This is a genomic window from Aquabacterium humicola (genome assembly GCF_030167915.1).
GTDB classification, from domain to species: domain Bacteria; phylum Pseudomonadota; class Gammaproteobacteria; order Burkholderiales; family Burkholderiaceae_C; genus Pseudaquabacterium; species Pseudaquabacterium humicola.
Map to the genome: position 1 here is coordinate 399,379 of NZ_JARGNB010000003.1, position 56,421 is coordinate 455,799.

Below are 56,421 nucleotides of genomic sequence, written 5' to 3' on the forward strand. Positions count from 1 at the left end.
GCATCGGCACGCGGGCGCTGAAGAACCGGTGGATGTGGGGCATCGCGGCGGCGGCCTTCGTCGCCATCTTCGCCTTCGACGCGCCCTTCCCGGCCATCGTCGTCGCCGCGGCGCTGATCGGCCACGTCGGCGCGAAGCGCTGGCCGTCGGTGTTCGCGCTCGGCGGCGGCCATGGCGGCGCGCAGGCCGGCTATGGCCCGGCGCTGATCGACGACCACACGCCCACGCCACCGCATGCGCGCTTCTCCCGCCGGCGGCTGGCGCGTGTGCTCGGCATCGGCCTCGCGCTGTGGGCCGGGGCGATGGCGGCACTGGTCGCCGCACAAGGCTGGCAGGCAACGCTGACGCAGATGGGCTGGTTCTTCACCAAGGCCGCGCTGCTGACCTTCGGGGGCGCCTACGCGGTGCTGCCCTACGTCTACCAGGGCGCGGTCGAGCAGCACCAGTGGCTCAGCGGCCCGCAGATGATCGACGGCCTCGCGCTCGGCGAGACGACCCCCGGCCCGTTGATCATGGTGGTGGCCTTCGTCGGCTTCGTCGGCGGCTGGCTTCGCCAAGTGGCCGGGCCCGATGCGCTGTTCGCCGGCGGTGCGCTGGCGGCCAGCGTCGTCACCTTCTTCACCTTCCTGCCCTCCTTCGTCTTCATCCTCGCCGGCGGCCCGGCGGTGGAGGCGACGCACGGCCGGCTCGGCTTCACCGCACCGCTGTCGGCGATCACCGCCGCGGTGGTCGGCGTGATCCTGAACCTGGCGCTGTTCTTCGCCTGGCACGTCTGGTGGCCGAAGGGCTTCGCCGCCGGCTTCGACGTCGCCGCCGCGGCGATCACCGTGGCCGCCGCGGTCGCGCTGTTCCGATTCAAGCTCGGCGTGCTGCCGCTGCTGGCCGGCAGCGCGGTGGCCGGGCTGGCCGTCACTTTCCTGCGCTGAAGGAGCGTCACCATGCACACTGCCCGCCCCTACGATCCCCTGGCCGACGAGCGCAACGCGCTGATGGCCCCGGCCTTCGCACTGGCGCTGGCCGCCAGCTTCGGCAGCGTCGATCGCTTCCGCGAGGCCTGCGTCGCCTTCGGTGCCGCGCCCGGCGCGGGTCGGCTGCTGCTGGAGTTCCGCGCCGACGCCGCGCGGCTGGCGCTGCGCTGGTCGGGCGACGGCACGCCGGCCGGTGCGGAGATCGCCGTCATCGAGCGCACGAAGGCGCCCGACTGGGCCGCGTCCTATGAACGCTATCAGCAGGCGGTGCACGAGGCGAGCGATGGCGCCGGCTGCGACGCCAGCGAGCTGTCGGACAACGGCGCGCAGGCGGCCGTGCTCGACGTGCGGCGTGCCGGCGTCTTCGAGCAGGCCGGCAGCATGCTGCCCGGCGCGCGCTGGTGCGATCCGGCGCGCGTCGACGACTGGGCCGGTGAGCTGCCCGCGGGGCGGCCGGTGGTCGTCTACTGCATCTACGGCCACGAGGTCGGCCGCTCGACCGCGCTGCGGCTGCGCGCGGCGGGCGTGGACGCGCGTTACCTGGTCGGCGGCATCGATGGCTGGACGAGCGCCGGCCGGCCGGTGGTGGCCAAGGCGGCGGGAGCGGCGTCATGAGCGCCCGCCCGGCCGTTCCGAAGGGGGCTCGCACCGCAGTGCGCAGCACGGAGGTTACCCAGTGACCGCCACCCAGGCGCCACGGCGCATCGCGCTGCTGTACCCCGGCGACCGCGCGATGCGCGACCGCGCCGATCCGGCCGAGAGCCGCTTCGCTGCGCTGTTCGACGCGCTGGCCGCCGCCGGCATCGCCGCCGAGCCGGCGGTGTGGCACGAGGACTTCGCCGACGAGGTGGCGGCGCAGCTGGCGCGGGTGCAGGTCGTGCAGGTGTGGTGCAACCCGATCGAAGGCGGCCGCCGCCGCGATGCGCTGGACGCGCTGCTGCGCCGCGTCGCCGCCGCCGGCGTGCACGTCAGCGCGCATCCGGACACCATCCTCGCGCTCGGCACCAAGGACGTGCTGCTCGCCACCCGTGACCTGCCCTTCGGCAGCGACGTGCACCGCATCGGCAGCCTCGCGCAGCTGGAGGCCGAGTTGCCTGCGCGGCTGGCCGCAGGCCCGCGCGTGCTGAAGCAGCACCGCGGCCACAGCGGCATCGGCGTCTGGCGCATCGAACGCAGCGGCGACGAGCGCCTGCGCGTGCGCCCCGCGCAGCGCGGCAGCGAAGAGGCGCTGATGGACTGGTCCGCGCTGCGCCAGCTGCTGGCCGCGTACTTCGAGCCCCAGCACGGCGGCCATCTGATCGACCAGGCCTGGCAGCCTCGCATCGCCGACGGCATGCTGCGCGCCTACCTGGTCGAGGACCGCGTCGCCGGCTTCGGCCACCAGGCGGTCAACGCGCTGCACCCGAGCGAGCCGCTGCCGGGCCCGCGGCTGTACCACGGCCCCGACGAGCCCGCGTTCCAGTCATTGCGGCAGCGCCTCGAAGGCGGCTGGATCGATCAGCTGCGCGAAGCGGCCGGCCTGGCCGCCGACCGCCTGCCGCTGCTGTGGGACTGCGACTTCTTCTTCGGCGAACCCGCTTCCGATGGCGGCGAGCGCTTCGTGCTGTGCGAGATCAACGTCAGCAGCGTCTCGCCGTTCCCGCCCTCGGCGATTCCGCCGCTGGTGGCGGCGATGCGGGCGCGGCTGCCGGGCTGAGGGCCACCGGGGGCCCATCGGCCTGTCGGCCTGACGCCGCGGTGCTCCAATGACGGCGCACCGCGCCCGTCGGGCGCGACAGGGGACCCCAAGCGATGAACGAGCGCCGCACCCACGTCTACAAGACCGCCCAGGGCCTGCCGATCGAGGCGGATGTGCTCGGAGCCGAACCGGACCGGCTCAAGCCCTGCGTGCTGTGGATTCATGGCGGCGGGCTGATCTTCGGCTCGCGCACGATCTCGCCGCGGCCCTCGTTCGCGCGCCTGCTGCTCCAGCGGGGCTTCGTCATCGTCTCGATCGACCATCGGCTCGCGCCCGAGACGAAGCTGTCCGCCATCGTCGACGACGTCGCCGAGGCCTGGCGGTGGCTGCACGAGGCCGGCCCGACGCACTGCGGCGCGGATCCGAGCCGCGCCTGCGCGGCCGGCGCGTCCGCCGGGGCCTACCTGGCGCTGCTGGCCGGGCATCGGTTCACGCCACGCCCGCGCGCGATCGCGTCGTTCTGGGGCTACGGGGACATCACCGCCCCGTGGGAGGCCGAGCCGAGCGCGCACTACCGCACCGCACCGCTCGTCGAACGGGCCGACGCGCTGGCATCGCTGGCCCTGACGCCGGTGCCGACGGCCGAGGGCGCCGATCGATCGCGCTTCTACCTGTACTGCCGCCAGCAGGGGCTGTGGCTGCCGGAAGTGACCGGCCACGCGTGGCCCGAGCAGGCCGCCTGGTTCGAACCGTACTGCCCGTTGCGGAACATCGATGCCGGATTTCCGCCGACGGTGCTGGTGCATGGACGCGCCGACACCGACGTGCCGGCGTCGGAATCGGACGCACTCGCGAACCGCTTCCGGGAGCAGGGGGTCGCGCACCAGCTGCACGCGTTGCCGGGCGTGGGCCACGGCTTCGCCGGCGCCACGCCGGAAGAGGTCGAGTCGGTGGAGTCCGCGGTGGTCGATTTCCTGTGGGCGCAGGCCTGCGCCTGATCACTCCGCCGGATCGCGCACCAGCAGCACCGGCACCGGCGTCCCGCGCAGCACCAGCTCGGCGTCGCTGCCCAGCGCCAGGCGGCGCAGGCCGCGGCGGCCGTGCGTGCCCATCACGATCAGGTCGGCCTGGCTCTTGACGGCCTCCTGCACGATGACGTCGCAGACCCGCTCGCCGGGGTCGCGCCGCACGATGCCGTCGGCCTGCACGCCGGCGGCACGCGCCTCGGCGATGGCGTCGGCCACCAGCTGCTCGGCGCTGGCCTGCCAGCCGGCCAGCAGCTCCTCGGGCGGCAGCGTGCCGGACACGTCGCCGTAGACCATCGGCACGTCGACGATGTTCAGCAGGTGCAGCGCCGTGCCGAGCCGCTTCGCGAGCTTCAGCGCTTCGTCGAAGCCGCGGCGCGAGGTGCTGCTGCCGTCGATGGGCACGAGGATGCGTTCGTACATGGCTGTGGCGGGATGGTGAAGAATGGCGGAACGGTAGACGGAAGGAGCCGCGCATGCAACTCGTGTGTCCCGACTGTGGAACGAAGAACCGGGTGCCCGGCGAACGCCTGCACGACGACCCGCGCTGCGGCCGCTGCAGCGCCGCGCTGATGCCGGCGGCGCCGGTGACCTTGACGGACGCGTCCTTTGGGCCCTATGTCGACGGCACCGAGCTGCCGGTGCTGGTCGACTTCTGGGCCGACTGGTGCGGCCCCTGCAAGATGATGGCGCCGCATTTCGCGGCCGCCGCGCAGCAGCTGCCCGACGTGCGTTTCGCCAAGCTCGATACCGACGCCGCGCCGGCGACGAGCGCGCAATACGGCATCCGCAGCATTCCGACGCTGGCGCTGTTCCGCGGCGGGCGCGAGATCGCGCGCCAGAGCGGCGCGATGGCCGCCGGCCAGCTCGTCGCCTGGGTGCGCTCGGCGCTGCGCTGAGGGCGCGCGGCGCGGGCGGCCTCCCGCGGCGCTGACCGGCTCGGGTTCGTCTAGGGCGCGCACGCGGGCTTCGAGCAGATCCAGGTCAGGGCCTTGGCGTCGAGCGCGTTGACCACGCCGTCGGCATTGAGGTCCGCCTTCTCCAGCGTGGCGTCGTCGATTTCCTTGCCGATCAGCGCCATCAGCAGCGACAGGTCGGTGGAGTCGACGCGGCCGTCGCCGTTGAGGTCGCCGTAGTCGCCGACGCGGATCGTCACCGTCGCCTCCTCGCTGTCGACGACGCCGTCGGACGCCTTGTAGGTGAAGCCGATCTGGCCGCTGAAGCCGGCCGCCGGGAGGTAGACGAACGAACCGTCGTTCGAGCGCGGCCAGGTCAGCGTGCCCTGCGCCGGGCCGATCCACAGGCGCGCCCGCACGGCGTTGTTGACCGTGTCCGCCGGGAACGGGCGGGCGTCGTTGGCGAGCACGCCGCCTACCGGCACCTTCAGCGGTGCGCCGGGGCGGGCACTGTAGAAGTCGCCCAGCGCCAGCGCCGGCGATGCGGTGCGCCGATGGTCCAGCTCGTCGAGCAGCCCCTGCACGGCCGCGTGCAGCTCGGCGAAGTCGGCGCTGTCCAGCCCCTGGAAGGCCTGCACCAGCTCGGCGCGCAGCGCGCTGCGGCGTGCCTCGGTGCTGGCCTGCAGGGTCGCCGGCGGCACGCCTTCGCCGACCAGCCGCAGGATGTCATCGCCGCTCGGCAGGGCCTGCTCGCCGGCGATCAGCGCGTTGAGGTAGTCGGTCTCCGCCAGCGAGCGCGGCAGGCCCAGCGACATCGCCGCCTTCAGCAGCGCGTGGTAACCGCTCACCTGGCGGGCCAGCGGCGTGAGGTCCTGCCCCGGCACCGCCAGCGCGGCGAAGAGCTGGGCAGTGCGGCCGCCGTAGCCGTCGATGGCATGGAAGAGCACGCCGCGTCGCCCGGTCGCGGCATCGCCGGAGGCCAGGCTTTGCAGCGCGTCGCGCAGCACCGTGCCGGTGGCGACGACGGACGCCAGCGCCTGCGGGTTGTTGCGCTCGGTGCGCGCGGCATACCAGGGGTTCTCGCGCGCCAGCTGCACGTAGGCGTTGGCGCCGAGCAGCCAGACCTGCGGATTGGGCAGGCGCCCGCTGCCGCTGCAGCCCTCGGCCGGGCCGGCGCTGCCGAGCACGGCGTCCGCGTACTTCACGAGGAAGTCGACGTTCTCGTCCAGCGTGTGGCCCTTCTCGACGAGCTGCTCGTACAGCACCGCCGGGGTGTAGGCGCCGGCCGGCGGCGCGACGAACGTGGCGCTGCAGGGCACCTGGTCGGACCACGACCGGAACAGCACCTGGTAGGCATCGAAGGCCGGCAGCGTCATCGTCAGGCCGGTGCGGGCCTTGTAGCCGAGCGCGGTGTCGTGCTCGACCAGGAAGGCCTGCAGCGCGGATTCCTGCAGGATGGCCACGAGATGGCGCTCCAGGCTGCTGATGCGGTCCTCGATCGCGTACAGGTGGTTCTGGATCTCGCCGACCTTCTGCTGGATCGTCGCGGTGGCGAGCTCGAGCTTGCCGAGCTCGGTGTCGAGGTCGTGGTAGATGCCGGCGAGCACGCGGTCCATGCGGTCGTGGTGCAGCTTCAGCTCGGGCGGCACCGTGCGGATCTTCTGGCCCAGGCCCTTCACATGGCCGGCGATCGACGCATCCGGCGCCTGCTGCTTCGCATACAGCGAGAACAGCTCGGCCGCCGCCCCCAGCATCTGCCCGGCGTGTGCCGCGGCGGCCATGCGCGCGCTCGCCGGCGGCAGGTCGGGCGTCTTGCCGAGGTCGGCCACGCCCTGCGCATAGCCGATCGATGACTCGGCGGCGCGGTGATGGGCGCGCTTGAGCACGCCCACCTGCTTGGCCAGCTTGGGGTTGTCGACGGCCAGCGGCACGCCCAGCAGGTGCGTGGCCGCGCGCGCGGCGTCCAGCTTCTGGCGATGCACCAGGGCGGCCTGCTTCAGGCGGTCGCGCTGGGTCTTGCGCAGCGCGGCATTGCCCATGTAGGCCACCATGTCCGACTGCAGCGGCACCAGCGTGCCGATGTCGGCCTTCACGCCCTCGGGGATCTTCGCGACGTCCGTCATCTGGACCTTGATCGCGTTCACCGCCTGCGGCGCGCCGATCGTGAATCCGCCCTTGGCGTTGCGCATCGCGCGCACGTCCGCATTGGCCTCCAGCGCGGCGTTGTACGTCGGCCGCTGCTGTCGCGTGGCGGCTTCGCTCAGGCCCAGGTGCACGCCCAGGCTGCTGCCCACCGTCTGGTTGTAGGCCTGCACGAAGCGGCGGTCGCCGGACCGCTGCGCGAGCTTGTGGAACTCGTCTTCCAGCGCCAGCGAGGCGTCGATCGGCGACAGCGGGCCGCGCTTGTGCTTCAGCGCGCGGCCGCCCTTGTCGAGCAGCGCTTCATCGACGGGCGGCAGCGCGGCGGCGACGGCCTTGTCGAGCAGCTTCTCGAGCGCCGGCCGGCCCTCGCGGCCCAGGGCCTGCGCGCCGGCCGAGACGGCGCGCATCAGCTTGCGCCCCAGCAGCTCGTCGCGTGGTGCGGCCTCGTCCCACTTCTGCTGCACCGCCGCCGCCATCGCGCCGGGATTGGCGCGCAGCGCCGGGCTGGTGTCCCACAGCGCGTTCAGCACCAGCGCCTTGGCATAGGCGGCGTGGTTGCGGTCTTCGCGAACCGCCCATGCCGAGGCGCCGGCAAACGTGGCCTGCGCGGCCTTGGCCGGCGGCACTTCGGCCGCCTGCGCCGGCGCCACCAGGCCGGCCGGCCACAGCAGCGCGCCCAGCAGCGCCGCGCGCACGCGGCCGGACGTCGCGGCGGCGCGGTGCGCGCGCCGCGACAGGGCCAGCGCGGCCAGCAGCGCGAGCGCCGCGAGCCCCGACGTCGGCGGCTCCGGCACCTGCAGCGTCAGCACGCCGGTCTGGACCGGCACCGGGTTGCCGGCGTCATCGGTGATCGGCAGCGCAAACGCATCGGCGAGGTCGAACTGCGAGATGACGAAGTTCTGCAGCGTGTGCGCGGGCTCGTCGCCGACCTGGAAGCCGAGCGTCGCGAGGATGAAGCTGTCCGACTGCAGCAGCGTCAGCGCGGCTTCGTCCAGCAGGCTGGTCTGCGCGATGCGCAGCACGCCGGGCGTGCTGAAGTCCATGAAGCCGAAGGCCTCGCCCAATGCGGCATCGCCGAGCGCGCTGCCGAAGCCCGCGGGCGGCCCGGTGTCCAGCGCCGTCACGTCGCCGCCGTTGAAGCTGATCTCGAGGTCGAACGCGCCCACCACGGCGTCGAGCCCGGCGGTGCGCAGCCCGGAGATCTCGACCGTCACGTAGAAGATCTCCCCGGCGGACAGGCGCTGCTTCGGCGAGACGAGGTCCAGGCTGATGAGCGGCGCCGCCGAAACGAAGCCGCTGCAGGCGGCCAGCGTCAGGAACGCCAGCCAACGGATCAGGAAGTACCGCATGACCTGTCCTCCAGTGCACTGCAATGCAGGTGCGGCAGCACGACGGACCACCGCTTGAAGGCCACTATGGACCGCGCTGCGCGGCGTTCGATTGCGGCCGATCAATCGCCGGCCGCAGAGGGCCTGCAACGTGCGGGCCAGGCCCTGCGTCAGCCGGCCTGGCGGCGCGCCGGGCGCACGTAGATCAGCCAGTAGACCAGCGCCACCAGCACGCTGCCGCCGACGAGGTTGCCGGCGACCACCGCGCCCAGCTGCGCCAGCGCCGCCCCGGCCGGCAGCGGCGCGCCCAGCAGCGCGGCGAGCGGGAAGAAGTACAGGTTGGCGATCGAGTGCTCGAAGCCGGCGGCGACGAAACCGGTGATGGGGAAGACCACCGCCACCGCCTTGTCGACCACGCTGCGGCCGGCCAGGCTCATCCACACCGCCATGCACACCAGCAGGTTGCACAGGACGCCGCGCACGAAGGCTTCGTCCAGCGGCAGCGCGGCCTTGGCCAGCGCGATGCGCTGCGTCGTGCGGCCCAGGCTGCCGTCGCCGGCATCGGCCAGGCCCGACAGCGCGACCAGCAGCGCGAGCCCGGCCGCGCCGACCGCGTTGGCGGCGCCCACCACCGCCCAGTTGCGCAGCACGTCGCGCCAGCCGATGCGGCCGTCGGCCCAGGCCATCACCAGCAGGTTGTTGCCGGTGAAGAGCTCGGCGCCGGCCACCACCACCATCAGCAGCCCGAGCGAGAAGGCCAGCCCGCCGCCGAAGCGCTGCAGCGCCGGCGACAGCTGCACGTCGGCCGCCGGCGGCGGCGCCGGCACGTCGGGTGCGATCGCGAGGTGCGGCGTCGGTCGCGCGCTCACCGCGGATGCAGCTCGGCGCTGCGCTGGCAGGCGATGCAGCGCGGCGCGGCCGGCTGCGCCCGCAGCCGCGCGGCATCGATCGGCTCGCCGCAGTCGACGCACAGGCCGTAGCGGCCGTCGTCCAGCCGCTGCAGCGCGGCGCCGACCGCGCGCAGCTCGGCGAGGTCGCGCTCGGCGCCGGCGTCGGCCACCTGCTCCTCGGCCTCGCTGGCCGCCAGGTCCTTCAGGTCGCCGACCTCGTGCGCGCCGGCCACGGCGTCGCCCGGCGCGACGGCGGCCAGCTCCAGCGCCAGTTCGTCGGCCCGTTCGCGCAGGCGGCGGCGCACATCGGCCGCATCGAACGCGGCGGCTTCGGGGCGGTTCACGGTGAAATCCTTTCGTGTTCGTTCCGGTGGCTCAGTGCGACATCAACACCGGCAAGGTCATCGAGGCCAGCAGGCCGCGCGTCGCGCCGCCGAACAGCCGTTCATTGAAGCGCGTATGGCCCCAGGCGCCCATCACCAGCAGGTCGACATCGCCATCGGCGGCGCGCGACAGCATCGATTCGGCGATCGGGATCTCGGTGCACTCGACCGTCGGCTCGGCGCTGACGCCGTGCCAGCGCAGCCAGCGCTGCAGCGCGCCCAGCCGCGGCCGCATCGCGGCCTCGGCGTCGCCGGTTTCGCACCAGGCGACGAGGTCGACCCGCTGCGCGCGCTGCAGCAGCGGCAGCGCGTCGCTGACCGCGCGCGTGGCTTCGCGGCTGTCGTCCCAGGCCACCATCACGCGCCGGCCGGCGCCGGCGAAGGCGCCGGCGTAGGGCACCACCAGCGTCGGCCGCGCGCTGTGCAGCAGGACCTGTTCGAGCGTGTCGCGCTCCAGCAGGTGCTGCGGCCGCGACGGGTCGGGCTGGCCCAGCAGGCAGAGGTCGCTGCAGTGGGCATGCCGGACCAGCGCCTGGGCCGTGTCCTCCTCCACCACCAGCGTCTCGATCGAGGCCAGGCCGGCGCGGCGGCAGGTCTGGCGGAAACGCGCCGCGGCATGGTCGGCCTGCTCGCGCAGCAGGGCCCAGGCGCGGTCGATCAGTTCGCCGCCGAGCACGCCGGCTTCGGCGAACACCGGGAACTGCAGGCGGCCGGTCGGGGCGAGGCCGACGAGGTGGGCGTCGAAGCCGCGCGCGAGCGCGACGGCGAGCTCGATGCGCTCGGCGCACCGGGGATCCTGGTCCAGCAGGACGAGCAGGCTGCGGTAGGTCATCGACAAGGCCCTCATCGGCGCATCGACGGGATGCCAGGCCATTCTTCCGAGGCGCCCCGGGCGGCCGGTTGACGCAGCGCAAGCCGCGATGCGGCCGCGTTCCTAGACTGGAACGGCAGATCCAGGAGCACCCCATGACCTCGCGCATCCTCGTTCCGATCGACGGCAGCCCGACCGCCCAGCGCGGGCTCGAGGAAGCCATCCGCCTGGCCGTCTCGCAGTCGGCTTCGCTGCTGCTGCTGCACGTGATCGACGACTTCCCGAAGCTGCGCGAGTTCGCCAGCTACGAGATGCTGGCGCAGGAGCAGGAGTCGCGCGCCCACCGGCCCGACGCGATGCTGGCCGCGGCCGTGCGCGAAGCCGGCGCCGCCGGCGTGGCCGCCGACAGCAAGGTGGTGTTCGCGGTGCTCGACCTGCCGGACACCGTGGTCGACATCGCCGCGCGCGAAGGCTGCGACCTGATCGTGATCGGCACGCACGGGCGCCGCGGACTGTCGCGCGCGATGCTCGGCAGCGTCGCCGAAGGCGTCGCGCGGCGCAGCGCGGTGCCGGTGCTGCTGGTGCCGCCGGCCCGCACGACCGCGGGCCCGGTCGCGGACAGCCCGTCGTCCGCAACGGCCTGAAGTACAGCGCGGCCGGTGCCGGCCGGGCGCAACGCGGCGGTGCCGGCCAGGCGCGGCGCGCCGCTTGACGGCGCTCAAGTCCGCCGCGCGGGCCGACCCCTACAGTGGCGCCGATGGTCTCCGCCCGCTGGCCCCTCGCCTCGAAGCTCTTCGTCACCGGCTGCGCGCTGCTGGCGGCGGCACTGGCGTCGATCGGCCTGACGCTGTGGGTGTCCTGGCAGCTCGAAGGGGGCGCGGCGGCGGTCAACGAGGCCGGCCGCATGCGCATGCAGACCTACCGCTTCGTGCTGCTGCTGCAGGCGCCCGAGCCGGCCGCCGCGCGGCTGGAGGCGGCCGAGGCGATGGATGCCAGCCTGGAGCTGCTGCGCAGCGGCGACCCGGCGCGGCCGCTGATGGTGCCGTGGAACGACGACACCCGTGCGCGCTTCGACGAGCTGCGCCGCCGCTGGACCGTGCTGCGTGCGCAGTGGCTTGCCGCGCCGGGCGCCGGCGCCGCCGCGCCCGCGCTGGCCGAGGTCGACAACTTCGTGCAGCGCATCGACGGCTTCGTCGGCGACATCGAGCAGCAGCTGTCACAGCGCACCGCTGTGCTGCGCGGCGTGCAGTTCGCGCTGGTCGCGCTGGCGATCGGCGCCACCGTGGCGTCCTTCTACATCGGTCACCTGTTCGTGCTGGAGCCGCTGCAGCGCCTGAAGCGTGCGGTGGCGCGCTTCGGCGAACACGACTTCGCCGCGCGCGTCGAGCAGCCGTCGGCCGACGAGTTCGGTGACGTCGGCCAGGCCTTCAACGCGATGGCGGCGCACCTGCAGGCGCTGTATGCGCAGCTCGAGGCCAAGGTCGAGGAGAAGACCGCCCGGCTGGAGATCAAGCGGCGGCGGCTGGCCGCGCTGTACGAGGTCAGCGCCTTCATCGCGCGCGCCGACGCGTTGCAGCCGCTGGCCGAGGGCTTCGCGCCGCTGCTGCGGCGCATCGCGCAGGCCGACGCGGTGGTGGTGCGCTGGTCGGACGAGGACAACCAGCGTTATCTGATGCTGGCCTCCGAGGGCCTGCCCGACGCCATCGCCGCCGGCGAGCAGTGCCTGCCCACCGGCGGCTGTCACTGCGGCCAGCCCGCGCACGGGGCGAAGAGCCGCGTGATCCCGATCGCCCCGGCCGACGTCCCGGCCGGCAGCAAGGACGCGTTGCGCTGCGGCGCCCACGGCTTCCGCACGCTGCTGTCGGTGCCGGTGCGCCTGCATGCGCGCGTGCTCGGCGAGATCGACCTGCTGTTCCGGGAGCCGCGCGCCTTCGCCGGCGAGGAACGTTCGCTGTACGACACGCTCGCCAGCCACCTCGCCGCGCGCATCGAGGCGCTGCGTGCGGCCGAGCTGCAGCGCGAGGCCGCCGTCGCCGGCGAGCGCAGCCTGCTGGCGCAGGAGCTGCACGACTCGATCGCGCAGTCGCTCGCCTTCCTCAAGATCCAGGTCGCGCTGCTGAAGAAGGGCTGGCGCCAGAACGACGCGGCGACGGTCGAGCGCAGCCTCGGCGAGCTGGAGTCCGGCGTGCAGGAAAGTTACGCCGACGTGCGCGAGCTGCTGCTGCACTTCCGCACCCGCACGCGCAGCGAGGACATCGTCAGCGCGCTGCGGCAGACGCTGTCGAAGTTCGAGCTGCAGGCACACGTGCCGGCGCAGCTGCACAGCGTCGGCCACGGCGTGCCGCTGCCGGCGGACGTGCAGATCCAGGTGCTGCACATCGTGCAGGAAGCGCTGTCGAACGTGCGCAAGCATGCGCATGCATCGGCCGTCAGCGTGCACGTGCAGCAGGCGCCGGTGTGGCGCTTCGAGGTGCGCGACGACGGCTGCGGCTTCGATGCCGATGCGCTGCGGCCGGCGACGCACGTCGGCCTGGCCATCATGCGCGAGCGCGCCGAGCGCATCGGCGCCACGCTGCAATGGCGCTCGGGCACCGGCGGCACCTGCGTCGTGCTGACACTGCCGGCGCCGGCCACCTCCCCCCTTGCCGAGGACATCGATGGACCTTCCCCGCCCGCCCGCCTCGCCGATCAGGCTGCTGGTCGTTGACGACCACACGTTGCTGCGGCGCGGCCTGATCGCGCTGCTGTCGCAGTACGAGGACCTGGCCGTCGCCGGCGAGGCGGCCGATGCCGGCCAGGCGCAGCGCGCCGCGGCCGCGCTGCAGCCCGACGTGATCCTGCTCGACAACCACCTGCCCGGCGTGCTCGGCATCGATGCGCTGGCCGGCCTGCGCGAGGTGGCGCCGAATACCCGCGTGCTGATGCTCACCGTCAGCGAGGACGAGCAGGACCTTTCCGCGGCACTGCAGCGCGGCGCGCAGGGCTACCTGCTGAAGACGGTCGACGGCGACGTGCTCGCGCAGTCCATCCGCCGCACGATGCGCGGCGAGTCGGTCATCAGCCCCGAGCTGACCAGCAAGCTGGTGCTGGCCTTCCAGGCCCAGCACCAGGGTGCCCTCGGGGCGGCCGCGGCGCCGACGGAGGCCGCCGAGCCGCCGCCGCCGGCCGATCCGCTGGCCGCGCTGTCGCCGCGCGAGCAGCAGATCCTCGAGCAGATCGCGCGCGGCGCGAGCAACAAGGAGATCGCGCGCGAGCTGAACATCGCCGAGACCACGGTGAAGATCCACGTGCAGCACATCCTGCGCAAGCTGAAGCTCGCCTCGCGCGTGCAGGCCGCGGTCTTCCTCGCCGACCACCAGGCGCGCAGCGCGCGGCCTGCAATCGCCGCCGGGTCGCCCGGCGCCTGATGCGGTCTTCGCTTTTCTGACACGATGTCCTCGACCGAGACCCCGCGATGAATGCCCCGCTGCCCCTGTTCCCCGGCCCGAGCGCCGGCTTCGACGAGCCGGTCGAGATGCTCGAGGCCTGCCACCAGCGCGTGCTGCGCATGCTGGCGCTGCTGGAGCGCCTGGCCGCGCACCTGGTCGATGCCGGCGCCGATGCGTCGGCCCGGCAGGCGGCCATCGACTTGAAGCGTTATTTCGACGTCGCCGCGGTGCACCACCACGACGACGAGGAACGCCACGTGCTGCCGTTGCTCGGCCGCCTGGGCCGCCATGCGCTGGCGCTGCGGCTGTTCGAGGAGCACCGCAGCCTGTCGGCCGCGTGGTCGCGCATCCGCAGCGAGCTCGACGCGGTGCAGGATGGCCGCCTGCCCGACAGCGCGCGTGAGCCTCGCGAGGCCCGCTGGCGCGAGTTCGCCGACCGCTACCGGGCGCACATCGCGCTCGAAGAGGGCACGGTGCATCCGCTGCTCGGCGCCGCGCTCGACGAGACCCTGCGCCGCGAGATGGGCGAGGACATGGCGCGCCGGCGCGGTGCGCGCATGCCCGGCGATGCCGCCGATCCGCCGCAGCCGGGCGCGTGACGCCAGGCGCGGCGCGGGCCGCCGGCCCGTGCGACAGGTCCCTTGACATGGCGCAAGGCGCGCCGGCCCCCTTCGCCCCGACACTGCAGGCCATGTCCGCTTCTCCGACGGCGCTGCGCGAACCCGTGGCCAGCGCCTCCTGGCGCCCCGCGCCGCCTTCGCTGCTCGATGACCTGCAGGCCTTCGCGACCGCGATCGTCGTGGTGTCGCTCGGCTTGTCGCTGCTGTCCGGCGCCGGCCTGCTGACCGGTGGCACGCCGGGCCTGGCTTTCCTGCTGCGCTACGCGACCGGCTGGCCGCTGGGCGTGGCGCTGTTCGTCGTCAACCTGCCCTTCTACCTGCTGGCCTGGCGCGAGATGGGCGGCCGCTTCACGCTGCGCACGCTGCTCGCGGTGGGCGCGCTGTCGGCGGGTGTCGAGGCCGTCGCGCGGCTGATCCAGCTGCAGCATGTGCAGCCGATGTACGCGGCCATCGCCGGCGGCACGCTGATCGGCATCGGCCTGCTGGTGCTGTTCCGCCACCGCGCCAGCCTGGGCGGCATCAACGTGCTGGCGCTCGCGCTGCAGCGGCGTTTCGGCGTGCGCGCCGGCGCGGTGCAGATGGCGATCGACGCGGCCATCGTCGTGGCGGCGTTCGCGGTCGTCGACCCGGCGCGCGTCGCCTATTCGGTGGTCGGCTCGCTGTGCGTGAACGCGGTGCTGCTGTTCAACCACCGGCCGGGGCGCTCGCCGCGCCGCTGAGCGCCCGGCTCCAGCAGGCGCGGCGCGCCGTCACTGGAAGGCCTGGATCGCCTCGGCCAGCCGCTCGGCGCGCTGCTGCAGGCTCAGCGAGGCCGCCGCGCTCTGCTCGACCAGCGCGGCGTTCTGCTGCGTCACCTGGTCGAGATGGCCGACCGCCTGGCCGACCTGCGCGATGCCGTCGGCCTGTTCGCGCGTCGACGCGCTGATGTGCCCGATCAGCGACGACACGCGGCCGACCTGCGCGACGATGTCCTGCATCGTGCGTCCCGCGCCGTCGACCAGGCGGCCGCCGGCCTCGACCTTGTCGACGCCCGCGGCGATCAGCGCCTTGATCTCGCGCGCGGCTTGCGCGCTGCGCTGCGCGAGCGTGCGCACCTCGCCGGCGACGACCGCGAAGCCGCGGCCGGCCTCGCCGGCGCGCGCCGCCTCGACCGCCGCATTCAGCGCGAGCAGGTTGGTCTGGAACGCGATGCCGTCGATCGTGCCGACGATGTCGGCGATGCGGCGCGAGCTGTCGGCGATCTCGCCCATCGTCACGACGACCTGCTGCACCGCATCGCCGCCGCGCCCGGCGGCCGCGCTGGCGGCACCCGAGATGCGGTCGGCCTCGCCGGCGGTCTCGGCGTTGGTGCGCACCGAGGCGGTCATCTGCTCCATCGACGACGCCGTCTGCTCGACGCTGGCGGCCGCCTGCTCGGTGCGTGCGCTGAGGTCGTGGTTGCCCTGCGCGATCTCGGTGGCGGCCGTCTGCACCGACTGCACCTGCGTGCTGACGTCGTCGATCAGCCAGCGGAACATCAGGCCGAGCTGGCTCACCGAACGAAGCGCGAGGCCGATCTCGTCGACGCGGTCCATGCACAGCACGTCGCGGCTGGCGCCGGTGGCCACGGAGAGGGCCTGCGCACGCACGCGTTCGAGCGGCCGCGCGACCTGCTGCTCCAGCCAGGCCGAGCCGGCCACGGCCACGCACGCGGCCAGCGCCGCGAACACGGCCGCGCCGGCGCCGCCGGACGCGGCCACGAAGCCGCCGGCGGCCAGCAGCGCGGCCATGCCGGCCATCGTCAGGCGGATGCGCGCGCGCACCGACACGGTCCGGCGCCAGTTCGTCAGCCAGCCGCGCACGCCGCCGGCGAACAGCAGCCCGCGCTGCAGCCGCCGCGCGCCGGCACGGCCTTCGCGGAAGTCGCGGTACAGCCGCTCGGCCGCCGCGACCTCGTCGCGCGTGGGCTTGGTGCGCACCGACATGTAGCCCACCGGGCGGCCGTCGCGCACCACCGGCAGGGCGTTCGCACGCACCCAGTAGTGGTCGCCGTTCGCGCGCCGGTTCTTCACCAGCGCCGTCCAGGGCTCGCCGCGTTCGAGCGTGGCCCACATGTCGGCGAAGGCTTCGCGCGGCATGTCCGGATGACGCACGATGTTGTGCGGCTGGCCCATCAGCTGCTCGCGGGTGAAGCCGCTGGCTTCGACGAAGGCGTCATTGGCGTAGACGATGCGGCCCTTGAGGTCGGTCGTCGACATGAGCGTGGCGCCCTCGGGCAGCTCGTACTCACGCTGGGTCACGGGTTGGTTGAGGCGCATGGTTCGCTCGATCGCTCAGGTGCAATCATCTTCGGACCGATGCGATCAGAAATGAGCGACCAGCTCAGATTGCGGGGCCGATCCGTGGCGGGTTGCACGGCGCCAGGCCGGCTCGCGGCGGGGCCACCGTGGACCCCTTGATGCGCATCAACGGCGCTGCCCGAAAACGATAGTCGCGGGCTTCATCCGGCGCAGCCGGGCAAGGCCGGTCGCACATTGTCCGAGGCCGTCGGGCGAGGTTCCTTGATCGTGCGCAAGCATGGTCGTGAATCGTCCATCGGAACGATGCGCCGGGCGCCCGGCATCGTTCTTCCGCCGTGCCCGCGCATGCCACCGAAGGATGCCGCGCCAGGAGCATGACGCCGATAGTGACCGCATGGTCCACAGGAGTCCCGTCATGGCTTCCACTGTCTCGACCGCGTCGGCGCTGCCGGCACGGTCCGCCCCGACAACAACCACCGCCGCGCCGGCCTCGCGCCAGCGCCAGGCGATCTCGGTGCTGATCGTCAGCACCCTCGCCTTCACCGTCTGCTTCATGGTCTGGATGATGTTCGGCGTCATCGGCATCCCGATCAAGAAGGCGCTCAACCTCAACGCCACGCAGTTCGGCCTGCTCACCGCGATGCCGGTGCTCACCGGCAGCCTGATCCGCGTGCCGCTGGGCATCTGGACCGACCGCTTCGGCGGCCGCATCGTGATGGCGCTGCTGATGGCCGCCACGGTGCCGGCGATCTTCCTGATGTCGTACGCCACCGAGTACTGGCACTTCCTGACGATCGGGCTCTTCGTCGGTCTCGCCGGCGGTTCGTTCTCGGTCGGCACGCCCTACGTCGCGCGCTGGTTCCCGAAGAACCGCCAGGGATTCGCGATGGGCGTCTACGGCGCCGGCAACTCCGGTGCCGCGGTCAACAAGTTCCTCGCGCCGGCGATCGTCGTCGCCTTCGGCTGGACGATGGTGCCGCAGGTCTACGCCGCGGTGATGCTGGGCACCGTGCTGCTGTTCTGGATGTTCAGCGCGCACGACCCTGCGCACCAGGTGCCGAGCCACGTGCGTTTCGTCGACCAGCTGAAGATGCTCAAGGACCCGCAGGTGCTGAAGTACTGCCAGTACTACAGCATCGTGTTCGGCGGCTACGTCGCGCTGAGCCTGTGGATGGTGCAGTACTACGTCGGCGAGTACGGCCTCGACATCCGCGTCGCTGCGCTGCTGGCCGCCTGCTTCTCGCTGCCCGGCGGCGTGCTGCGCGCGATCGGCGGCTGGCTGTCGGACAAGCACGGCGCGCACAAGATCACCTGGTGGGTGATGTGGGTCAGCTGGATCTGCCTGTTCCTGCTGAGCTACCCGCAGACCGACTTCACGGTGCTGACGGTCAACGGCCCGAAGAGCTTCCACATCGGCCTGAACGTCGTCGGCTTCACCGCGATCATGTTCGTGCTCGGCGTCGCCTGGGCCTTCGGCAAGGCCAGCGTCTTCAAGTACATCAGCGACGACTACCCGCACAACATCGGCACCGTCTCGGGCATCGTCGGCCTGGCCGGCGGCCTGGGCGGCTTCGTGCTGCCGATCATGTTCGGCGCGCTGCTCGACCTCACCGGCGTGCGCTCCTCGGCCTTCATGCTGATGTACGGCGTCGTCTGGGTCTCGCTGATCTGGATGTACTTCACCGAAGTGCGCCGCACCGACGTCATGCACCACACCGCCGTCGCGGCCGCGGTGCCCGTCAAGGCCTGAACCCCCCCCCGCATACAACACCTGGAGCCTCTGATGACCTCCACATCGATGATTGCGCACTGGAACCCGGAAGACCGGTCGTTCTGGAGCGCAAAGGGCGCGTCCATCGCGCAACGCAACCTCTGGATCTCCATCCCCGCGCTGACGCTCGCGTTCGCCGTCTGGATGGTGTGGTCGGTGGTGGTCGTGAACCTGCCTCAAGTGGGGTTCCGGTTCTCGACCAACCAGCTGTTCTGGCTGGCCTCGCTGCCGGCGCTGTGCGGCGCGACGCTGCGCATCTTCTACTCCTTCGCGGTGCCCATCTTCGGCGGCCGGCGCTGGACGGCCATCTCCACCGCCTCGCTGCTGCTGCCCGCGATCGGCATCGGCCTCGCGGTGCAGAACCCCGGCACGCCGTACGAAGTGTTCGTGCTGCTGGCGCTGCTGTGCGGCTTCGGCGGCGGCAACTTCGCGTCGAGCATGAGCAACATCAGCTTCTTCTTCCCGAAGGACCAGAAGGGCACGGCGCTCGGCCTCAACGCGGGCCTCGGCAACCTCGGCGTCTCGCTGGTGCAGTTCGTCGTGCCGATGGTGATCGGCGCCAGCGTCTTCGGCGACCTCGGCGGCCCGCCGCAGGCGGTCACCAAGGCCGGTGGCGCGATGGTGATGTGGCTGCAGAACGCCGGCTACATCTGGGTGCCGTTCGTCGCCGCCAGCGCGCTGGCCGCGTGGTTCGGCATGAACGACCTGGCCGAAGCCAAGGCCTCGTTCGCCGACCAGGCGGTGATCTTCAAGCGCAAGCACAACTGGCTGATGTGCTGGCTCTACCTCGGCACCTTCGGCAGCTTCATCGGCTACTCGGCCGGCTTCCCGCTGCTGATCAAGAGCCAGTTCCCCGGCGTCAACGCGCTGCAGTACGCCTGGCTGGGCCCGCTGGTCGGCGCGCTGATCCGCCCGGTCGGCGGCTGGCTGTCGGACAAGCTCGGCGGCGCGCGCGTGACCTTCTGGAACTTCATCGGGATGGCGCTGGGCGTAGTGGCGGTGCTGCAGTTCATGCCCCACAACGGCCAGGGCGGCAACTTCACCGGCTTCCTGATCTCCTTCCTGTTCCTCTTCGCCACCGCCGGCATCGGCAACGGCTCCACCTTCCGGATGATCCCGATCATCTTCCTGACCGAGCGGCAGCGCGCCGCGAAGGGCCAGGCCAAGGCCGCGCAGGACCAGGCCGTGAAGGACGCCAACAAGGAAGCGGCCGCGGTGCTCGGCTTCTCGTCGGCGGTCGGCGCCTACGGCGGCTTCTTCATCCCGAAGAGCTACGGCACCTCGATCGCGATGACCGGCAACCCCGACGCGGCGCTGTGGTGCTTCATCGCCTTCTACGTCACCTGCGTCGCGATGACCTGGTTCTTCTACAGCCGCAAGGGCGCGGAGATGCCCTGCTGACAACACGCTCGGTGCGTGAACGCGATCGGTTTACCGAGCATTCACGCACTGTTGCTGGACGTATTCGCCGCATTGCATCGGCATTGACGCACGACAAACACACTGCGCCTGCTGCCGATTCCGGAGTTCAAGAATGAGCCACTTCCTCGACCGCCTGACCTTCTTCAACCAGCCGAAGGAGTCGTTCTCCGACGGCCACGGCCAGACGACGGCCGAAGACCGCACCTGGGAGGACGCCTATCGCCAGCGCTGGGCCCACGACAAGATCGTGCGCTCGACGCATGGCGTCAACTGCACCGGCTCGTGCTCGTGGAAGATCTACGTCAAGGGCGGCATCGTCACCTGGGAGACGCAGCAGACCGACTACCCGCGCACGCGCTGGGACCTGCCGAACCATGAGCCGCGCGGCTGCGCCCGCGGCGCCAGTTATTCCTGGTACCTGTACAGCGCCAACCGCGTGAAGTACCCGATGGTGCGCGCGCGGCTGCTGAAGCACTGGCGCGCGGCGCGCGCGACGCTGGACCCGGTGAACGCCTGGACGGCGATCGTCAACGACCCGGCCAAGCGCAGCGAGTGGCAGAAGCAGCGCGGCCTCGGCGGCTTCGTGCGCTCCACCTGGGACGAGGTCAACCAGATCATCGCCGCGGCCAACGTGCACACGATCAAGCAGCACGGGCCGGACCGCATCATCGGCTTCTCGCCGATCCCGGCGATGAGCATGGTCAGCTACGCCGCCGGCTCGCGCTACCTGTCGCTGATCGGCGGCGTCTGCATGAGCTTCTACGACTGGTACTGCGACCTGCCGCCGTCGAGCCCGCAGACCTGGGGCGAGCAGACCGACGTGCCGGAATCGGCCGACTGGTACAACTCCACCTTCATCATCGCGTGGGGCTCCAACGTGCCCCAGACGCGCACGCCCGACGCGCACTTCTTCACCGAGGTCCGCTACAAGGGCGCGAAGACCGTCGCGGTGACACCGGACTATGCCGAGGTCAGCAAGCTCGCCGACCTGTGGATGCACCCCAAGCAGGGCACCGATGCCGCGCTGGCGATGGCCATGGGCCACGTGATCCTGAAGGAGTTCTACTTCGACAAGCGCTCCGCGTACTTCGACGACTATGCGCGCCGCTACACCGACCTGCCGCTGCTGATCCAGCTGAAGGAGCACACGCTGCCCGACGGCCGCGTGATCCAGGTGCCCGACCGCTACCTGCGCGCCAGCGACTTCAACGGCCAGCTCGGCCAGGACAACAACGCCGACTGGAAGACGGTGGCGTTCGACGAGAACGGCAAGGTCGTGCTGCCGAACGGCTCGATCGGCTTCCGCTGGGGGGCCGAGGGCCGCGAGGACGCCGGCAAGTGGAACCTCGAGGCCAAGGAAGCGCGCCACGACAGCGACGTCAAGCTGCAGCTGTCGGTGCTGGACGCCGTGACCGACGGCCGTGAGACGCCGGTGGTCGGCTTCCCGTACTTCGCGGGCATCGACACGCCGCACTTCACCGCCAACAAGCAGCCGGGCGACGTGCTGCTGCGCACCGTGCCGGCCCGCCGCATCCGCCTGGGCAAGGAAGGCGAGCAGCGCGAGGCGCTGGTGGCCACGGCCTTCGACCTGCTGGCCGCGCACTACGGCGTCGAGCGCGGATTCGGCGACGGCGCGAAGGACTTCGATCACGACACGCCGTACACGCCGGCCTGGCAGGAAAAGATCACCGGCGTGCCGCGCGAGCAGGTGATCACCGTCGCGCGCCAGTTCGCCGACAACGCCGACAAGACGCACGGCAAGTCGATGGTGATCATCGGCGCGGCGATGAACCACTGGTACCACTGCGACATGAACTACCGCGGCATCATCAACATGCTGATGCTGTGCGGTTGCATCGGGCAGTCCGGCGGCGGCTGGGCCCACTACGTCGGCCAGGAGAAGCTGCGGCCCCAGACCGGCTGGACCGCGCTGGCCTTCGCGCTCGACTGGGTACGCCCGCCGAGGCAGCAGAACTCGACCTCGTTCTTCTACGCGCACACCGACCAGTGGCGCTACGAGAAGCTGGGCGTCGAGGAAGTGCTGTCGCCGCTGGCCAGCAAGCTCGACTTCGGCGGCAGCATGATCGACTACAACGTGCGCGCCGAGCGCATGGGCTGGCTGCCGAGCGCACCGCAGCTGCAGACCAACCCGCTGCAGGTGGCCAAGGACGTGGCCGCCGCGGGCGGCGATGCGAAGCAGCATGTGGCCGCCGCGCTGAAGAGCGGCGCGCTGAAGCTCTCCTGCGAGGACCCGGACGACCCGCGCAACTGGCCGCGCAACATGTTCGTCTGGCGCTCGAACATCCTCGGCTCGTCGGGCAAGGGCCACGAGTACTTCCTGAAGCATCTGCTGGGCACCAGCCATGGCGTGCAGGGCAAGGACCTCGGTTCCGAGGACGCGAAGCCGCAGGAAGTGCGCTGGCATGAGAAGGGTCCCGAAGGCAAGCTCGACCTGCTGGTCACGCTGGACTTCCGCATGAGCACGACCTGCCTCTATTCGGACATCGTGCTGCCGACGGCGACCTGGTACGAGAAGAACGACCTCAATACCAGCGACATGCATCCGTTCATCCACCCGCTCAGCGCCGCGGTGGACCCGGCCTGGCAGGCGAAGAGCGACTGGGAGATCTACAAGGGCTTCGCGAAGACCTTCAGCGAGGTCTGCATCGGGCACCTGGGCGTCGAGAAGGAAGTGGTGCTCACGCCGCTGATGCACGACACCCCGGGGGAACTCGCGCAGCCTTTCGACGTGAAGGACTGGAAGCGCGGCGAGGTCGACCTGATTCCCGGCAAGACCGCGCCGCAGGTGACCCTGGTCGAGCGCGACTACCCCAACACCTACAAGCGCTTCACCGCCCTCGGCCCCTTGATGAACAAGCTGGGCAACGGCGGCAAGGGCATCAACTGGAACACCGACGACGAGGTGCAGCAGCTCGCCGAGCTCAACGGCACCGTCGACATGCCCGGCACCAGCCAGGGCCGGCCGAAGATCGAGACCGACATCGATGCCGCCGAGGTCATCCTGCAGCTGGCGCCGGAGACGAACGGCCATGTCGCGGTGAAGGCCTGGGAGGCGCTGTCCAAGGCCACCGGCCGCGAGCATGCGCACCTGGCGCTGCACCGCGAGGACGAGAAGATCCGCTACCGCGACGTGCAGGCGCAGCCGCGCAAGATCATCTCGTCGCCGACCTGGAGCGGGCTGGAGAGCGAGAAGGTCTCGTACAACGCCGGCTACACCAACGTGCACGAGCTGATCCCCTGGCGCACCCTCACCGGCCGCCAGCAGTTCTACCAGGACCACCGCTGGATGATCGCCTTCGGCGAGGGCTTCACGAGTTATCGCCCGCCGGTGGACCTGAAGACCATCGACGACATCCAGGGCCGCAAGCCCAACGGCGAGAAGGAAGTGGTGCTGAACTTCATCACGCCGCACCAGAAGTGGGGCATCCACTCGACCTACAGCGACAACCTGCTGATGCTGACGCTCAACCGCGGCGGCCCGGTGGTGTGGCTGTCCGAGGACGACGCGAAGAAAGCCGGCATCGAGGACAACGACTGGATCGAGCTCTACAACGTCAACGGTGCGATCGCCGCGCGCGCGGTGGTGAGCCAGCGCGTCAACCCGGGCATGGTGATGATGTACCACGCGCAGGAGAAGATCGTGAACACGCCGGGGTCGGAGATCACCGGCCAGCGCGGCGGCATCCACAACTCGGTGACGCGCATCGTCTTGAAGCCCACCCACATGATCGGCGGCTACGCGCAGCTGTCCTACGGCTTCAACTACTACGGGACCATCGGCACCAACCGCGACGAGTTCGTCGTCGTGCGCAAGATGCACAAGGTGGACTGGCTCGACGACGAGCCGGTGCCGGCCCCTGCCAACGCCTGATGCCCTGACGCACGAAGAAGGAAGCTAACCATGAAAGTACGCGCACAGATCGGCATGGTGCTGAACCTGGACAAGTGCATCGGCTGCCACACCTGTTCGGTCACCTGCAAGAACGTCTGGACCAGCCGCCCCGGCATGGAATACGCCTGGTTCAACAACGTCGAGACCAAGCCCGGCATCGGCTACCCGAAGGAGTGGGAGAACCAGGACAAGTGGAACGGCGGCTGGATCCGCAACGCCGACGGCTCGATCGAGCCGCGCCAGGGCGGCAAGTGGAAGCTGCTGATGCGCATCTTCGCGAACCCGAACCTGCCGCAGATCGACGACTACTACGAACCCTTCACCTTCGACTACGACCACCTGCAGTCGGCCCCCGAATCGAAGGCCGCGCCGACCGCACGGCCGCGCAGCCTGATCACCGGCCAGCGCATGGAGAAGATCGAGTGGGGCCCGAACTGGGAGGAGATCCTCGGCGGCGAGTTCGCCAAGCGCTCGAAGGACAAGAACTTCGACGATGTGCAGAAGGACATCTACGGCCAGTTCGAGAACACCTTCATGATGTACCTGCCCAGGCTGTGCGAGCACTGCCTGAACCCGGCCTGCGTCGCGTCGTGCCCGTCGGGCTCGATCTACAAGCGCGAGGAAGACGGCATCGTCCTGATCGACCAGGACAAGTGCCGCGGCTGGCGCATGTGCGTCTCGGGCTGCCCGTACAAGAAGATCTACTACAACTGGCAGACCGGCAAGGCCGAGAAGTGCATCTTCTGCTATCCGCGCATCGAGGCCGGCCAGCCGACCGTGTGCTCCGAGACCTGCGTCGGCCGCATCCGCTACCTCGGCGTGCTGCTGTACGACGCCGACCGCATCCAGCAAGCCGCGTCGACCGAGCATGACCGCGACCTGTACCAGGCGCAGCTCGACATCTTCCTCGACCCGCACGATCCGAAGGTGATCGAGCAGGCGCGCGCCGACGGCATCCCCGACACCTGGCTCGAAGCGGCGAAGAACAGCCCGGTCTACAAGATGGCGGTCGACTGGCAGGTGGCGCTGCCGCTGCACCCGGAATACCGCACCTTGCCGATGGTCTGGTACGTGCCGCCGCTGTCGCCGATCACCTCGGCCGCGCAGGCCGGCCACGTCGGCGTCAACGGCGAGATCCCCGACGTCAACCAGCTGCGCATCCCGGTGCGCTACCTCGCCAACCTGCTGACCGCGGGGGACACCGCGCCGGTGGTGCGCGCGCTCGAACGCATGCTGGCGATGCGCGCGTACCAGCGCGGCAAGCACGTCGACAAGGTGGAGAACCACCAGGTGCTCAGGCAGGTCGGGCTGACGGCCACCGAGGTGCAGGACATGTACCGCGTGATGGCCATCGCCAACTACGAGGACCGCTTCGTGATTCCGAGCACGCACCGCGAGTACGCCGAGAACGCCTTCGACGTGCGCGGCGGCTGCGGCTTCTCGTTCGGCAACGGCTGTTCCGACGGCGCGACCGAGCAGAGCCTGTTCGGCGCCAAGAAGCGCCGCACGATCCCGATCCAGGCGACGATCTGAAGGGGCGCACGATGAACATTCCCCATCGCCACACGCTGCGCGCGCTCGCGCGGCTGCTGAGCTACCCCGACGATGCGCTGCTCGCGCAGGCCCCGGCCATCGCGGACCTGCTGGCCGACGGCACCGGCCTGAGCGCCCCCGCGCAGGCCGGCCTCGTCACGCTGGTGCGCGAGCTGCTGACCGTCGACCCGCTGGCGCTGCAGGCCGCCTACGTCGAAACCTTCGATCGCGGCCGCCGCACCTCGCTGCATCTGTTCGAGCATGTGCACGGCGACTCGCGCGACCGCGGCCCCGCGATGATCGACCTCGGCCAGATGTACGCGAAGTCCGGCCTTCTGCTCGCCGACGGCGAGCTGCCGGACTACCTGCCCGCGGTGCTGGAGTTCGCCTCGACGCAGGACGCCGCCACCGCGCGCAGCTTCCTCGGCGAGATGGCGCACATCCTGCACGCGGTGCACGACGCGCTGGCCGAGCGCGGCAGTGCCTACGCGGGCGTGCTCGCCGCGGTGCTCGATGTCGCCGGCGAGCATGCGCATGCCGTCGCGCGCCGGTCCGCGCCCGAGGCCGACGAGCCGCTCGATGCCAGCTGGGCCGAGCCCGAGGCCTTCAACGGCTGCAGCTCGGCCGGCCAGGCTGCCCCGAACCAGGCGCAGCCGGTGCACGTGGTCCGCCGTTCCCCCGCCTCCCAACGTTCCGGAGCCGCCGCATGAAAGCGCTCGACACCTTCCTCTTCGGCCTCTACCCGTACATCTGCCTCGCGGTCTTCGTCGTCGGCAGCCTGATCCGTTTCGACCGCGACCAGTACACCTGGAAGAGCGACTCGTCGCAGCTGCTGCGCACCGGCTCGCTGCGCTGGGGCAGCAACCTGTTCCACATCGGCGTGCTGTTCCTGCTGGTCGGCCACTCGGTGGGCATGCTGACGCCGCACTTCCTGTACGAGCCCTTCATCAGCGCCGGCGGCAAGCAGCTGATGGCGATGGTTTCCGGTGGCGTGGCCGGCACGCTGGGCTTCATCGGCATCACGCTGCTGCTGCACCGCCGCCTGTCGGACCCGCGCATCCGCGCGACCTCGAAGACCAGCGACATCGTGCTGCTGGCGCTGCTGTGGGTGCAGCTGGCGCTGGGCCTGGGCACGATCCCGTTGTCGGCGCAGCACCTGGACGGCGGCATGATGATGAAGCTGGCCGAATGGGCGCAGCGCATCGTCACCTTCCGCACCGGCGCGGTCGAGCTGCTCGACGGCGCGGGCTGGGTGTTCAAGCTGCACATGGTGCTGGGCATGTCGGTGTTCCTGGTCTTCCCGTTCACCCGCCTGGTGCACGTGTGGAGCGGCTTCGGCACGCTGGCCTACATCGTCCGCCCGTACCAGCTGGCACGCAGCCGGCGGCTGGGCCTGCCGGCTTCGCAAGGTGCGCTGCCGTCACGTGTTGTGCCGCAGGCCGCGGCGCCGCGCCCCGTGGCGCAACCGGTGCGCGAGTCCGCCCCCGCGACGGCCCGCACGTCGGCCGGCCGCACCGCCTGATCGAGGTCTCGCCATGAACGCCGTTCGCACCGCCACGAACCTCCTGCCCCCTGCCGTCGCCCGCGTCGGCCGGGTCCCGCTGCACGCCGACGGCGAACAGCTCGGCGACGACGAGCTGCGCCAGCGCGCCTGCACCGAGCTGCTGCGGCAACGCGCGATCGCGCTGGGCCGGCTGCGCGGCGACGATCCGGCGCCGGCCGACGGCGTGATCAGCGCCGCCGCCGCCGCGGCGATCCACGGGCTGCTGGACGACGAGCTCGCGGTGCCCGAGCCCGACGACGCCGCCTGCCGCCGCCACCATGCCGCGCATCCTGCGCGTTATGCCGTCGGCGAACGGGTGCAGGCCCGCCACATCCTCTTCGCCGTCACGCCGGGCGTCGACATCGGCGCGCTGCGGGCGCAGGCCGAACGCACGCTGCTGGAGGTGCGGGCCGAGCCGGCGCTGTTCGCGCAGCGTGCGTCCGCGCAGTCGAACTGCCCGAGCGGCGGGCACGGCGGCGACCTGGGCTGGTTGAACGCGGACGACTGCGCGCCCGAGTTCGCGCACGAGCTCTTCGGCCACAGCGAGATCGGCGTGCTGCCGCGGCTGGTGCACAGCCGCCACGGGCTGCACGTGGTGGAGGTGCTGGCGCGCGAGCCCGGCCAGCAGCCGCCCTACGAGGCGGTGGCCAGCGCCGTCGCGGCCACCTTGCGCCGGCAGAGCTTCGCGACCGCGATGCGGCAGTACCTGAAGCGCCTGGCGGCCGACGCCGAGCTCGAAGGCGTGGACCTCGAGGCGAGCGACAGCCCGCTGGTGCAGTGACCGCTGAATGGCTGAACCTCCCGCGCGCGCCATGGACGACCAGCTGCTCGCGCGACTGAAGCGCTTCCACACCGACACCTTCCCGCGTCATCGCCAGCGCTTCGAGGACCTGGTCGCGCACGGCCAGCATCCGACGACGCTGTTCATCGGCTGCTCCGACTCGCGGCTGGTGCCCTACCTGCTGACCGGCGCCGGCCCCGGCGAGCTCTTCATCGTGCGCAACGTCGGCGCGCTGGTGCCGCCGTGCTGCGGCACGCTGCAGCCGAGCCGGCCGGCCGACGACTTCACGCCCGCGCCGCCGCCGCGATCGGATGCTGGCGTCCACGCGGCGGGCGCCGGCGCGCCGCGCTGGACCGGCGGTCTGCACGGCACCGCGGCGGCGATCGAGTTCGCGGTGTTGAACCTGCACGTCGAGCACATCGTCGTCTGCGGCCACAGCCACTGCGGCGCGATCAAGGCCCTGTACGAGGACCTGTCGCCCGAGGCGGTCAACCTGGGCGCGTGGCTGGAGCTGGCGCGCGAAGCCGTGCTGCCCGTGCGGCCGACGCCGGAATCGCTGCGCCGCACCGAGCAGCGCGCGATCGTGCTGCAGCTCGAGCGGCTGATGGACTACCCGATGGTGCGCCGCCGCGTCGAGCGGGGTGCGCTCGCGCTGCACGGCTGGCACTACGTGATCGAGGACGGCGACGTGCATGTCTTCGACATGAAGAGCGGCAGCTTCGTGCCGGCCTCGCGCGCGGAACACAGCGGCGACGGGCCGTTCCCGGTGAATGGCGACACCGCGCTGTTCAACGAGATCGACGACGCGTTCGCGCCCGCGCTGCCCGCGGGCTGACGGCGGCCGATCCCCCACCCTGGGGGATGCGGCGGGCCGCCGCGCCCTGCCGGTCCTCGTAGACTTCTGCCCGTCCACGAGGGAGGCACCATGAAGAAACGAAGGGCGGCGCATGCGCCGCTGACGATGCTGCTCGCCGCCGCGGCGGTCCTGTCGGGCTGCTCCACGCCGATGCAGCCGCCGATCACCGGCTACACCTGCTGCAACCTGCGCGCCGAACACGGCTGGATCTCCAGCAACAACGTGCAAGGCGGCACGCTGATCCCCGCCGGCGAGCCGGTGCAGCTGACCACGATCAAGAAGCGCTACTACGTCTACGGCACCGTCGGCGGCAACGAGGTCGCCTTCCGCGACGATGCCGCGGCCACCGAGGACGATACGCTGCAGTGGCTGCGCCGCATCACGGTGGCCGAGGACCCGCGCAACCGGCTCGAGCAGTGGCCGGACCTGACGCGGCTGGCGGTCCGTGCGGGCCGCGTGAGCACCGGCATGACGCGCGACCAGGTGCTGATGTCGCTCGGCCTGCCCTCGCGCAACGACACCCGCGACCTGGACGGGCCGGTCTGGCGCTACTGGACGGGGCTGCACGAGCACCCGGTGGACCTGCACTTCGGCGCCGACAGCCGCCTCGCGCGCATCGACGGCCGGCCGGAGGTCGTGCGCCACATCGTGTTCGCGCCCTGATCCCCTCGCGACGCGCGGCGCAACAAGGCGCCCGCGGCGCGAAACGGCGCTGATACGCACCCTTGCTACAACCGGCGCTGCTTCCGGAGTGCCGCATGTCCCGTCCATCGCTGTCGATGCGCTTCGCCGCCCCGCTCGTGGCGGCGCTCGTCCTCGCCGCCTGCGGCCAGCCGGTGCCGCCGGAGAAGGCCGCCTACATCGGCATCTGGCGCTCGGCGCCGCAGCCCGACCGCTCGATGGAACTGGTCATCGATGCCGACGGCCGCGTGCGCTACAAGCGTTTCGAGGGCCGCAGCTCGACGGCGGTCGACGGTCCCATCAAGGGCTTCGACGGCGACCACTTCGACGTCGGCATCGGCCCGATCAGCACCCGCTTCATCGTCAGCCGGCCGCCGCAGCAGCAGCACGGCGACGACTGGAAGATGACGGTCGACGGCGTCGAGCTGATCCGGCGCTGAAGGCGCGGGCGCGGCCTCAACGCGGCCGACGTCATACTCGGCGTCCCGCCGCCACCGAACCCCCGCTGCCACCATGTACAGGCTCCACGGCTTCTGCCAGTCCGGCAATACCTTCAAGGTCGCTCTCCTGCTGCGCCAGCTCGGCGTGCCTTGGGAAGCCGTGCACGTCGACTACATGAACGGCGTCACCCGCACCGGCGACTGGCGCGAGGCGACCAACGAAATGGGCGAGGTGCCGGTGCTCGACGACGGGCCGAAGCGGCTGACGCAGTCCGGCGTGATCCTGAGCTACCTGGCCGCGAAGCACGGCGCGTACGGCGGCGCGACGGACGACGACAAGGTCGAGGTGCTGCGCTGGCTGTTCTTCGACAACCACAAGTTCACCAGCTACTTCGCGAGTTATCGCTTCATGAAGGCCTTCGGCGCCACCGCGCCCGACCCGGCCGTGATGGCCTGGCTGCGCGGGCGCATCGACGGCGCCTTCGGCATCGTCGACAAGCATCTCGCGGGCCGCTCGTTCATGGTCGGCGAGACGCCGACGATCGCCGACTTCTCGCTGTGCGCCTACCTGTTCTTCCCGGTCGACGAAAGCGGCATCGACGTGCCGGCGCTGTTCCCGCAGATCGGCGCGTGGCTCGACCGCCTGCGCGCGCTGCCGGGCTGGGGCGATCCCTACGCCATCCTGCCGGGCGAGCGCATCGCGCCGCGCTGGTGAGCGCAGCGCCGGCGGCCGGTCACTCGACCACCACCTCGCTGATCTGCAGCTGCGGCTGCAGGTCGGTGTAGTTCGCGATGTCGCCCATGATCTCCTTCGCATGCGGGCCGAAGGCGGCGTTGAAGGCCTCGACCGAGTCGCAGTAGAGGTGGCACATCGCGACGAACGGCGCCGGCTGCCCCGGGGCCCCGCCGGCGAGGCCCTTGTCGACCGTCCAGCGGCGGCATGCGTCGCCCAGCCGGGCCGCCACCATCGGCATGTGCCGGTCGCGGTAGTAGCCGTGGTCGAAGCGCGCGCCGGGCGTGTTCGGGTACATCACGGAAACCTTGATCATGCGATCCTCCATCTGCGGAGCCTTCGGAGCGGCGATCGTACAGTCGAGCGCCGATCCCGCTGGATGGCGGGCGCGGTGGGCGCGAAGGGCGCTGCCTGGACTGATCAGTCGCCGATCTCGAAGGTGCCCTTCACCGGCACCCAGCTGTCCTGGCTCGACGCGACGCCGGTCACCGATTCGTCGAAGAAGTTCAGCGCGACCGTCAGCGTGAAGCCCGAGTCCGGCGAGCGGTAGGACACCAGCGCCACATCCTCGCCGACGTCGGCGGCGAGGTACGGCGGCCGTTCGGCCTTCGGCGCCTGTGCCTGCGCTGGCGCGCGGTCAGCGGTGCCGCTGCGGTCACCCTCGGCCGGCAGGCCGTGCCATTCCACGGTGCCGTCCTTGTGGAACAGGTGTTCATGCACCTGGCCCTTCGTCGGCCCCTCGGTCCAGTGGAACCGGTAGATCTTGCCGCTGATGCGGGAAGCGATCTTGCTCATGCGAACGTTTCTCCTCGGTCGGACAGTGGTTCCCGGATGCGGGCATTCGGCGTGCCGGCCCGCCCGCGCGCGGCGCCGGCCGCACATCGATCGAGGCATGCCGATTGCCCGCCGCCCGCCATGCCGATTGCCGAACGGACCCTGCGCGTGCTCGTCGTCGACGACGTGCGCGACTTCGCCGACTCGCTGGCCGAGTTGCTCGCCCACATGGGCTGCGAGCCGCGGGTCGCCTACGACGCGGTCGGCGCGTTGCGCGTCGCGATGGAGCAGCGGCCGCAGGTGATCTTCGTCGACCTGTTCCTCGGCCAGCAGAGCGGCAGCCACTTGATGCAGTCGCTGCGCCGCCTGCTCGGCGACGACGACCCGCCGACCATCGTCTGCCTCACCGGTCACGACAGCGCCGAGAACGAGCTGCGCTGCCGCCAGGCCGGTTTCGACCTCTATCTCGTCAAGCCGGTGTCGATGGCCATGGTGCGCGACATCCTGACGACCTGCCGCGGCATCGACGCGACCAGCGAACGTGTGCCGCGCTCCGGAGGTGCGGGACGGCCGGCGCGCTGATCGCCGGACTGCGCTGCGTCAAGCGGCGCCGTGCGGCCCGCGGCCATAGTGGCTGCATGGCATTCGGCAGAACCTGGGCACGACGCGCCGCCGGCCTGGCCGCCTGCTGGCTGGCCACCGCCACCGCGCAGCCGGTGCTGACGGTGAAGATCGGGCATGCGGCGACGACCAGCGGCTGGGCGTCGGTGGTCGGCATCGAGAGCGAGAACGCCGCGCGGCTGGCGATCGAGCGACTCAACACCACCTCACTTCGCATCGACGGCCGGCAGGCGCACTTCGAGCTCGTCACCGACGACGACCAGGACACCGAGGCCGGCGCCCGACGTGCCGCGCAGGCGCTGCTGCGGGCCGGGGTGTCCGCCGTCGTCGGCCACATGACATCGGGGACGACCATCGCGGCCGGCCGCCTCTATGCCGAGGCCGGCATTGCCCTGATCGCGCCGTCGGCGACGGTGCCCGAGCTCCGGCGCCAGGGGCCGGCCACCAGCTTCCGGCTGGTGGCCGACGACCGCCAGGTCGCGCAGCTGCTCGGGCTGCATGCCGTGCAGCAGCTCGGCCTGCGGCGCTTCGCCGTGCTGGACGACGGTTCGGTGTACGGCCGCGGGCTCGCCGAGCAGTTCACGATGGCCGTGCGCGCCGCGGGCGCCCGCGTGGTCGAGCAGCGCCGCATCGAGCCCGATGCCGAGGACTTCGGCGAGTTCCTCGAGGCCGCCGCCGAGCGCGCGGCCGACGCGGTGGTGTTCGGCGGCTTCGATCCGCAGGCCGGCCAGCTGCTGCGACAGATGAACCTGCGCGGGCTGCGGGCACGCTTCATCACCGGCGACGGACCCTGCACGCCGGACCTTGTTTCCTATCATGCGATCGGCGCGGCCATGGATGATCAGGTGCTGTGCGCGCTGCCCGGCGGCATGCCCGGGGGGGATGACCCGGCGATCGCCGCGTTCGTCGGCGCCTATGCCCGCCGTTTCGGTGCCGAGCCCCGCTTCTACGGCGCGCACGTGCACGACGCGGTGCTGCTGATCGCCGACGCGATGCAGCGCGCCGGCACGGCCGAGCCGGCGCGCGTGCTCGAGGCGCTGGCGTCCACCGCGGGTTTCACCGGCCTGACCGGCACCATCACCTTCGACGAACGCGGCGAGCGCGTCCGGCCCCCGCTGGGCCTTTACACCTACCGCGGCGAGCTGCGCAGGCTCGTGCGCACCGTGCGCTGAAGCGCCGCTACAGCCACTGCTCGGGCACGAACAGCCCCAGCAGCCACGATTTCAGGCGCTGCCAGACGCTGTCGTACGGTTCGTGCGCATGCACGGTCTGGCGGCCCTGCCGGTCGGTCTCGATCCATTCGATGCCGCGGTCGGCCGGCCGCAGCCGGTAGCTGCCGAGCGCGATGGCCTCGTCGAACACGCGGACGACCTGCTGCGCCAGCGCGGGGCTGTCGATCACCAGGCCGGCTTCGGTGTTCGCGCGCGCCGAGCGCGGGTCCAGGTTCATCGACCCGACGAAGAGCCAGCGGCGGTCGACCGCCAGCGTCTTGCTGTGCAGGCGGCCGGTGCTGCGGCGGAAGTCGTCGATGCGGCCGGCGTCGCGCGCCAGCGTCGGGCTCAGCTCGTGGATGCGAACGCCGGCCGCCAGCAGCGCCGGCCGATAACGTGCATACGCGGCGTAGGCCAGCGGCTCGTCGGTCGCGCCGGCGGAGTTCGTCAGCAGCGTCACGCCGCCGGGCAGCTCGGCCGCGAGCCGGCGCATCAGCTGCATGCCGCGTTCCCCGGGAATGAAGTAGGGCGACATCACCAGCACCTGGTCGCGCGCCGAGTCCATCAGCGCCAGCGTCTGGTCCGACACCGTCGGCAGGCGCGGCCGCCCCGGTGCCTCGTCTGCGGCCTTGTCGGGATCGTCGGCCAGCACGCGGGCCGGTGCCCCCTGCAGCACCAGCTGGCCCTGCTCGAACTGGCGCAGCAGGCTGGGCTGGCCGAACTGGTCGTGCTGGCGCTCGCCCAGGCGGACCGTCGCGTCGCGCACCGCCTCGTCGAAGTATTCGCGGTCCGCCGCGACGAGCGGCCGCGCGAGCAGCTGCTGCAGCGTGTAGACGCGGTCGCTGTTCCAGTAGCGGTCGAACACGGCGGACAGCTCGCGCACCACCGGGCCGGCGGATAGCACGTCGAGGTCGACGAAGTTGGCCTCGCGGCTGTTCATGAAGTACTCGTCGGCCACGTTGCGACCGCCGGAGACCGCCAGGCTGTTGTCGGCGATCAGGAGCTTGTTGTGCATGCGGTGGTTGATGCGCTGCAGCTGCGGCAGCGACAGCAGCAGGCGAACGCCCACCGACGGCAGCCGCACCGGCAGCGGGTTGAACAGCCGCACGCTGACGTTGGCATGCGCCGCCAGCCCGGCCAGCAGGTCCTCGTCGCCGGCGGCGTACAGGTCGTCCACCAGCAGCCGCACGCGCACGCCGCGCTGGGCGGCGTCGCGCAGCTCGCGCAGGAAGCCGCGCCCGGTGCGGTCGCCGGCGAGCACGTAGTACTGCACGTCGAGCGAGCGGGTGGCACGGCCGGCGAGCGCGATGCGGGCATTGAAGGCCGACTCGCCGGCGAACAGCAACCGGAAGCCGGAGCGTGCATCGCCGCCCTGGCCGGCCGGCGTGGCGGCGGCCGCCAAGCGGCCCAGCGGCGTGTCGGCGACGTCCTGCAGCGCCTGCTCGACCGGCCCCGGCTGATGGCGCGGCAGCCCGCTGCAGCCGCCGGCGCCTCCCAGCACGATCGCCAGCACGATCAGCAGCAGGGCATGGTGCAGCGCACGCATCGGCAGTTCACGCGAAACGTCAACCACCCCATCGTAGCGGCCGGGTCGCCCGCGCCGGCGCCGCGCGCCGCGGCCGCTTTGCGCAGGCTCAAGCCGACCGCGTCGGCAGCACCGCCTGCTTCAGCTGGGGGAACACCTTGCCGACCTTCGCCAGCACGTAGTCGCCGTAGGTGCCGTCGAAGGCATGCACGCTGGCGCCGTCCCAGCGCGTCGCGTGGTCGTCGGTCGCCGCGCTGCGGATCGGCTCGATGCGCGCGGCCATGTTGGGGTCGAAGAACAGCGGGAACGACAGGCGGTGGTGGCCGCTGGCATTGAGCTTCACGCGGTGCGGCGTGCTGTGGTACAGGCCGCCGGTCATGCGGTCGAGCATGTCGCCGATGTTGCAGACCAGCGATCCGGCGAGCGGCGGTGCGTCGATCCAGCCGCCGGGCGTGCGCACCTGCAGGCCGCCCACCGTGTCCTGGCGCAGCAGCGTCAGCAGCCCGTAGTCGGTGTGCTCGCCGACGCCGTCGCGCACGTCCAGGCCGTCGGGCACCGGGCGGCTCGGGTACTGGAAGATGCGGAACAGCACCAGCGGGTCGGCGGTGTAGCGCGCGGCGAAATAGTCGGCCGGCAGGTCCAGCGACAGCGCGATCAGAGCCATCACGCGGTGGCCGAGCGCGGTGACGTCCGCGATGTAGTCGAGCACCGTGTCGCGGAAGCCGGGCAGCACGTCGTCGCCGGGCAGCAGGTTGCGGCCGTGCAGCGGTTCGCCGGCCCGCACGCGCGGGTCGTCGTCGGGCAGCTCGGTGCCGAGGTAGAGGCCTTCCTTCCAGTCCGGCCGGCCCGAGGTCAGCTCGCCGCCGAGCGGGAACCAGCCCCGCCATGCGCGGCCGCCCTTGTCCATGGACCACTGCTGCTTGAGCTCGTCGGGCAGCGCGAAGAAGCGGTGGCTCAGCGCCTCGAGCCGCTGCGCGCGCGCTTCGTCGAGGCCGTGGCCGACGAGGTAGAAGAAGCCCTGCGCGCGGCAGGCCTCGCCGATGCGCCGCGCCGCCTCGGCGTCCGGCGCGCGCAGGTCGACCAGCGACAGCGTTGTCGAGGCAGCGGGCATGCGGTCCAGTATGCGCCCGGCCGGCCGCATACTCGCCCGATGCGCCCGTCCCTCGTCTTCCTGCACACCGCGCCGGTGCATGTGCCGACCTTCACCGCGCTGGCCGCCGAGCTCGCGCCGGGCTGCGACGCGCACCATGTCGTCGACGAGACGCTGCTCGCCGAGGCGCGGCACGCGGGCACCGGCGATGCCGCGCTGATCGCACGCGTGCAGGCCGCCATGCGGGCCGCCGCGCAGGCGCACGGCGCGGGCGCGGTGGTCTGCACCTGCTCGACGATCGGCGGCCTGGCCGAGCGCACGCCGACCGACGGGCGCTTCATCACGGCGCGCATCGACCGCGCGATGGCCGACCGCGCGGTGGCCAGCGGCCCGCGCATCCTGGTGGTCGCCGCGCTCGACAGCACGCTGGCGCCGACGGCCGCACTGCTGCAGGAGTCGGCTGATGTGGCCGGCCGCGCGATCACGCCGCGCTGCGTGCTCGCCGAGGGGGCGTGGGCCTGCTTCGAGGCCGGGGACATCGCGCGCTATCACGAGCGCATCGCCGCGTGCGTGCGCACCGAGCGCGGCGACGCCGACGTCGTCGTGCTCGCGCAGGCCTCGATGGCGCCGGCGGCCGATCGCCTGGCCGACCTGGGCATCGACGTCCTGGCCAGCCCGCGGCTGGGCGTGCAGGCGATCGCCGAGCGGCTGGGTGCCGGCCCGCCCGACCGGCCGCGCTGATCGGGCGAACTGGGCGTTCGCCACCTGATCGGCCGACCGGGCGGCCGACCTGATCGCTTCTCTGCATCCGCCTTGATCTGCGTCAGGAACACCTTGGGGTCGACTGCCTAGAGTCACGCCCCGTGATTCCTCTCGAACTCGCCGCGCTGCTCGATCGCAGCGGCCTCCAACCGCTGCGCCTGCGCGGCCGCACGCTGCTGCCGATCCTGCAGGGCGGCATGGGCGTCGGCGTGTCGGCGCACCGCCTCGCCGGCAGCGTCGCCGCCCAGGGCGCGGTCGGCACGCTGTCCTCGGTCGACCTGCGCCGCCACCATCCCGACCTGATGGAGCGCACGCGCGGCCTCGGCGTCGGCCCTGAGGCCAAGCAGGCGATCGACGCGGCCAACCTGGAGGCGCTGGAGCGCGAGGTCACGGCCGCGCGCGCGCTGTCGCAGGGCCGCGGGCTGCTGGCGATGAACGTGATGCGCGCGGTCAGCGAATACGCGGCCTACGTGAAGCGCTCGCTGGCCGCCGGCATCGATGCCATCGTCGTCGGCGCCGGGCTGCCGCTGGACCTGCCCGACCTGGCCGCCGACCACCCCGAGACCGCGCTGGTCCCCATCCTCAGCGATGCCCGCGGCGTGCAGCTGCTGGTGCGCAAGTGGGAGCGCCGCAAGCGCGCGCCCGATGCGATCGTGCTCGAGCACCCGCGCCTGGCCGGCGGCCACCTCGGCGCCGCGCGCGTCGAGGACGTCAACGACCCGCGCTTCGACTTCGAACGCTCGGTGCCCGAGACGCTGGCGGTGCTGCGCGCGGCCGGCCTGGAGAACACCCCGGTGATCGCCGCCGGCGGCATCGGCAGCGTCGACGACATCCGCCGGCTGCAAGGCCTGGGCGCCGCCGGCGTGCAGCTGGGCACCGCGTTCGCGGTGACCACCGAAGGCGATGCCGACCCGGCCTTCAAGCAGGTGCTGGCCGAGGCCACACCGGCAGACATCGTCGAGTTCACCAGCGTCGCCGGCCTGCCCGCGCGCGCGGTGGCGACGCCGTGGCTGAAGGCGTACCTCAAGGCCGAGCCGAAGCTGCAGGCGGTGGCGCAGGTCAAGGCCCGCTGCACCAAGGCCTTCGACTGCCTCGCGCAATGCGGGCTGCGCGACGGCAAGGTCGGCTGGGGCCAGTTCTGCATCGACCAGCAGCTGGCCGCCGCGCTGAAGGGCGACGTGCGGCGCGGGCTGTTCTTCCGCGGCGCGGGCGCGCTGCCGTTCGGCACGCAGATCCGCAGCGTGCGCGAGCTGATCGAGCGCCTGCTCGGCGGCGAGCTGCCCACGGTGCCCGCCGCGCTTGAAGCAACGCCAGCGGCCGCCTGACGCCGCGCCGGCCGCCTGACGCGTCGACGACAGCCGGCCGCGCTGCCCGGCCGCTACGATCGGCCCATGCATGCCACCCTGGCCGAGCTGCTGCACACGCCACCCGCCGGCGCCTCCGCGCCGTTCGACGACCTCGCGGCCTGGTGGCCGCACTGGCAGGCGCTGCAGTCCACCGCCGATTCGCCGGTGGCGTTGGCGCTGCGCTGCGGCTGGGCCGCCGACCGCATCGGCTGGGCCTTCGCCGGCGGTTACCAGGCTGCGCTGCGCGCGCTGCTGCCTTCGTTGGCCGGTGAACGGCTGGCTGCGCTGTGCGTCACCGAGGCCGGCGGCAACCGCCCGCGCGACATCGCCACCCGCATCGCGCCGCAGCCCGACGGGATGCTGCGCATCGACGGCGAGAAGCGCTGGACCACGCTGGGGCCGCAAAGCGCGACGCTGCTGGTCGTCGGCGCGTGGTCGCCGGCCGGCGCCGAACCGGCCGGGCGGCCGGCGCTGCGGGTCGTGCGCGTCGAGAGCGCGACGCCCGGCGTGCAGCTGCAGCCGATGCCGCCGACCCGCTTCGTGCCCGAGGTGCCGCATGCCGGTGTGCTATTGACCGATGTACGCGTCTCGGCCTCGGCGCTGTTGCCGGGCGATGGCTATGAAGCCGTGGTCAAGCCCTTCCGCACCGTCGAGGACGTGCACGTGATGCTGGCCATCGGCGCCTGGCTGCTGCGCGAGGCACGCGCCCGCGCCTGGCCCTCCGCCTTCGCCGAGCGCCTGGTGGCCGCGCTGGCGCTGCTGGCCGAGCTGGCCGCGGCCGAAACGCTGGCGGCGACGACCCATGTGGCGCTGGCCGGCGCGCTGCAGTGGCTGGCGCCGCTGTTCGCCGAGGCCGGCGAGCGCTTCGCGGCGGCCGGCGATGCGGTGGCGGCCCGCTGGCCGCGCGACGCCGCGCTGCTGCAGGTCGCCGGCGCGGCGCGTGCGCAGCGGGCAGCGCGCGCCTGGGAGCGCCTGGGCGGCTGACCGCCGGGTCAGTGCACCTCGGCGACCTGCTTCGGCGCCGTGCCCTGGGTGGTCGGCTCGACCGAGCACCACGCCGCGCTCGTCCCGGTCGGTTCGACCGAGCACCACGCGGCGCTCTTCCCGGTCGGCTCGACCGAACACCACGCGGCGCTCTTCGTCGTCGGCTCGACCGAGCACCACGCCGCGCTCTTCGTCGTCGGTTCGACGGAACACCACGCCGCGCTCTTCGTCGTCGGCTCCACCGAGCACCACGCGGCGTCGCGCGCCACGGCCCCGGCCGGCTCGCCGAACTCCTGCTGCAGCAGGCGCTGCATCGTGTCGAACGCCTCCTGCAGCGCCCGCTCGTCGCCCTCGCCGCGCAGGCCGAGGTACGGGAAGTGGTGCAGGAAGTAGCCGAAGGTGGCCTGGCAGTCGGCGGCGTACTTGCGCGTGTCCAGGATGTGCATGTGCCAGAAGCGGTCGACGTCCTGCTCGGGCGCGAGCTGCATGTCGGGGTACTTCGCGTGCAGGATCAGGTAGCGCTTGTAGGCCACCTCCATGCGGTCGGCGTGTTGGTCGGACCAGCCGTAGCCGTCCTCGCGGCGCGTGGCCTTGAACTTGATCATGCCGAGGTCCAGCGCCTCGATCGCGGCGATGGTCTGCTCCAGCGTTCTGCCGTGGGTGGGAAGGGTCATGAAGGCTCCTGGGAAGGGTGGATGGACCGCTTGCGGTCCGACGGGCATGCCAGGGAGATCGCCTGTTACTTCCTAGGCGGCAATCGGCGCGGCAATCTGCAGGGACTGCTGTTGCGGAAGGTGGCCGGCGACGAAGCGCGCGAGCTCGTCGGCGGGCAGCGGCTTCGACAGCAGGTAGCCCTGGATCACGTCGCAGCCGCGGCTGCGCAGGTGGTCCAGCTGGGTCATCGTCTCGACGCCTTCGGCGACCACCTGCATGCGCAGCCCGTGGGCCAGCGTGATGATGCTGTCGGTCAGCGCCTGCGCGTCGCTGTCCTCGGACAGGTCGTTGATGAACGAGCGGTCGATCTTCACCGTCGACAGAGGGAAGCGCCGCAGGTACGACAGCGACGAGTAGCCGGTGCCGAAGTCGTCGATCGCCAGGCCGATGCCCATCGCGCGCACCGCCTCCAGCACGCGCACCGCGTGCTCGGGGTTCTTCATCACCGCGCCTTCGGTGATCTCGAGCTCGAGCAGCCCGGGCTCCAGGCCCGAGGCGTCGAGAATCTCGGCGATCTCATCCAGCAGCGTGCGGCTGCCGAGCTGGCGCGGCGACAGGTTCACGCTCATCTGCATTGCCGGCAGCCCCTGGCGGCGCCAGGCCATCGCGTCCTGGCAGGCCTGGCGCAGCGCCCACTGGCCCATCGTCTCGATCAGGCCGGTCTCCTCGGCGATCGGGATGAACTGCGCCGGCGACACCCCGCCCAGCGTCGGATGGCGCCAGCGCATCAGCGCCTCGACGCCGACGATGCGCTGCGTGCGCAGGTCGAGCTTGGGCTGGTAGTGCAGCTGCAGCTCGTCGCGCACCAGCGCGCGCCGCAGGCCGCTCTCGAGGATCAGCCGCTCGGCGCTCTGCGCGTTCATCTGCGCGGCGTAGAAGCGGTAGGTGCCGCGGCCCTTGTCCTTGGCCTGGTACATCGCCGTGTCGGCGTTCTTCACCAGCGTCTCGGCGTCGGCGCCGTCTTCCGGATGCACGCTGATGCCGATGCTGGCGCTGATGTGCAGCTCGTGGCCCTCGATCGAGAACGGCTCGGCGAAGCAGTCCAGCGCCTTCTTCGCCAGCGAGGCCGCGTCGCCGGCGCCGGACAGGTTCTCCAGCAGCAGCACGAACTCGTCGCCGCCGAAGCGCGCGACGGTGTCGTCCTCGCGCAGCAGGCCGGCCAGGCGTTCGCCGCAGACGCGGATCATCAGGTCGCCGACGCCGTGGCCCAGCGTGTCGTTGATGTGCTTGAAGCGGTCGAGGTCGATGAACATCACCGCGAAGCGGCGGCGGTTGCGGTTGCTGCGCTTGATCGCGCGCTGCAGCTCGCGCTGCAGCGACGCGCGGTTGTGCAGCCCCGTCAGCGGGTCGTGGTTGGCGACGAAGCGCAGCCGCTGCTCGGCATGCTTGCGGTGCTCGTACTGTGCCAGCTGCTGCGCGACCGTGCGCAGGGTCTCCAGCGCATCGTCGTCGCTCGCACGCGGGTCGCGGCTGAAGAACTCCAGCGCGGTCATCGTGCCGGCGGCGACGATCGGCACGATCAGCCCGACTGACAGGCCGGCGCGGCCGGCGAGCGCATCGCGGGTGAAGTCGTCGCGGTGCACCAGGCCATCGACGCGCAGCGCCTCGCCGCCGGACCACGCGCGGCCGAGCGAACCTTCGTCGGCCCGGTACTCCAGCCCGAGGCTGATGCGCACGAACTCGTCGACCGCCGGCTGGCCCGGCCGGTGCCAGGTCGCCAGGCAGCGCGCCTTGGCATCCTCGCGCACGCGCCACATCGCGCCGCAGTCCCAGCGGAAGTGCTGGCAGACGACCTCGAGCGCCTGCGCGATCACCGACTTCGGCTCGCCGTCGCCCAGCAGCAGGCCGGCGATCTCGTGTTCCAGCTTCAGCAGCAGCGCGGCCTTCAGGCGCTGCGTGTCGTCGCGCACCACGCCGCGCAGCAGCAGGTGCGCGCCGGAACGTGTCGGCTCGATGATCACGTGCAGCCAGCGCTCCGGGCCGTCGCCGGTGCCGGCGAGGTGGTGCTCGAACTCGATGCGCTGCCCGGACGAGGTGGCCTCGGCGATGCGCTGTTCGACCGCCGGCCTTTCGGACGCGGGGATGCGCGCGAGCAGCGATCGCAGGTCCGCCGGCGCATCGCCCGCGAGGCCGAGGATGGCGCGCGCCTGGTCCGAACACTGCAGCGCGCCGCTGCGGGTATCGAGCACCCAGCTGCCGAGGTTGGCCACGCGCTGGGCTTCCTCGAGCTGCCGCTCGCTGCTGCGCAGGTGCTCGGTCATCGCCAGCGCCAGCGCCAGCGCGCGGCCGCGGGCGGTGGCCAGCGAGTAGACGATGCCGGCCAGCAGCGCGCTGATGATGGCGCCGGCGGCGATGATCAGCCACCAGACATGCGAATCGATGCGCCCGACGACCACATGCTCGTCGTCGCTGACCTCGACCAGCCACGAGTGGCCGCCGAGCTCGAAGCGCAGCGTGCGTTCGATGCGCGGCGGCGGCAGCGCGCGCGGCGCGGCGGCCTGTGCGGTGGTCGCCGAGGGCACGGAGGCGGCCACCGCCGCCGAGGGCACGCCATCGGGCAGCCTGCCGGCCGGCGCCGCGCTGTCGAACAGCAGCTGACTGCGGTCGCCGCGCGGCGCCTGCACGAAGTGGCTCTCCACGCGCGTGCCCATCGCACCGGGGCCGGGCCCGGCGTCGACCAGGCGCAGCCGCAACGACGGCGACGTGCCATGGCCGAGCACGTCGCCCATCATGCCGGCGACGCGGAAGCCGGCACCGACCGTGCCGATGTAGGCGGCCCGGCGCTGCTCGACGGACTCCAGCGGCTGGTTGGGCCGGTACACCGGCAGCCGCATCGCCAGGCCGATGTCCGACGCCTGGTTGCCGATGCGGATGCGACGGCCCGACGAGGCCAGCCCGCCGGTGTCGCGCGACTGCTCCAGCGCCGTGCCGCGATTGGGCATCGCGCCCAGGTCCTTGCCGACGAGGTGCTCGTTGCCGGCGTGCGGCTCGATCAGCGTCAGCACGTAGCGCTCGGTGTCACCGTCGCGCCGGTAGGCGGCGAAATTCACCGCCTGGAAGCCGGGGTAGCTGCGCTCGAGCTTCAGGCCGGCGACGTAGTCCCGGAAGTCCTCGCGGCTGACCGCCTGCTCGGTATTGAAGCGGGCCTGCACGCCGGTCAGCACCGCGGTGTAGTCGTCGAAGCGCCCTTCGATCTTGCGGGCGAGGTCCAGCGCCACCGCATCGAAGCGCTCGTTCGCGCCGCGCCAGATTTCCAGCCGGGCGGCGATGCCGAGGAACAGCGACAACGCGAGCCCGGCGGCCAGCACGATCAGCGGCAGGGCGACCGGGGCGCGGGGTGGCGGCGTGGCTTCCATGTTGAGCGGGTTTTCGCCCGCGGCACGCCCGGGTTGAGGGTTAGAAAGTGATAAAGGTGCTCATGCTGGTCCGGCGTGCAAGCTAGTTCACGGTTCGTGATGCAAGTCGCGGACAGGCTCGCAACGCGGTGTCGGGGCGTGCTCGACGGCCGGCGTCGGGAAGTCCTTGCCGGGCCGTCGGCAACGCCGCGCGGGGTGCGTCGGGAAGTCGTGACGCTGCCTGCCGCCACGGGGTGGCGGCGCGCGGCGGGCGGAGGGTCTTCAGCGCGGCCGGGAGGCCGCGCGGTCGGCGAACGCACGCCGGAAGGCGTCGTTGCCGGTGGGCTCGCCCGGCTGGATGAAGCGCGGCGGGCGGTCGTTGAAGCCGGGCAGCACGGGCACCGACGCGGCCGCCGAGCGCGTCGGGCGGGCAGGCACGGACGCGGCCGTCGCGATCGGGGGCGCGGATTCAGGCTGCACGGTGGGGGGCGTGGCCGTCGGCGGCGGTTCCGGCGACGGCGCGCGGTCGCGCGCCGTCGCGATCACCTTCACCGGCTCGTGCTTCGCTTCGCCGCAGGCCGCCGCGGCGAAGGCGAAGCACACGATCAGCGCGGCGGCGCGGCTCACTGCAGGATGATCTGGCCGCTGCCGCGCGAGACGCCGTTGGCGTCGTACACGGTGCAGTTCCCGCTGAAGTTCACGACGTGGGGGCAGGCGACGGTGTAGCCGGCGATCAGCATCGTGATGCTCAGCGAGTCGTCGACCGCGGTGTAGAGGCTGCCGGTCATGCCGTAGGCGCCGTTGCTGCAGTTCAGCGCGCCGTAGACCACCAGCGAGCCGCTGTTGTAGTAGTCGCCGGTGGCGTCGAAGACCAGTTGCGTGCAGTTGGTCAGGCCGGAGGCGTTGAAGCTGGCGCTCCACACCAGGTTGGTGAAGGTGGTCGGCGTAGCGACGCCGATGGCGCCGGCAGGAAGGGCGCCGGCGGCGAGCAGCGCGGCGGCGGTAATGGAGGCGAACAGTCTGCGCATGGAAGTCCCCTGGGTTGGTGGATGGCGACGTGGCGGCAAGCGACGGGCCCGCCAGGCGGGCCCGTTTTGCGCTTAACGCGTCAGGTCGGCCTGCCGGCTAACCTGGATTCGGCTCGCGGCTCTTCGGCGCGCGTTCGAAGGCGGCGCGGCGGGCCTCGCTGGCGCGCTCGGACGCGGCCGTCGCCTTGCGCGGCGCGGCGGCCGGCGGTGCGCGGCGCGCATCGGGCGGCGCGTCGGCGCGTTGCTCGCGCGGCGGCGGCGGGGCGGCGGCCGGACGGTCGGCGCGGCGTTCCTCGCGCGATTCGCGGGTCGGCGGCGCCGGCTTCGCTTCTCGGGTCGGCGGTGCCGGCCGGTCTTCACGCGCGGGCGGCACGGCCGTGGCCTGGCGCGGCGGCGGCGTGGTGGCCGGCGGGCGCTCGGGCGGCGCGGCCGCGGGCTGGCGTCCGGGCGGGGTGGCCGCCGGCTTGTCCGGGGCGGGCTTGTCGGCCTCGCGTCGTGCGAACGGTGGCGGGGGCGTCGCGGGCGACGCGCGGCGTTCCGCCGGCGACGCGTCGGCATCCGGCTTCACCGGCGGCGTGGCCGCGATCTGCCGCCCCGGCGGCGCGACTTCGCGCGCACGTCCCGGCGGCGTGACATCGGCCTGGCGCGGCGGCGTGACGTCGGCCTGCCGCGGCGGCGTGACGTCGGCTTGCCGCGGCGGCGGCTTCACCTCGGCCTGGCGAGGCGGCGGCGGCATGTCGGCGGGCCGGCTCGCCGGCTGTTCGCTGCGCGTGCGGCCGGGCACGGGCACGTCGGGCGCGCGCGGCGGCACGATCTCGCGCGGCGCGGCCGGCGGCGGCCCTTCGGCGCGTCGTTCGGCGGCCGGCGCCGGGGCGGCGGCGGTGGGACGCTCGGCCGGGGCGCCGCGGCGTTCGGCCGCGCGGTCCGGACCCGTCGGCTTGATCGGCGCCGGCGGCAGCGGTGCTGCGCGCGCGGTCACCACGCGCACCTCGGGCGCTGGCGCGGCCGCCGTCGCGGGCGTGCGCGGTGCAGGCGCGGTGCGACCGGCGGGTTCGCGCGGCGACGCCGGCACGGCCGTGCCGAAGCTCGGCACGGCGATGGCCGGCGGCTGGGCCCGGGCGATGACCGGCCGCTGCAGTGCGGCCGGCGGCGGCCGCCGTTCGGAGCGCGGCGCGGCACCGGCGATGCTGGCCACCTGCGGGGCGACCGGCGCGCTGCGCGCGACACTGGTGGGCAGGCGCAGTGCCAGCTCGCGCGGCACCGGCAGCGCAGCCGGACCGACCGGGCGGGCCTGCGCGAAGGCATTGACCGGCATCGCGACGATCGATCCCTCGCGGCGGTGCACGAAGGTGTTGTTCGTCACCGGCGCATTGATGATGTTGATGATGTTGGTGACGTTGGTGGTGCGGATCACCGTGTTGGTCGTATTGACCTGCTGCAGGTAGTGCGGACTGGCCGTGTACATCGGACGATAGACCTCCGACGGCCCGAGCGGGAACCACGCGACCGCGCTGACGCCGCCGATCGAGAAGCTGGCGCTGACGCCGGCGCCGCCGACGAACTGCACCACCGCCGGCGCATACACCGGCTGCAGGCGCCGCGGCGGCGGCACCCAGGCCCAGCGCTCGTTCACGCGGGTCCAGCGGCCGTAGTGGCTCGGCGCGAAGGCCCAGGGCGCATCGTCGATCCAGGTCCAGCCCCACGGCTCGACCCAGGCCCAGTGGCCGTCGCGGTACGGGGCCCAGCCGGCCGGCGCGGCGCTCGGCATCCACACCGGCCCGAGCTCGGCGACGACCTGCCAGCGGCCGTGATCGTCGAGGTCTTCGTAGCCCACGACTTCCGGCGACACGTACCGTGCGGAGCTCGCGCGGTCCCAGCGCTGGTCGCGTTCGTCGCTCCAGCGGTCGAAGGCGTCGCGCGCCGGCAGCGCGTAGCGTTCCTGCGAACGCAGGTCGGTGCCCCAGAAGCGGTAGGTGACGCCGGCGTTCAGCACGAAGCCGCGGCCTTCGCCGTAGACGTCGCCCTGCCCGCTGCGCAGCGTGATCTCGGTCCAGCCCCCCTCGGGGTCGACGTCGATGCGCACGCTGCCCGGACGCACGACGCGGTAGGCCAGATTCGGCGTGGCGATCTCGATCGGCCGGTCGCGGCTGATCTGGCGCGCCCGCACGGTGAGCGTCCCCTGCGTCATTTGCAGCTGCGTCATGCGGTCGACGTTGTTCAGCAGCGCGACCGAGGTGCGTTCGTCCAGCCGCAGCGCCGAGCTGCCGATGCGCAGCTCGGCCCGCGCCCCGTCGTCGCTCCACAGGCGGTCGCCGGGCACCAGCGGCCTGTTCGGCGATACGCGCAGCCAGTCGTCGGTGCCGGCTGGCAGGAAGCTCACCGGACCGTCGGCCTGCGACAGGCGCATCACGCGTGTCGGTGGATCGGCCTGCGCGGCGCCGGCGGCCAGGGCCGTGGCGGCAGCGAACAGCAGGGTCAGGCAGCGTCGGGCAAGGTACTTCATGACCGCATGCTGGACGCGGCGCGCCCGTCCCGGTCGCAGGAGAGCGCCGCATCGCGTTGTCGGCCCCGTCCGACGTCGCCGGCGCACCTCGGGCGCGTCGGGTAGGCGCCCGCGGGCCCCGCGGCCCGGCGGTGTCAGTGCACGGCGGCGACGGCCGGGCCGCTGCTGGCGGGGGCGAGTTGCGCGCGCAGGCGTTCGCAGTCGGACAGCGCGGCCGGGAAGTCGAGCCGCGCCATCGCGTCGGCCAGCGGCTGCATCGCCTCGCCCCAGGTCGCCTCGTGCGCGGCCTGCAGGTCGGCGAACACGTCGGTGGCCACCATGTCGCCTTCGGCCAGCAGCGGCATCAGCGCCTGCAAACCGGCGGCCAGCGCGGCCGGATCGGGCGCCGCGGCCGGGGGCCCGGCCTGCCCGTCGTCGAGCAGGTCGGCCACCGCCTGCAGGCCCGCCTGCGCCCGGGCGATCTCGGTGTCGATCGATTCGGCCAGCCGGGCGCTCATGCCGTCAGGCGCGGCCTCGCCCAGACGGACATCGCCCAACCGGGCCTCGCCCAGCCGGACCTCGCCGTCGGCCGCACAGGCCGCGAGCGCATCGGCGCCCAGCGTCGCTGCCACGCCCTTGATCGTGTGCAGCAGCCGCGCGGCCTCGCTGCGTTCGCCGCGTTGCAGCAGCGCCGCCAGCTGCAGCCGGTGCCCGGGCAGCTCGGCGGCGAACGAGCGGGCGCTGCGCCGCCAGACCGCCCGCTTGCCGGAGAGCCGGTCGACCGCCTGCTGCAGGTCGACGCCGAGCGCCTGGGCGCGCTGCAGCAGCGCGTCGGGCAGGCGCGTCCGCGCCGCCTGCGCGGGCGCCGCGGCGGCACCGCCGACGTGCCGGAGCACGACGGCGACGAGCTCGTCGAGGTCGAAGGGCTTGCCGACGTGGTCGTTCATGCCGGCGACCAGGCTGGCCTCGCGGTCGCCGGGCATCGCGTTGGCCGTCATCGCGATGATCGGCAGGCTGGTGCGCCCCAGCGTCGTGCGGATCGCCGCGGCCGCGGCGTAGCCGTCCATCACCGGCATCTGCACGTCCATCAGTACCGCGTCGTAGGGTGGGTCGGCCGCCGCGACGGCGGCGACGCCCTGCTCGCCGTCGGCCGCCAGGTGCACGATGGCGCCCTCGTCGGCCAGCAGGTCCTCGGCCACCTGCTGGTTGGTGAGGTTGTCCTCCACCACCAGCAGCCGCAACCCGCGCAGCCGGGCCTCGGCCGGACGCGCCGGCGCAGGCAGGCCGCTGCCCGGCGTGCGCGCGTCGCGCACCGCGTCCTGCAGCATCGACGCGGTCACCGGCTTGACCAGGAAGCCGTCGAGCAGCGTCTGCTCCTGCCGCGTGCGCTGCGCCAGCTTGTCGCGGCCGTGGGCGGTCACCATCATCAGCATCGGCACCGCCTGGCCCGGCTGCTGCCGCTCACGGATGCGGCGGCTGGTCTGCCATCCATCGAGCCCGGGCATCGACCAGTCGACGAAGATCGCGTCATGGGCGCGGCCCTGCCGCTGCATCGCATCGAGCTGCTCGAGCGCCTGCGCGCCGCTGTCGGCGACGTCCACCGTCCAGCCGAGTGCGCGGGCCTGTTCGGCGATCACCTCGCGCGCGACCGGGTTGTCGTCGACGATCAGCGTGTGCAGGGCCTGGCCGGCGACCGGCGCGGCCTCCGCCGCCACCGGCAGCTCGAGCTCGAAGCTGAAGCGGCTGCCGCGTCCGGGCGTGCTGTCGAGCCGGATCTCGCCGCCCATCAGCGCGACCAGGCGCTGGCAGATCGACAGCCCGAGCCCGGTGCCGCCGAAGCGGCGCGTCGTCGTCGCCTCGGCCTGCGCGAAGGCGTTGAAGATGTGCTGCTGCTGTGCCGGCGCGATGCCGATGCCGGTGTCGCGCACCGCGATCTCCAGCCGCACCGCCGACGCGCTGCGCCCCCGCTGGCGCACGCTGATCACCACTTCGCCGCGTTCGGTGAACTTGATCGCGTTGCCCGACAGGTTGACCAGCACCTGCTGCAGCCGCAGGTCGTCGCCGACCAGCTGCTCCGGCAGGCCGGCATCGACCTCGAACAGCACCTCGACCGGCTTGGCGCCGAGGTTGGCCGACACCACGACCGAGAGGTCGCGCAGCAGGCGGTCGATCGAGAACGGGCGCGGGTCGAGCTCGAGCTTGCCGGCCTCGACCTTCGAGAAGTCGAGGATGTCGTCGAGCAGGCGCAGCAGCGCCCGCGCGGCGCGCTCGGCCTTGTCGGCGAAGTCGAGCTGGCGCACGCCGAGGCCGCTGCGGCGCAGCAGCGTCAGCATGCCGAGCACCGCGTTCATCGGCGTGCGGATCTCGTGGCTCATGTTCGCCACGAAGCTGCTCTTGGCCCGGCTGGCCGCCTCGGCGGCTTCGTTGGCCCGCACGAGGTCGGTGATGTCGATGCGGAAGCCGACGATGTGGCCGTCGGCCATGCGGCGCTCGACCACCCGCACGTGGCGGCCGCTGTCGAGGCGCTGCACCAGCGAGACGCCGCTGCGCTGGTGCACCGCCAGCCGCTCGCGCACCCAGTCGTCGACGCGGCCGACGGCGTCGGGGTACTGGCCGCGCTCGGCGCCGGTGCGCAGGATCTGCTCGAAGGTATTGCCCGGCACCAGCGCATCGACCGAGCTGGCGTAGAGCTCGCGGTACTTGTCGTTGCAGAACACCAGCCGGTCGTCAGCGTCGTACAGCACGAAGGCCTCGTTGACGACGTCGATCGCACCGCGCAGCAGCGCCTCGGCGCGCTGCATCTCGCGCTCTGCGCGCTTGACGTGGGTGACGTCGGTGGCCATCGCGACGAAACCCTGCACCCGGCCGTCACGCAGGTCGGGCAGCAGATGCACGATCGCGTAGTGCATCTCGCCGTCGGCGCTGCGGCTCTCGACGTCGTAGGTCTGCGCCTCGCCGGCCAGCGCGCGCTCGGCGCGGCGGCCGTGGTCGCCGCGTTCGGGGCCCACCAGGTCGTCGAAGCTGCGGCCGGTGTGGGTCGAGGCGTCGCCGCCGAAGAACGCCAGCGTCGCGCGGTTGGCGAAGGTCAGTCCGTACTCGCGATCGAAGTAGGCCAGGCGGCCGGGGATGTTGTCGGTGACCAGGCGCATCATGTGCGCGCTGTCGGCCAGCACCGCCTCGAAGTGCTTGCGCTCGGTGATGTCGGTGTAGGTGGCCACCAGGCCGCCGCCGGGCATCGGCATGCCGCGTACTTCGAGCGTCAGGTTGCCGCGCTGGCGTTCGACGGAATAGGCGGTCGGCGCCCGCGCACGGTCGAGGATCTCCGCGACGATGCGGTCGACGTCGCCCGGCCCGTACTCGCCGCGTTCGGCATTGAATCGCGCCATGCGCTCCAGCGGCACCGGCTGGCTGGCGAAGATCTCGTCCGGCAGGTCGAGCAGCTTGCGGAACTGCGGCGTGGCGACGATCAGGTTCAGGTGCTCGTCGAACACGCTCAGCCCGCAGGGCAGGTGATCGAGGATGACCTGCAGCAGCCGGTTGCCCTGCTGCAGGCGCTCGCGCTCGATCGCGAGCTCGCGTGCGGCCTGCTTGCTCGCGGTGATGTCGCTGCGGATGGTGATGAAGCGCTCGGGCCGGCCCTGCGCGTCCAGCATCGGCGCGATCGTGGTGTCGACCCAGTAGGTGGCGCCGTCCTTGCTCAGGCAGCGCGCCTCGCCGCGCCAGGAGCGTCCTGCCGCGGCGGCCTCCCACACCGGCTCCCAGAATTCGCGCGGCTCGACGCCGCCGTCCAGCAGGCGGTGGCTGCGGCCGATCAGCTCCTCGCGCGTGTAGCCGCTGACCCGGCAGAAGGCGTCGTTGACGTGCGTGAGGCGGCCGCGGCCGTCGCAGATGCCGACCAGCGCATGCTGGTCGATCATCGCCAGCAGCGCCGAGTTCTCGCGCAGCGCGGACTCCAGCTGCTGCGCGGCGCGGTGCCGCTCGGTCACGTCGCGGCCGATCTCCATGAAGCCGGCGAGCGCGCCTTCGGTGTCGAACAGCGGCCGCAGCTCGAGGTCGAGCCAGAACGCCCGCCCGTCCTTCGTGCGGTTGAGCACCTCGACGTTGCAGGCCCGCCCGCCGGCGACCGCGTCGGCCAGCGCCTGCAGCACCGCGGGCTCGGCCTGGCCGTTGCCCAGCAACTGCGCCGGCGTGCGGCCGAGCGCCTCGTCGGCGCCATAGCCGGTGATGTGCGTGAAGGCCTCGTTGACCCAGGTGATGCGTTGCGCGCGGTCGGTGATCACCACCGAGTTGTCGGTGTGGCGCACCACCTGCGCGAGGCGGTCGAGGTCGCCGGTCATGCGCTCGGCGAAGGTCTGCGCGCGGATGCGCGCCGACGACAGCGCCCAGACCACCAGCGCGAGCAGGAAGCTCAGCACCGCGCCGCCCAGCACCACCGCGCCCAGCGGGCCGCGGTCCAGCGCGGCCTCGAAGTCGGGTGTCGTGCTGACGTCCAGGATGAGCGGCCGGCCGCCGATCTGCAGCGTGCGGGCCTGCCGCAGCGCCGGCTCGGGGCGCGCGGCACCGCCGCTTTGGCGGCGTTCGGCTGCTTCGCGGTCGCGGCGCTCGGCTCCGCCGCGGCCGGCGCCGGCGCCGGGCCTGCCATCGTGCAGCTCGAACGCGACCGTGTCGCCCAGCGTCTTCGCCACGCCCTGCAGCAGCGCGTCGACCTTCACCGGTGCGGCGACGACACCGATCAGCGCGGCCCGGCGCTCACCGGGCGTCGCCGGCAGCGCGGCGCCGCGGTAGACCGGCAGCACGATCGCGTAGTCCGCCGCCGCGCCGGCAGCGCCCGGGAGCGCCGCGCCGTCGAGCAGCGCGGCGTCGCCGCCGTCGACGGCCTGCGCGAGCGCGTCGGTGCTTTCGGCGAACAGCACGCCCTGCACGCCGGCGAAGTCGCGCTCGAAGTCGCGCGCCCGCAGGTAGGCGCGCAGCTGCGCCGGGCTCGTCGAGCCGGTCAGCGCGATGCTGGCGCGTACGCCCTTCAGCGCGTGCACCGGGTCGGCGAAGCGCCGCTGCACCTCGAGCGCCACCCGCTCCGCCAGGCGTTCGAAGTGCTGCCGGGCGTCGGCCCGCATCTGGCCGTCGACGTACCAGCCGGCCAGCGCCGTCAGCGCGACACCGCTCAGGTGCGCGGCGGCGGTGGCGAAGATCGCGCGCCGGCGGCGCCGCTCCAGCCGCTCCGGGCTGACGAGGTTGGCGGCGGCGGCGGGCGGCGGGCCGGCTGGCAACGCCGCGCGGCGCAGCGTCTGCATGTTGCGCCAGTAGATCGCGGGCGCCGCGAGCAGCACGACCAGCAGCGCCCCGACGATGGCGGACAGCGCGCCCGCCGGCGCCAGCAGCCAGGCCACCGCGGCCACGGCGATCGCCACGATCGCCGACACCTCGGCGAGCAACCGGACCGGCAGAACCGCGGGCCGCATCGGCAGGTCCGGCGTGGGCACCCGGAGCCCGGTTCAGGCGGCGGCCGGGCTGGCCTTCGACAGCGCCGCCTCGACGGCCCGCAGCACCGTCTCGCCGTTGAAGGGTTTGATGATGTAGCCGTTCGCGCCGGCGTCGATGCAGCTGACCACCGTGTCGCGGTCGGCCGACCCGGTGACCATCACGATCGCCGCGTCCGGTGCCGCGGCCCGCAGCGCCGCGATGGCGTCGATGCCGGTCATCTTCGGCATCTGCACGTCCAGGCAGATCAGGTGCGGACGAAAGTGGTTGGCGAGCTTGATGCCGCTGAGCGCTTCGCCGCATTCGCGCTGCGTCGTGTAGCCCGCCTCGCGCAGCAGCGAACGCAGCAGCGACCGGGTCAACTGGTGGTCGTCGATGACCAGCACGCGAGTCGTGTTGGGCGTCATGGCTCGTTCCTCGGGCAGATCAGCACGGCGTAGCCCCGGAGTTTAGTGTTACCGGTTTTACTGGATTGACCGATTTGAGGCGATTATTGCCGCCAGCTCGCCGCTCGGGGCCGGCGCGTGTGGCCGATGCGTGTGGCCAGCGCGTGTGGCCGGAGGCCCTCAGGCCAGTCGGTGCACCAGCAGGGCCTGGACCAGGCGCTGGCGTTCGGCCGCATCCGGCACGCCGCCGTGCACCGCCAGCTGCATCAGCGGATGGTCGTCGTCGGCGATGCCGTCGAACACGGGCAGGCCGGCGGTGCGGCGCAGGCGATCGACGAGGCCGTCGCTGACGTGGTCGCACTCGACCGCGTCGTACAGGCGGGCCAGCAGCGCCAGCGCGTCGCGGGCCTGGGGCTCCCCGGTCGCCTTCAGCGTTTCGGGATCGAGGCGCGACACCCGCGCGCCCAGCGCCGTCGCCGCGTCGGCGAAGCGCTCGGCGGCGGCGCAGTCGGCGTCCGGGCACAGCAGCGCAAGGTGTTTGCCCTTGAGCAGCGGGCGGATGGCACCGGCCGCCTCGGCCTCGGCCAGGCGGCGCGCGATGTCGGCCACGGCCCGTGCGTCGGCGGCGGTCAGGGGGGACTTGCCCGGCTGTCGGGGAGGGGTGGCGAAGTTCATCGGGCCAGCGTTCCAGCGGCGCCAGATTAGGGCCGCCGAATCGCAAAACCCTTGCGCGGCGTCAAATGCGGACCCGGCAATCTGCGCTTTGATCTTCGGCAAGTCCCCATTGCCGGCCCCGTGCGACGCTGCGGCCTGTTGCTGACCCGAACCGACAGGAGACCGGCATGACAGCCGCGCTGCGCATCATCCGAGACGAACACCAGGCGCTGGCCGCAATGCTGCGCTCGGTCGTGCTGCTGCTGGGCCGGCAGCGCCGCGAGGGCCTGCCGCCGGACTTCGACGCGCTGCGCGCGATGCTCTTCTACCTCGACGAGTTTCCCGAGCAGCGCCACCACCGCAAGGAGACCGAGCTGCTGTTCCCGAAGCTGCGCGCCCGCACGCCGCTGGCGCGCGACCTGCTGGACCACCTGGACCAGGATCATGCGCGCGGCGAAGCCAAGATCCGAGAGCTCGAGCACAAGCTGCTGGCCTTCGAGATGATGGGCGAGTCGCGCCGCGACGACTTCGAGCTGGCCGCCGAGCGCTACGTCGACTTCTACCTGTCGCACATGACGCTGGAGGAGCGCGAGATCCTGCCGCTGGCCGAACGTGTGCTGACGCGCGAGGACTGGGCCGATCTCGACATCGCCTTCGGCGCCAACCGCGATCCGCTGACCGGCCTGAAGCCGGACGCCGCGTACGACGCGCTGTTCTCGCGCATCGTGCGCCTCGTGCCCGCGCCCGTCGGGCTCGGCTAGGAGTCCGTCCCGGCCTCCCAAGTCAGTTCGACAGACCGGGCGCCTCAGCAGACCAGCCGCGCCACGTCCTGCCACAGGCCGTGGCCGAGCGCCCAGGCGGATGCGGCGGCCACCGCCAGCCCGGCCAGCCGCACGCCCCAGCGGCCATCCGCCGCGGCCGCGCCGCCGCGGCCGGCCACGCCACCGGGCCACCAGCGCTGCAGCAGACGCGCGCCGAGCTGCAGGCCGACGCCCGAGCCGGCCGCGAATGCGGCCATCACCGCCCCGCCCTGCCAGGGCGACGGTGCCAGCGACGCGACCATCAGCGCCGAATACAGCAGGCCGCAGGGCAGCAGCGACCACAGCGCGCCGGCGATCGCCGACGCCACGAGCGGCCCGCGGTCCTCGCCCCAGCCCAGCGTGCGGATGCGCAGCGCCTGCCAGACACGCTGCGACGCGCGATCCAGCCAGGCCGGCTGCCGGCCCCGCCACAGCAGGCTGATGCCCAGCACCACCAGCGCGACGTGCAGCATCGCCCAGAACGGCTTCAGCAGGCCGATGCGGTCGGCGCCGGCGCCCAGCAGCGCGGCCGACGAGGCGACCGCGGCGCCCAGGACTGAATAACTCGCGAAACGAGCGGCCTGGAAGCTCCACAGGCGCGGCCGCGTGCAGCCGATACCGGCGCTGGCCGCCCCGCACATCGCCACGCAGTGCGGCGCGCCGGCCAGCCCCATCACGAGACCGCTGGCGATCAGCCCGGTCAGCACCATCGCCGCCTCTTTCGACGGGTCCGTCAGATGATGCGCGAGAAGCGCGTGCGGCTGCGTTCGACCTGCAGGTACTTGTCGAAGACCATGCCGACGGCGCGCACGAAGTACCAGCCGAGCGGCGTCACCCGCAGGCCGTCGTCCTCGAAGACCACCAGGCCCTGCTGCGCCAGCGCACGCAGCTGCTCGAGCTCGGGCGCGAAGTAGTCGGCAAAGCGGATCAGCCAGGCCGACTCGATCGATTCGTAGACGACGTGGCCCTGGCACATCACCGCCATGATCACCGCGCGGCGGATCAGGTCGTCGCGCTGCAGCGCGAGCCCGCGCACCACCGGGAAGCGGCCGTTGTGCACCGCGTCGTAGTACTCGGGCAGCGTCTTCGCGTTCTGGCTGAAGGTGGCGCCGATGCGGCCGATCGCCGAGACGCCCAGGCCGATCAGGTCGCAGTCGGGTTGCGTGCTGTAGCCCTGGAAGTTGCGGTGCAGCCGTCCCTGGCGCTTGGCGATCGACAGCGAATCGCCGGCGAGCGCGAAATGGTCCATGCCGATGTAGTCGTAGCCGGCCGCGCCGAGCGCGTCGATCGACGCGGCCAGCATCGAGATCTTCTGTTCCGGCGCCGGCAGGTCGGCCGCGTCGATGCGGCGCTGCGGCTTGAAGCGCTCGGGCAGGTGCGCGTAGGCGTACAGCGCGATGCGGTCCGGCCGCAGCACGTTCACCTGCTGCAGCGTGCGCTGGAACGACTCCGGCGTCTGCTTGGGCAGGCCGTAGATCAGGTCGACGTTGATCGAGCGGAAGCTGCCCAGGCGGCGTGCCGCGGCGATCAGCTTCTCGACATCCTCGTAGGGCTGCACGCGGTGCACGGCCTTCTGCACGGCGGGGTCGAAGTCCTGCACGCCCAGGCTCAGCCGGTTGAAGCCCAGCGACGCGAGGTGCTGCAGTCGTTCCGCGGTGACGGTGCGCGGGTCGACCTCGATCGAGTACTCGCCGTCGGCGTCGAAGCGGAAGGCGCGGCGCAGCGCGCCCATCAGGCGTTCGAGCTCGGCATCGGACAGGAAGGTCGGCGTGCCGCCGCCGAAGTGCAGCTGCGACAGCGGCGTGCCGGTGCCCAGCTGCGCGGTGTGCAGCGCGATCTCGGCTTCCAACGCATCGAGGTACTCGGCCGCGCGCTCGTGGTGGCGGGTGATGACCTTGTTGCAGGCGCAGTAGTAGCACACCGATTCGCAGAACGGGATGTGCACGTAGACCGACAGCGGCGCACGGGCGCCGCCGACCACGCCGATGCCGGCCGCCCGCTGCTCCAGCGCGGCGCGGTAGGCGTCGGCATCGAAGGCGTCGACGAAGCGATCGGCCGTCGGGTAAGAGGTGTAGCGCGGGCCCGCGACATCGAAGCGGGCGATCTGGTCGCCGCGCAGGGGCGGCTGGGCAAGCGTCGTCATGGCGCCACTTTGACTCGGCGCATGGTCGCCGGACTTGATGCAGCGCAAAGCCCGACGACGAGCGCTGATGACAATCAAACTCATCATTGAGGTGACTCATGCTCGATCCCCGCCCAGCTGACAAGCACACCGCCGCCGTGGCGGCCGCCCACCCCACTTCCACCGACGTGCGCGATCCGAATCAACGTTCCTGCGAGGCCCGGTCCATGCGCGAGCTGCAGGTCGCCTGCTCCAGCTGCAACCTGCGCGAGCTGTGCCTGCCGCTGGGCCTGCAGCGCGCCGACATGGACAAGCTGGACACGCTGGTCAGCACGCGCCGGCGCGTGCGCCGCGGCGGCGCGCTGTTCCATGCCGGCGACCCGTTCGCCGCGCTTTACGCGGTGCGCACCGGCTTCTTCAAGACCTGCGTCGCGTCGGAAGACGGCGCCGGCCAGGTCACCGGCTTCCAGATGGCCGGCGAGCTGCTCGGCCTGGACGCGATCAGCCACGACCGCCACACCTGCGATGCGATCGCGCTGGAGGACTCCCAGGTCTGCGTGATCCCCTACGAGCGCCTCGAGGCGCTGTCGCGCGAGGTGGTCGAGCTGCAGCACGCGTTCCACAAGATCATGAGCCGCGAGATCGTGCGCGACCACGGCGTGATGCTGCTGCTGGGCAGCATGCGCGCCGAGGAGCGCCTGGCCACCTTCATCCTCAACCTCACCCGCCGCCTGCAGGCGCGCGGCTTCTCGCCCACCGCGCTGGTGCTGCGCATGACGCGCGAGGAGATCGGCAGCTACCTGGGCCTGAAGCTCGAGACCGTCAGCCGCACCTTCTCGAAGTTCCACGAGGAAGGCCTGCTGCAGGTCAAGCAGCGCGAAGTGCGCGTGCTCGACGAGGAGGGGCTCAAGCGGCTGGTGAACGCGCCGGGCGTGTGAGCGGCGGCGCGGCCGCGCCGCGGATCAGCGGCTGATCTTGCGCTCGATCG

General features: G+C 72.3%; 49 protein-coding genes (2 of these 49 cut by a window edge). 28 read left to right on the forward strand and 21 right to left on the reverse strand.

Translation table 11 applies throughout. From position 1 onward, the window contains the following. The 4 genes from chrA to P1K89_RS17950 form a co-directional block, all read left to right on the forward strand. Positions 1-926, forward strand: the 3' portion of a protein-coding gene (gene chrA, locus P1K89_RS17935) for a chromate efflux transporter (protein ID WP_439898003.1). Its footprint begins 454 nt before the window's first position; only the last 926 of its 1,380 coding nucleotides appear in the window; its start codon lies off the left edge, out of view; its stop codon occupies positions 924-926. 12 nt (positions 927-938) lie between these two features. Continuing rightward, a complete protein-coding gene (locus P1K89_RS17940; RefSeq protein WP_284617852.1) occupies positions 939-1,583 on the forward strand; it encodes a rhodanese-like domain-containing protein in 645 nt (214 codons plus the stop codon). A 61-nt stretch (positions 1,584-1,644) separates the two neighbouring features. Beyond that, positions 1,645-2,664 carry a Cj0069 family protein gene (locus P1K89_RS17945; RefSeq protein ID WP_284617853.1) on the forward strand — a complete coding sequence of 340 codons (1,020 nt, stop codon included), beginning with the start codon at positions 1,645-1,647 and terminating at the stop codon, positions 2,662-2,664. 95 nt (positions 2,665-2,759) lie between these two features. Beyond that, on the forward strand, positions 2,760-3,644 hold the full coding sequence (locus P1K89_RS17950) for an alpha/beta hydrolase (RefSeq protein WP_284617854.1): 885 nt from the start codon (positions 2,760-2,762) through the stop codon (positions 3,642-3,644). On the opposite strand, the gene P1K89_RS17955 is transcribed toward P1K89_RS17950, so the two are convergent. Then, on the reverse strand, positions 3,645-4,094 hold the full coding sequence (locus tag P1K89_RS17955; protein ID WP_284617855.1) for a universal stress protein: 450 nt from the start codon (positions 4,092-4,094) through the stop codon (positions 3,645-3,647). 53 nt (positions 4,095-4,147) lie between these two features. Between P1K89_RS17955 and trxC the strand changes: the two genes are divergently transcribed. Next, a complete protein-coding gene (gene trxC / locus P1K89_RS17960) occupies positions 4,148-4,570 on the forward strand; it encodes a thioredoxin TrxC (RefSeq protein ID WP_284617856.1) in 423 nt (140 codons plus the stop codon). Between the two features lie 50 nt (positions 4,571-4,620). Here the strand turns inward: trxC and P1K89_RS17965 are convergent, their stop codons facing one another. From P1K89_RS17965 to P1K89_RS17980, 4 genes are all read right to left on the reverse strand, one after another. Next, entirely contained in the window at positions 4,621-8,058 is a 3,438-nt protein-coding gene (locus P1K89_RS17965; protein ID WP_284617857.1) for a dockerin type I domain-containing protein, read from the reverse strand. A gap of 149 nt (positions 8,059-8,207) precedes the next feature. Next, the gene (locus P1K89_RS17970) at positions 8,208-8,906 is read right to left on the reverse strand and encodes a formate/nitrite transporter family protein (RefSeq protein ID WP_284617858.1); all 699 of its coding nucleotides are present in this window, start codon (positions 8,904-8,906) and stop codon (positions 8,208-8,210) included. Beyond that, positions 8,903-9,271 carry a TraR/DksA family transcriptional regulator gene (locus P1K89_RS17975; protein ID WP_284617859.1) on the reverse strand — a complete coding sequence of 123 codons (369 nt, stop codon included), beginning with the start codon at positions 9,269-9,271 and terminating at the stop codon, positions 8,903-8,905. Before P1K89_RS17975 ends, P1K89_RS17970 begins: the two co-directional genes overlap by 4 nt. Before the next feature lie 31 nt (positions 9,272-9,302). After that, on the reverse strand, positions 9,303-10,157 hold the full coding sequence (locus tag P1K89_RS17980; protein ID WP_284617860.1) for a universal stress protein: 855 nt from the start codon (positions 10,155-10,157) through the stop codon (positions 9,303-9,305). Between the two features lie 119 nt (positions 10,158-10,276). Here P1K89_RS17980 and P1K89_RS17985 point away from each other — a divergent pair, with 119 nt between their 5' ends. From P1K89_RS17985 to P1K89_RS18005, 5 genes are all read left to right on the forward strand, one after another. Then, complete coding sequence (locus tag P1K89_RS17985; protein WP_284617861.1) at positions 10,277-10,765, forward strand: universal stress protein; 489 nt, start codon at positions 10,277-10,279, stop codon at positions 10,763-10,765. Between the two features lie 113 nt (positions 10,766-10,878). Beyond that, positions 10,879-12,828: a type IV pili methyl-accepting chemotaxis transducer N-terminal domain-containing protein gene (locus P1K89_RS17990; protein ID WP_284617862.1), complete on the forward strand. Its 1,950-nt coding sequence runs from the start codon at positions 10,879-10,881 to the stop codon at positions 12,826-12,828. Beyond that, positions 12,779-13,528, forward strand: coding sequence for a response regulator (locus P1K89_RS17995; protein ID WP_284617863.1), 750 nt, complete (start codon positions 12,779-12,781; stop codon positions 13,526-13,528). Before P1K89_RS17990 ends, P1K89_RS17995 begins: the two co-directional genes overlap by 50 nt. A 47-nt stretch (positions 13,529-13,575) precedes the next feature. Then, entirely contained in the window at positions 13,576-14,148 is a 573-nt protein-coding gene (locus P1K89_RS18000) for a hemerythrin domain-containing protein (protein ID WP_284617864.1), read from the forward strand. Positions 14,149-14,240: 92 nt separating this feature from the next. Then, entirely contained in the window at positions 14,241-14,888 is a 648-nt protein-coding gene (locus P1K89_RS18005; RefSeq protein ID WP_284617865.1) for a YitT family protein, read from the forward strand. Positions 14,889-14,918: 30 nt separating this feature from the next. On the opposite strand, the gene P1K89_RS18010 is transcribed toward P1K89_RS18005, so the two are convergent. Next, the gene (locus tag P1K89_RS18010) at positions 14,919-16,466 is read right to left on the reverse strand and encodes a methyl-accepting chemotaxis protein (protein ID WP_284617866.1); all 1,548 of its coding nucleotides are present in this window, start codon (positions 16,464-16,466) and stop codon (positions 14,919-14,921) included. Between the two features lie 397 nt (positions 16,467-16,863). Here P1K89_RS18010 and P1K89_RS18015 point away from each other — a divergent pair, with 397 nt between their 5' ends. The 11 genes from P1K89_RS18015 to P1K89_RS18065 all read left to right on the forward strand — a co-directional run bounded on the left by P1K89_RS18015 (position 16,864) and on the right by P1K89_RS18065 (position 30,103). Further along, complete coding sequence (locus P1K89_RS18015; protein ID WP_284617867.1) at positions 16,864-18,198, forward strand: MFS transporter; 1,335 nt, start codon at positions 16,864-16,866, stop codon at positions 18,196-18,198. Positions 18,199-18,231: 33 nt separating this feature from the next. Beyond that, positions 18,232-19,620 (forward strand): NarK family nitrate/nitrite MFS transporter, encoded by a 1,389-nt coding sequence (locus tag P1K89_RS18020; protein ID WP_284617868.1) that lies wholly within the window; start codon positions 18,232-18,234, stop codon positions 19,618-19,620. 133 nt (positions 19,621-19,753) lie between these two features. Further along, positions 19,754-23,533: a nitrate reductase subunit alpha gene (locus P1K89_RS18025; RefSeq protein WP_284617869.1), complete on the forward strand. Its 3,780-nt coding sequence runs from the start codon at positions 19,754-19,756 to the stop codon at positions 23,531-23,533. A gap of 30 nt (positions 23,534-23,563) precedes the next feature. Beyond that, a complete protein-coding gene (gene narH, locus P1K89_RS18030) occupies positions 23,564-25,087 on the forward strand; it encodes a nitrate reductase subunit beta (RefSeq protein WP_284617870.1) in 1,524 nt (507 codons plus the stop codon). A gap of 11 nt (positions 25,088-25,098) precedes the next feature. Continuing rightward, the gene (gene narJ / locus P1K89_RS18035) at positions 25,099-25,797 is read left to right on the forward strand and encodes a nitrate reductase molybdenum cofactor assembly chaperone (protein ID WP_284617871.1); all 699 of its coding nucleotides are present in this window, start codon (positions 25,099-25,101) and stop codon (positions 25,795-25,797) included. Continuing rightward, entirely contained in the window at positions 25,794-26,609 is an 816-nt protein-coding gene (gene narI / locus P1K89_RS18040) for a respiratory nitrate reductase subunit gamma (protein WP_284617872.1), read from the forward strand. Before narJ ends, narI begins: the two co-directional genes overlap by 4 nt. Before the next feature lie 13 nt (positions 26,610-26,622). Next, positions 26,623-27,411, forward strand: coding sequence for a peptidylprolyl isomerase (locus P1K89_RS18045; RefSeq protein ID WP_284617873.1), 789 nt, complete (start codon positions 26,623-26,625; stop codon positions 27,409-27,411). A gap of 31 nt (positions 27,412-27,442) precedes the next feature. Next, the gene (locus P1K89_RS18050) at positions 27,443-28,246 is read left to right on the forward strand and encodes a carbonic anhydrase (RefSeq protein WP_284617874.1); all 804 of its coding nucleotides are present in this window, start codon (positions 27,443-27,445) and stop codon (positions 28,244-28,246) included. 90 nt (positions 28,247-28,336) lie between these two features. Continuing rightward, positions 28,337-28,930: a hypothetical protein gene (locus tag P1K89_RS18055; RefSeq protein ID WP_284617875.1), complete on the forward strand. Its 594-nt coding sequence runs from the start codon at positions 28,337-28,339 to the stop codon at positions 28,928-28,930. Between the two features lie 95 nt (positions 28,931-29,025). Beyond that, positions 29,026-29,388 carry a hypothetical protein gene (locus P1K89_RS18060; RefSeq protein WP_284617876.1) on the forward strand — a complete coding sequence of 121 codons (363 nt, stop codon included), beginning with the start codon at positions 29,026-29,028 and terminating at the stop codon, positions 29,386-29,388. Between the two features lie 73 nt (positions 29,389-29,461). Further along, positions 29,462-30,103 (forward strand): glutathione S-transferase family protein, encoded by a 642-nt coding sequence (locus P1K89_RS18065; protein WP_284617877.1) that lies wholly within the window; start codon positions 29,462-29,464, stop codon positions 30,101-30,103. Positions 30,104-30,122: 19 nt separating this feature from the next. Here P1K89_RS18065 and P1K89_RS18070 read toward each other — a convergent pair whose 3' ends face one another. Next, a complete protein-coding gene (locus P1K89_RS18070; RefSeq protein WP_284617878.1) occupies positions 30,123-30,437 on the reverse strand; it encodes an EthD family reductase in 315 nt (104 codons plus the stop codon). Between the two features lie 104 nt (positions 30,438-30,541). Next, positions 30,542-30,916 carry a hypothetical protein gene (locus tag P1K89_RS18075; RefSeq protein ID WP_284617879.1) on the reverse strand — a complete coding sequence of 125 codons (375 nt, stop codon included), beginning with the start codon at positions 30,914-30,916 and terminating at the stop codon, positions 30,542-30,544. 120 nt (positions 30,917-31,036) lie between these two features. Here P1K89_RS18075 and P1K89_RS18080 point away from each other — a divergent pair, with 120 nt between their 5' ends. Both P1K89_RS18080 and P1K89_RS18085 read left to right on the forward strand, forming a co-directional pair. Further along, positions 31,037-31,477 carry a response regulator gene (locus P1K89_RS18080; protein WP_284617880.1) on the forward strand — a complete coding sequence of 147 codons (441 nt, stop codon included), beginning with the start codon at positions 31,037-31,039 and terminating at the stop codon, positions 31,475-31,477. A 56-nt stretch (positions 31,478-31,533) separates the two neighbouring features. Beyond that, on the forward strand, positions 31,534-32,688 hold the full coding sequence (locus tag P1K89_RS18085; RefSeq protein ID WP_284617881.1) for a branched-chain amino acid ABC transporter substrate-binding protein: 1,155 nt from the start codon (positions 31,534-31,536) through the stop codon (positions 32,686-32,688). Positions 32,689-32,695: 7 nt separating this feature from the next. Here P1K89_RS18085 and P1K89_RS18090 read toward each other — a convergent pair whose 3' ends face one another. Together P1K89_RS18090 and P1K89_RS18095 are read right to left on the reverse strand one after the other, a co-directional pair. Further along, positions 32,696-34,273 (reverse strand): phospholipase D-like domain-containing protein, encoded by a 1,578-nt coding sequence (locus P1K89_RS18090; RefSeq protein WP_284617882.1) that lies wholly within the window; start codon positions 34,271-34,273, stop codon positions 32,696-32,698. An 88-nt stretch (positions 34,274-34,361) separates the two neighbouring features. After that, on the reverse strand, positions 34,362-35,363 hold the full coding sequence (locus P1K89_RS18095; protein ID WP_284617883.1) for an isopenicillin N synthase family dioxygenase: 1,002 nt from the start codon (positions 35,361-35,363) through the stop codon (positions 34,362-34,364). Positions 35,364-35,402: 39 nt separating this feature from the next. On the opposite strand from P1K89_RS18095, the gene P1K89_RS18100 reads away from it, so the two are divergent. From P1K89_RS18100 to P1K89_RS18110, 3 genes are all read left to right on the forward strand, one after another. Further along, on the forward strand, positions 35,403-36,083 hold the full coding sequence (locus tag P1K89_RS18100) for an Asp/Glu/hydantoin racemase (RefSeq protein WP_284617884.1): 681 nt from the start codon (positions 35,403-35,405) through the stop codon (positions 36,081-36,083). Positions 36,084-36,205: 122 nt separating this feature from the next. Next, on the forward strand, positions 36,206-37,429 hold the full coding sequence (locus P1K89_RS18105; RefSeq protein ID WP_284617885.1) for an NAD(P)H-dependent flavin oxidoreductase: 1,224 nt from the start codon (positions 36,206-36,208) through the stop codon (positions 37,427-37,429). Positions 37,430-37,495: 66 nt separating this feature from the next. Continuing rightward, entirely contained in the window at positions 37,496-38,434 is a 939-nt protein-coding gene (locus tag P1K89_RS18110; protein ID WP_284617886.1) for an acyl-CoA dehydrogenase family protein, read from the forward strand. Between the two features lie 8 nt (positions 38,435-38,442). Here P1K89_RS18110 and P1K89_RS18115 read toward each other — a convergent pair whose 3' ends face one another. From P1K89_RS18115 to P1K89_RS18150, 8 genes are all read right to left on the reverse strand, one after another. Next, the gene (locus P1K89_RS18115; protein WP_284617887.1) at positions 38,443-39,108 is read right to left on the reverse strand and encodes a glycine-rich domain-containing protein; all 666 of its coding nucleotides are present in this window, start codon (positions 39,106-39,108) and stop codon (positions 38,443-38,445) included. Between the two features lie 72 nt (positions 39,109-39,180). Continuing rightward, positions 39,181-42,504 carry a bifunctional diguanylate cyclase/phosphodiesterase gene (locus P1K89_RS18120; protein WP_284617888.1) on the reverse strand — a complete coding sequence of 1,108 codons (3,324 nt, stop codon included), beginning with the start codon at positions 42,502-42,504 and terminating at the stop codon, positions 39,181-39,183. A gap of 261 nt (positions 42,505-42,765) precedes the next feature. Then, entirely contained in the window at positions 42,766-43,110 is a 345-nt protein-coding gene (locus P1K89_RS18125; RefSeq protein WP_284617889.1) for a hypothetical protein, read from the reverse strand. After that, entirely contained in the window at positions 43,107-43,511 is a 405-nt protein-coding gene (locus P1K89_RS18130; protein WP_284617890.1) for a hypothetical protein, read from the reverse strand. The genes P1K89_RS18125 and P1K89_RS18130 overlap by 4 nt, the downstream gene beginning before the upstream one ends. Before the next feature lie 97 nt (positions 43,512-43,608). Further along, positions 43,609-46,014: a DUF6600 domain-containing protein gene (locus P1K89_RS18135; RefSeq protein WP_284617891.1), complete on the reverse strand. Its 2,406-nt coding sequence runs from the start codon at positions 46,012-46,014 to the stop codon at positions 43,609-43,611. Between the two features lie 134 nt (positions 46,015-46,148). Further along, complete coding sequence (locus tag P1K89_RS18140) at positions 46,149-51,452, reverse strand: PAS-domain containing protein (protein WP_284617892.1); 5,304 nt, start codon at positions 51,450-51,452, stop codon at positions 46,149-46,151. A gap of 33 nt (positions 51,453-51,485) precedes the next feature. Then, on the reverse strand, positions 51,486-51,878 hold the full coding sequence (locus P1K89_RS18145) for a response regulator (RefSeq protein WP_284617893.1): 393 nt from the start codon (positions 51,876-51,878) through the stop codon (positions 51,486-51,488). A 159-nt stretch (positions 51,879-52,037) separates the two neighbouring features. Then, entirely contained in the window at positions 52,038-52,532 is a 495-nt protein-coding gene (locus P1K89_RS18150) for a Rossmann-fold NAD(P)-binding domain-containing protein (RefSeq protein WP_284617894.1), read from the reverse strand. 167 nt (positions 52,533-52,699) lie between these two features. Between P1K89_RS18150 and P1K89_RS18155 the strand changes: the two genes are divergently transcribed. After that, on the forward strand, positions 52,700-53,272 hold the full coding sequence (locus P1K89_RS18155; protein ID WP_284617895.1) for a hemerythrin domain-containing protein: 573 nt from the start codon (positions 52,700-52,702) through the stop codon (positions 53,270-53,272). A gap of 44 nt (positions 53,273-53,316) precedes the next feature. On the opposite strand, the gene P1K89_RS18160 is transcribed toward P1K89_RS18155, so the two are convergent. Continuing rightward, positions 53,317-54,021, reverse strand: a complete 705-nt coding sequence (locus P1K89_RS18160) for a sulfite exporter TauE/SafE family protein (RefSeq protein WP_284617896.1) — start codon at positions 54,019-54,021, stop codon at positions 53,317-53,319. A gap of 23 nt (positions 54,022-54,044) precedes the next feature. Next, positions 54,045-55,454, reverse strand: a complete 1,410-nt coding sequence (hemN, locus tag P1K89_RS18165; protein WP_284617897.1) for an oxygen-independent coproporphyrinogen III oxidase — start codon at positions 55,452-55,454, stop codon at positions 54,045-54,047. 206 nt (positions 55,455-55,660) lie between these two features. On the opposite strand from hemN, the gene fnr reads away from it, so the two are divergent. Beyond that, entirely contained in the window at positions 55,661-56,371 is a 711-nt protein-coding gene (gene fnr / locus P1K89_RS18170) for a fumarate/nitrate reduction transcriptional regulator Fnr (RefSeq protein ID WP_284617898.1), read from the forward strand. A gap of 24 nt (positions 56,372-56,395) precedes the next feature. On the opposite strand, the gene P1K89_RS18175 is transcribed toward fnr, so the two are convergent. After that, positions 56,396-56,421 carry the 3' portion of a hypothetical protein gene (locus P1K89_RS18175; protein WP_284617899.1) on the reverse strand. The gene runs 262 nt beyond the window's last position, so 26 of the gene's 288 nt are visible here — the last part of the coding sequence; its start codon lies beyond the right edge, outside the window; its stop codon occupies positions 56,396-56,398.

Bases quoted from the DNA above. Each gene is read 5' to 3' on its own strand.
- P1K89_RS18085 (WP_284617881.1), top strand. From the start codon at position 31,534: ATGGCATTCGGCAGAACCTGGGCACGACGCGCCGCCGGCCTGGCCGCC.
- P1K89_RS18155 (WP_284617895.1), top strand. From the start codon at position 52,700: ATGACAGCCGCGCTGCGCATCATCCGAGACGAACACCAGGCGCTGGCC.
- P1K89_RS18090 (WP_284617882.1), bottom strand. From the start codon at position 34,273: ATGCGTGCGCTGCACCATGCCCTGCTGCTGATCGTGCTGGCGATCGTG.
- P1K89_RS18045 (WP_284617873.1), top strand. From the start codon at position 26,623: ATGAACGCCGTTCGCACCGCCACGAACCTCCTGCCCCCTGCCGTCGCC.
- narH (WP_284617870.1), top strand. From the start codon at position 23,564: ATGAAAGTACGCGCACAGATCGGCATGGTGCTGAACCTGGACAAGTGC.
- P1K89_RS18095 (WP_284617883.1), bottom strand. From the start codon at position 35,363: ATGCCCGCTGCCTCGACAACGCTGTCGCTGGTCGACCTGCGCGCGCCG.
- P1K89_RS17955 (WP_284617855.1), bottom strand. From the start codon at position 4,094: ATGTACGAACGCATCCTCGTGCCCATCGACGGCAGCAGCACCTCGCGC.
- P1K89_RS18010 (WP_284617866.1), bottom strand. From the start codon at position 16,466: ATGCGCCTCAACCAACCCGTGACCCAGCGTGAGTACGAGCTGCCCGAG.
- P1K89_RS18060 (WP_284617876.1), top strand. From the start codon at position 29,026: ATGTCCCGTCCATCGCTGTCGATGCGCTTCGCCGCCCCGCTCGTGGCG.
- P1K89_RS17990 (WP_284617862.1), top strand. From the start codon at position 10,879: ATGGTCTCCGCCCGCTGGCCCCTCGCCTCGAAGCTCTTCGTCACCGGC.
- P1K89_RS18120 (WP_284617888.1), bottom strand. From the start codon at position 42,504: ATGGAAGCCACGCCGCCACCCCGCGCCCCGGTCGCCCTGCCGCTGATC.
- P1K89_RS18160 (WP_284617896.1), bottom strand. From the start codon at position 54,021: ATGGTGCTGACCGGGCTGATCGCCAGCGGTCTCGTGATGGGGCTGGCC.
- P1K89_RS18135 (WP_284617891.1), bottom strand. From the start codon at position 46,014: ATGAAGTACCTTGCCCGACGCTGCCTGACCCTGCTGTTCGCTGCCGCC.
- P1K89_RS17985 (WP_284617861.1), top strand. From the start codon at position 10,277: ATGACCTCGCGCATCCTCGTTCCGATCGACGGCAGCCCGACCGCCCAG.
- P1K89_RS18055 (WP_284617875.1), top strand. From the start codon at position 28,337: ATGAAGAAACGAAGGGCGGCGCATGCGCCGCTGACGATGCTGCTCGCC.
- P1K89_RS18075 (WP_284617879.1), bottom strand. From the start codon at position 30,916: ATGAGCAAGATCGCTTCCCGCATCAGCGGCAAGATCTACCGGTTCCAC.
- P1K89_RS18020 (WP_284617868.1), top strand. From the start codon at position 18,232: ATGACCTCCACATCGATGATTGCGCACTGGAACCCGGAAGACCGGTCG.
- P1K89_RS18050 (WP_284617874.1), top strand. From the start codon at position 27,443: ATGGACGACCAGCTGCTCGCGCGACTGAAGCGCTTCCACACCGACACC.
- P1K89_RS18145 (WP_284617893.1), bottom strand. From the start codon at position 51,878: ATGACGCCCAACACGACTCGCGTGCTGGTCATCGACGACCACCAGTTG.
- P1K89_RS18115 (WP_284617887.1), bottom strand. From the start codon at position 39,108: ATGACCCTTCCCACCCACGGCAGAACGCTGGAGCAGACCATCGCCGCG.
- narI (WP_284617872.1), top strand. From the start codon at position 25,794: ATGAAAGCGCTCGACACCTTCCTCTTCGGCCTCTACCCGTACATCTGC.
- fnr (WP_284617898.1), top strand. From the start codon at position 55,661: ATGCGCGAGCTGCAGGTCGCCTGCTCCAGCTGCAACCTGCGCGAGCTG.
- narJ (WP_284617871.1), top strand. From the start codon at position 25,099: ATGAACATTCCCCATCGCCACACGCTGCGCGCGCTCGCGCGGCTGCTG.
- P1K89_RS18110 (WP_284617886.1), top strand. From the start codon at position 37,496: ATGCATGCCACCCTGGCCGAGCTGCTGCACACGCCACCCGCCGGCGCC.
- P1K89_RS17940 (WP_284617852.1), top strand. From the start codon at position 939: ATGCACACTGCCCGCCCCTACGATCCCCTGGCCGACGAGCGCAACGCG.
- P1K89_RS18000 (WP_284617864.1), top strand. From the start codon at position 13,576: ATGAATGCCCCGCTGCCCCTGTTCCCCGGCCCGAGCGCCGGCTTCGAC.
- P1K89_RS18025 (WP_284617869.1), top strand. From the start codon at position 19,754: ATGAGCCACTTCCTCGACCGCCTGACCTTCTTCAACCAGCCGAAGGAG.
- P1K89_RS17965 (WP_284617857.1), bottom strand. From the start codon at position 8,058: ATGCGGTACTTCCTGATCCGTTGGCTGGCGTTCCTGACGCTGGCCGCC.
- P1K89_RS17995 (WP_284617863.1), top strand. From the start codon at position 12,779: ATGGACCTTCCCCGCCCGCCCGCCTCGCCGATCAGGCTGCTGGTCGTT.
- P1K89_RS17980 (WP_284617860.1), bottom strand. From the start codon at position 10,157: ATGAGGGCCTTGTCGATGACCTACCGCAGCCTGCTCGTCCTGCTGGAC.
- P1K89_RS17950 (WP_284617854.1), top strand. From the start codon at position 2,760: ATGAACGAGCGCCGCACCCACGTCTACAAGACCGCCCAGGGCCTGCCG.
- P1K89_RS18070 (WP_284617878.1), bottom strand. From the start codon at position 30,437: ATGATCAAGGTTTCCGTGATGTACCCGAACACGCCCGGCGCGCGCTTC.
- hemN (WP_284617897.1), bottom strand. From the start codon at position 55,454: ATGACGACGCTTGCCCAGCCGCCCCTGCGCGGCGACCAGATCGCCCGC.
- trxC (WP_284617856.1), top strand. From the start codon at position 4,148: ATGCAACTCGTGTGTCCCGACTGTGGAACGAAGAACCGGGTGCCCGGC.
- P1K89_RS18130 (WP_284617890.1), bottom strand. From the start codon at position 43,511: ATGCGCAGACTGTTCGCCTCCATTACCGCCGCCGCGCTGCTCGCCGCC.
- P1K89_RS18005 (WP_284617865.1), top strand. From the start codon at position 14,241: ATGTCCGCTTCTCCGACGGCGCTGCGCGAACCCGTGGCCAGCGCCTCC.
- P1K89_RS18150 (WP_284617894.1), bottom strand. From the start codon at position 52,532: ATGAACTTCGCCACCCCTCCCCGACAGCCGGGCAAGTCCCCCCTGACC.
- P1K89_RS18015 (WP_284617867.1), top strand. From the start codon at position 16,864: ATGGCTTCCACTGTCTCGACCGCGTCGGCGCTGCCGGCACGGTCCGCC.
- P1K89_RS18065 (WP_284617877.1), top strand. From the start codon at position 29,462: ATGTACAGGCTCCACGGCTTCTGCCAGTCCGGCAATACCTTCAAGGTC.
- P1K89_RS18080 (WP_284617880.1), top strand. From the start codon at position 31,037: ATGCCGATTGCCGAACGGACCCTGCGCGTGCTCGTCGTCGACGACGTG.
- P1K89_RS18100 (WP_284617884.1), top strand. From the start codon at position 35,403: ATGCGCCCGTCCCTCGTCTTCCTGCACACCGCGCCGGTGCATGTGCCG.
- P1K89_RS18140 (WP_284617892.1), bottom strand. From the start codon at position 51,452: ATGCGGCCCGCGGTTCTGCCGGTCCGGTTGCTCGCCGAGGTGTCGGCG.